We start from the raw sequence: 54,733 nt of genomic DNA, 5'->3' as shown, positions 1-54,733 counted from the left end.
GCAATAATGGTATACTGAAAGCAATTCATTTGAAAAGGTGGCAGACGGAATGTCTTCATTTACGGAGTTTTGCGGATATATCACAGCGAGTCCACGCGCGCTCGCTGAACAGGTTGTGGACGGAGTGATCGCGAAAGTGGATCAGAATATCCCGCAAGAGGAACGGCTGCGGGCTGTTGAAATGTACGTGGAACTGCTCGGCTATCTCGGCGAGACAATCGGGCAAGAAGCGGATCTCGATGTGCCGGATGCGCTCATCGAGTGGAGCAAGAAAAATGCGGAGATGCAAGTATCAGCGGGCGGCAAGATTGCAGATATCGTCGTGCGTTATCCGCCGACGCGTGTCGTCATGGCGGAATTGTTCACGGAACTGAGTGTCAAATCGGGGCTCACACTGGAAGAAAACGCGCTGGTCATCAAGCGCATCAACACGTTGCTCGATGTCAGCCTGAACGAAACCTTTTTTGCGTTCGAGCGGCTCCAGGAAAAATACGAAGCAGAGATGCAAAGTGAATTGATTGCACTGTCGGCGCCGGTCGTTCCGGTTGCCGACGATGTCGTCATCTTGCCGCTAATCGGCTATCTTGACAGCTACCGGGTTAATCACATTTTGACGACCGTCATTCCGCGCATTGCGGAAATGGACGTCTATCACGTCATCATCGATTTCTCAGGCGTTCTGACGATCGACGACCAAACCGCAGAAGCGATCCACCATATCGGCAGCACGTTCAGCCTCATGGGCATCCATGTCGTTGTGGCGGGACTGCGCCCGGACTTGGTGCAGACCATCGTCCGGGCGGGCATTCAGCTTTCCTCTACCGATGCTTTTGCGACCGTCAAGCAAGCGTTAGAAAGCTTAGAGAAAGCTGGAATTAAATGATTTATGAAAAGGAAGGCTCCGGCCTTCTTTTTTTCATGCAGGAATATAGATGTCTTGAATCGAAAGTAAAGGGAGATGGAAGAGGAGAGGGGATCGAACGATGCGTGCGGGTGAAGATATTCTAAGTGTATGGCGGCGCTTTGATGGGCTGCCGATGGATAATTTGGTGAAGGTTTGGCATTCCGAGCGGGCCGGAGTGAATAAGCAGCGCAGCGTCGAAGAGATGCGCGAGCACAGGGATGTTTACGGTCTCGGCGGCAATTACTTTGACCTCGCGTTATGGCTTCTTACAGAGTTTAGGGCAGCGGGCATCGAGGCGTATCCAATCGGGTCGAAACTCGGCACGGAAGAAGCACATGCGGCCGTTCTGGCCATTGACGAAAACGGACGTCGCTTCTTATGTGATTTAGGGGATCAATGGATACAGCCGATTTTGGTGGAGACACAAGACGCGGCATTTTCAGATGCGCCGCAAACCGGATTCTTTCCTGGAGCCGAGGTTCAATTATCGCCTGAAGCGGACGGCATGACAATTATTTATCAGCGGCCGGGCGGCAAATTGTCGGTGCAGAAGTATTCGCTCCAGCCGATCGACCTTTCGGAGTTTTGGCAGGCGGCGGAATATTCCCAGCACCAGTTGGGAAAAACGCCGCTCATTGAAGTCCGGGTTCCGTATGAAGGGGAAGTGGCGCACTGGGAGTTTAACGATTGGCAGAGTGAACTCAGTACAATGAATGGCTTGATCAACGAAGAACCCGCCCCATCTTTGGACGCTTGGATCGAGCGCATTCATGCACGCTCCGGTTATGACCGGGGCATAGTGGAATTCGCGCTGGCATTTTACAAAAGTTTGGAATGAGCAAGGCAAGGGGGAGATCACGTGAACACCAACTCGACAGCAAAAGAAATCCGGACGGCGCGGCTGAAACTTGTACCGGTTACGGAAGAAGTGTACCGCACGTTATACGGCAGTTATGAACTGGGTCCGCACATCAGCCTGCATTTGCATGAGTTGAATCAGGATCCGCAGCTGCTCGGCTGGGGTGCATGGATCGCCTTTGACGAAAGCGGTGCGCCGGTTGGAGATATGGGGTTTAAAGGACGTCCCGATAAGGCCGGGAAAGTGGAAATCGGCTACAGCGTGAGTGATGAACGGCAAGGATTGGGCTATGCGACAGAAGGCGTGCGAGGTTTGATCGACAGGGCCTTTTCGTTTCCGGAAGTGCGTGAAGTGACAGCGGAATGCTATGAGGGTAATACGGCTTCAATCCGTGTACTCGAGAAGCTCGGTTTTGAGCGGACGGCACAGGCCGCTGATCTTGTATTTTGGAGGCTACGCGATGGCTATTGAAAATATTGCTTATGTCACAGAGTCCGGAGCACTTCTCGGTGTCGCAAGCCGTGAAGACATTCATAAGCGCGGCTTGTGGCACGAGACGCTCCATTGCTGGGTGGTGACGCGGGAACTTGGCCGATACATGATTCATCTGCAGCTGAGAAGCTCTGAAAAGGCGGATTTCCCAAGACTATTCGATATTACGGCAGCAGGGCACATTGCAGCGGATGAGTCGGTAGAAGACGGCGTCCGGGAAATCGAGGAAGAGCTCGGCTTGCCGCTCAAACTCGCGGAGTTAGTGCCGCTTGGAGTCATCCACGACGAAATTTCACTTCCGGGATTTACCGACCGGGAGCGGGCCCATGTTTATTTGTATAAAGGAGCGCAACTAGCGCTGGCGGACTACCGATTGCAGCGGGAGGAAGTGGCGGGGATGGCGGCTGCTGAATTCCAGGCGTTTTTTGAACTTTGCACGAAGCAAGTCGAGCACATCCATGTGAGCGGTTTTCATGAAACGCCAAACGGCAGGGAACCATTCCGCAAGACGGTCGGCCTGTCTGAAATGGTGCCGCACGAAGCGGCGTATTGGGAGCAAGTGGCGATTCGCATCCGAAAGGAATTGATGGCATGAAACACAACATAAAAGCACTGGTCTTTGATGTGTACGGAACATTGTTCGATGTCCACTCGGTGGCTGCAAAAGCGGAAAGTTTATACGGGAGGAACGGCGCAGAGCTCAGCCAGCTATGGCGCAAAAAGCAATTGGAATATTCCACATTACGCGAGATTATGGGGACGTATAAACCGTTTTCCGAGGTCACCCGCGATGCACTTCTTCATGCTTTGAATGAACTCGGGCTGCCGACTGCAGAGGTGCAGCAAGATGAGTTGATGAAAGAATATAAAGCGCTGACGCTGTACGGGGAAGTGCCGGCGGTTTTAGCGGCGCTTGGAGACAAACGTCTCGCCGTCTTGTCAAACGGCTCCCGCGATATGCTCGAACCGTTGATTGCAGGGTCTGCCATCAACGGGAAAATGGACGCCATATTCAGTGTCGACGATATCCGGAAGTATAAACCATCGCCCGCATCCTATGGCTATGCTCGCGAGAAACTCGGATTGGATCCGATCGAAGTATTGTTCGTGTCTTCTAATGGCTGGGACATCGCTGGTGCGAAAAACATTGGATTCCAGACCGCTTGGGTCAACCGCAGCGGGCAAGCGGACGAAGAACTCGGCAACCGGCCCGACACGGTTTGTGAAGACTTGAACGGTGTCTTGGAGTGGCTGAAAGAACAATGACGTAACGTGATCGTTGTGAAAAAAGAAAACCGCTTACCCTTGCCTTGACTGGAGCGATCCAGCCATTTCAGGGGTAAGCGGTTTTTTTATGGAAACGGAGTTAAAAAACGCTGAAGTCTTCCGATTTCAAATCGGTCACGAACATATGCCCCGGCGCATGCGTAATCATCAAGGGGGGCTTGCTTTCCATCGCAACCGCTTGAGGCGTTACTCCACATGCCCAAAAGACCGGGACTTCGCCTTCTTTGATCGTGACGGCATCGCCAAAATCGGGTTTTCCGATGTCTTGGATGCCGATTGATTCAGGATTGCCGATATGGATAGGCGCCCCGTGTACGTTTGGGAAGCGACTCGTCACTTGAACGGCTCGGACGATGTCTTGTTCACGAATGGGGCGCATGCTGACGACGATCGGTCCTTGAAAGCGCCCGGCAGACAGCGCCGGAATCGAAGTTTTGTACATCGGAACGTTGCAGCCTTGTTCCTGGTGGCGCATCGGGATGCCGTTTTGGGCGAGTGCTTCTTCGAACGTGAAGCTGCAGCCGAGTAGGAAAGCGACCATGTCATCCGTCCACAAATGAAGAATGTCGGCCGTTTCTTCCGTCAGCACACCATCCCGGTAGACGCGGTATTTCGGCACATCGGTGCGCAGATCCGCAGTTGGCGCCGACAATACCGGTACGAATGAACCGGGTTCTGTCACATCGATGACCGGGCAGGCTTTCGGGTTGCGCTGGCAGAACAGCAAGAACTCAAATGCCATTTCCTTTGGCAAAATGGCGAGGTTCGTTTGGATAAATCCGGGGGCAAGTCCTGACGTCGGAGTTTGCCAGTCGCCTTTACGGATCGCGCTGCGCAATTGTTCTGGAGATTTTGTTTGGCTCATATGTCAATCACTCCTTATTTAAATAATTGCGGAATGCCATTCATCAACGTATAGACGCCCATCCATGACATAGCGATGACAATGATGACGCCGAAAATCGTCATCCAAAGCGGGTGTTTGTAATCGCCGACAATTTTCTTTTTATGTGCGGCGATGAGCATCACAGCGAGTGCGATCGGCAAAATCAATCCGTTCAATGAACCGACGAGTAGCAAAATCAAGACCGGACGGCCGATCGATATGAAGATTATAGTGGAAATGATGATAAAGCCGATAGTCAGATAGCGATGATATTTCTCGAGCACCGGGCTGAACGACCGGATAAACGAAACGGATGTGTAAGCGGCGCCTACTACAGACGTAACGGCCGCTGCCCACATGACGATACCGAAGATTTTATAGCCGATATTGCCAGCGGCGAGCTGGAACACAGAAGCCGGTGGATTGTCCGGGTCGAGCGATAGCCCTTGTGAAACGACACCGAGTACGGCAAGGAATAAAATGACGCGCATAATCGATGCGACACCGATTGCGTAAATAGAGCTGCGCGTTACTTGCGGCAAATGTCTTTTCCCGGTCATGCCAGCATCCACGAGGCGGTGTCCGCCAGCGAATGTGATATAACCGCCGACGGTTCCGCCGACCAGCGTCACGATGGCAAAAATGTCGATTTTGTCAGGCACAAATGTTTTCGCAATTGCTTCGCCGACTGGCGGCTGGGCCGTTATCATGACGTAAATGGTGAGCGCGATCATGACGAAGCCGAGAATTTGCGCGAAGCGGTCCATCGCACGCCCTGCCTCTTTGACCATGAAGATACCGACCGCGAGCAAACCGCTGAGGCCAGCGCCGAGTTCCGGTGAAATGCCGAACAGGACGTTCGTTCCGAGCCCGGCACCGGCGATGTTTCCAATATTAAAAGCGAGGCCGCCTATGACGATGAGGAGCGCCAGGAAATAACCGAGTCCCGGAAGCACATCATTGGCGATATCTTGCGCGCGCTTTCCGGAAATGGCGATGATGCGCCAAATGTTCGTCTGGGCACCGATGTCGATGATGATGGAAATGAGAATGACAAAACCGAATGAGGCCAGTAAAGTTTCAGTGAAGACGGTCGTTTGGGTCAAAAATCCAGGCCCGATGGCAGAAGTTGCCATGAGGAATGCAGCACCGAGCAAGATGCTGTTATTAGTGTTTTTCATCTTTTTGACATTGTTCATAGCAAATCCCCCTTGGACGGTGTTAGACGATTTTGTGGATATGGTGGATGTCGATTCCCGCCTCTTTCAAGGAACTTGAAATATGCATCGCGAATTCTTTTGCCGTTTTGCCGTCGCCGTGAATGCAGATCGTATCCGCTTTCAGCAACGTATCGGTTCCTTCGGTATTGGTGACTTTGTTTTCTTTGACCATGCGGATGACTTGAGCAATCGCTGCATCCGGGTCGGTGATGAGCGCATTGTCTTGGCTGCGCGGCGTGAGCGTCCCGTCCGGCTGATAGGTCCGGTCTGAGAATACTTCATTGGCGGTGCGAAGACCGATCTTGTCGCCGGCTTTGATGATTTCACTGCCCGATAAGCCGAACAAGACGAGTTCCGGGTCGATTTTATAGACCGCTTCTGCAATCGCCTCGGAAAGCTTAGCATCGGTTACGGCCATATTGTATAAGCCGCCGTGCGCTTTAACATGCTGCAATCTTCCGCCTTCTGCCTTGACGAAACCGTATAGCGCGCCGATCTGGTAGATGACCAGGTCGTATACTTCCTGAGGCGTCACGGCCATGTGGCGGCGTCCGAATCCGGCGAGGTCTTGCAGGCCGGGGTGTGCGCCGATGCCGACATTTTTCTCGAGTGCGAGTTTTACGGTTTCGCGCATCGTCGCCGGGTCGCCGGCGTGAAAGCCGCACGCAATATTGGCGGAACTGATGTAATCGAGAATCACTTTGTCATTGCCGAGTGTATAAGTGCCGAAGCTTTCGCCCATGTCACAGTTCAAATCTATTTTATGGTTCATGTCCATTCCTCCCGTTTCATTTGAATGCCGATCTTGAGTTGGCGAATTTGCTGTTCCTGCTCGATATAAAGCTGCTCCGCCTGCTTGACGGATATTTCGCGGAACTTGAGCGATTCGCCTGGTTTCAGTTGGCTGATCAGCGGCAAGTCGACCGACGCGACTTGGCCGATTTTCGGGTAACCGCCGGTTGTTTGGCGGTCTGCGAGCAGAACGATCGGGTTGCCGTCCGCCGGTACTTGGACAGAACCAAACGCGACAGCTTCAGAAATCAGTTCTTTTGGCTGGTCGAGCGCAAGTTCCGGACCTTCTAAACGGTAGCCCATCCGGTCCGAATTGGATGAAACGGTGAACGCCTCTTCAAAGATGCGCGTGCGGCTTTCTTCGTTAAACAGCGGGTATTGGCGTCCCGGGATCATCCGGACAACCGGCTGCACGTGGTAGCGGGCCGGCGGAATGAGCCAGTCGGGTGATTGTTCAGTCGTCCGTTGGAAAATTCCCAACTGTTCAGTTGAAATGGGAACTGTTTTGAGCGTATCGCCAGTTTTCAAAGCGCGCCCTTGAAAACCGCCGATTCCTGCCCGCAAATACGTAGAATGGCTGTCCATGACAGCTGGTATGTCAAAGCTGCCGGCAACGGCCAGATAACTGCGGGCACCGCGCTTCGGTTCGCCGAAAGATAGCACGCTGCCTTTTCGGATGATATGGCCGCGCCACATCGGAAGCGGCTTTCCGTCGATTGACGGTGATAAATCACCGCCGCAAATGGCGATGAAATGATCGGTTTCGAACTCAATGACAGGTCCTGACAAGGCGATCTCCAAAGTCGGCGACGTTTCAATGTTGCCGACGAGCAGATTGGCGATGCGGTGTGCGAACGGGTCCATGACGCCGCTCGCAATAACGCCGTAGCGCTGAAAACCGGTGCGTCCGAGGTCTTGGACCGCTGTCTGCAATCCGCTTTTACGAATGCTTAGCATCAAATATCGCCTCCTGTTCACGGTATTCGGCTTCATCAATTTGCGTGAAGCGGATTTCATCTCCAGCACGAAGCAAACTCGGAATGTCCTGGTCAGGGAGGAACAGACGGAGCGGCGTGCGGCCGATCAATTGCCAGCCGCCCGGAGTTTCAATCGGATAAACCCCTGTCTGCATGCCGGCGATTCCAACTGTGCGTTCCGGAATTCGCAGTCGCGGTGATTTTCTACGCGGCGCGGCGATTTTTTCGGACATGCCGCCGATGAAAGGAAAACCGGGGGCAAAGCCGATCATGTGGACGCTATAAGTGCCGGAAGTGTGGATTTCAATGACTTCTTCTTCAGTCAAGCCGTTGTGCTCCGCGACAAATCCGAGGTCTGGTCCGAACGTGCCACCATAGCAAACTGGAATTTCAATGTGCCGCGGGGCAGGCGCTTCCACCTCATCCAAGTCAGCAAGCATCAGGCGCAGTTCCTGCTCGACTTGCTGTTGTTTGAGGCGGCAAGGGTCATAGAAAACCGTCACCGTCGTAAATGCTGGGATAAATTCGATCAGCCAGTCCGGGGCCTGATTTTCCAAAAGGGAGGACAGCTTTCGCACCGCTTGTTCGGTCTCTTTATTGATAATCGATCCGGTTTCGATGACAAGCGCTTGTTCACTCAAAGGAGAAAATGTAAATTCCAAAAGATCACCTCATCTCCAGATTATTCTAAATGCTTTAATAGCATAATGCTTTTATTTAGTGAATGAAAGTGGATAAAAGTTGGAGTTTTTAAATTAAATTTTATAGAAACACAGGTTTAATAAGAGAATAGTCGATAAATAGGCCCGGGTAACAGTGGGAATATGGTGAAGAAAAGGAAGCGTTCTCGGGACGAGAGAAATGAAACATTATTATTAAATAGCATTTAAAGCTTGCAGCATATAAAAATTGCCCCAGACAAACCATGTCAATTGGTTGCCAGGGGCGATAAAAGCTTATTCTTCAATATCGATCGGTTGTGTGACATCTGCGCCGGCGAAGAATTCGGCGGAAATTTCGGCGATCGTTCCGTCTTCGAGCATTTCCTCTACGACGCGGTTGATATTCTCAGTAAGTTCATCGTTGTCTTTATTCATCACCATGCCGACTGTGGATGGGCTGTACTTGATCGTCGGGTGGATGACGATTTCCAATTCTGGGAACGCCTCGATGGCCAGCGTCTGCAAATAATAATCGTTCAAGATGACGTCGGTGCGGCCGATGGAAACATCACGAAGATACGTTTCGTTCGTGGCATTATCATACGTCACTTCTTCTGCCCCGTATGAACGAGCCGTTTCCATATAGACGGAAGTCGAAGCGCCAGCTGCTTTTTTGCCTTCCAGATCTTCTAATGTCTCAATGCCGGACAGGTCATCAGCGCGGACGATGGCTGTACCGTAAGAATATTTAAACGGTGTGGAAAACAGGAAGTTTTCCTGGCGGTCTTCAGTGATTTCGATGTCGTTGGCGGCGATGTCCACTTGACCGGTCTGAATCGAGGTCAACATTTCGTCAAAGCCCAATTCCGTGAATTCGACTTCTAACTCAAGGCGTTCGGCTGCTTCGCGGACGACTTCGACTTCAAAGCCGGTCAATTCATCCGTGCCTTCTGCGCGGAATGATGTCGGGTAAAGTGTACCGGACGTGGCAACGGTCAACGTGCCTTCTTCCTGGATCTCGTCCCAGGCAGTCGTGGTGTCAGCGGTTTCTTCCGTCTCACTGCCGCAAGCGGACAATGTGAGCATTGCGGCTGCAGAGAGCGCAGCGACAGAAAACTTAGGTGTAAAAAATTTGGTCAAAAGAAGCTCCTCCTGTCTTGTCATACTTATGTCAAAGATAGCACGTCAAGCGGCTTCATGAAAGCGGAATGCCTATAAATAGAAAGTTGGAATTATCTGATATTTATGTGGACCAGTCTGGTCGAACGTTATATATTTAAGTCGATCAGGATGGTCTACTCGCGTATGGAAAAAGGAGGGGGATACCATCGTTGCAAGATTTGAAAACTTAGAAGAAAGCAAACAGCAGACTATCCGCCAAGTGGCGCTCGCTGAATTCGCCAGCCATGGATATCAGAAGGCATCGACCAACCGCATTGTTAAAGCGGCCGGAATCGGCAAAGGCATGCTGTTCTATTATTTCACCAGCAAGCAGGAGCTGTATGAGTATTTGGTGAAGTATAGCCTTGAATTCATCCGCAGCCGCTATTTGAATAAAGTGGATGCGGACGAACCCGATTTGATCGAGCGGCTCACGCAACTTGCACGTTTGAAAATGGAAGCCCAAGCGGAAAACGAAGAAGTGTTCCGGTTCTCGGGTGTCTTTTTGCTCGACGGGGAAACCCGTCTGCCTGAACAGCTGCAGGAGAAAATAGAGCTTATGAAACGGGACGGCTACCGGTTGATGTATGAAGGCATCGACAAAAGCCGGTTCCGAAAAGACCTTGATCCGGACAAAGTGTTTCACTTGATCCGCTGGTCGATCGATGGATATCAGCAGGAGTTGCTCGCGCGCTTAACGGGGCAAAAACTTGCGGACATTGATTTTGCGCCGTACTGGGAAGAATTCTACGGCTATTTGGCCATTTTGAAGACGAGCTTTTACCAAACGGAGGAGGGATTGGGATGACGGTAGTCAAGACACAAGGGCTCAGCAAGAATTTCGGTGATTTCAAAGCACTTGACGGCGTCGACATCGAAGTGAAAGCAGGCGAAGTGTTCGGCTTTATCGGACCGAACGGCTCAGGGAAATCGACGACTTTGCGCGTCTTACTCGGCATTTTAAAAGCATCCGAAGGCAGCGCTGAGATTTTCGGAAAAGATGTCTGGAAAGATGCGGTCGATATCCATAAACGCGTCGCGTATGTTCCAGGGGACGTCAATTTATGGCCGAACCTGACAGGGGGCGAAGTGATCGATTTATTCGGCCGATTGCGCGGCGGCTTCGATAAAGGCCGACGCGATGAGCTGATTGCTCGTTTTGGCCTCGATCCGAGCAAAAAATGCCGCACCTATTCAAAAGGCAACCGGCAAAAAGTGGTGCTCATCGCAGCGTTTTCCGCCGATGCCGATCTGTATGTTTTCGATGAACCGACGTCCGGACTCGACCCGCTCATGGAACGCGTGTTTTCTGAATATGTCTACGAAGCGAAAGCACAAGGCAAGAGCATCGTGTTGTCGAGCCATATCCTGTCGGAAGTCGAGAAGCTGTGCGACCGCGTGGCAATCATCCGCAAAGGACGCATCATCGAAACCGGGACGCTGAAGGAAATGCGCCATTTGACCGGCTCCTTGATGTTTATCGAAACTCACAAGCCGGTGCCGGAACTGAGCGAAATGCCAGGCGTGCACCGCGTGGAAGCGTTCGACGGAGGTTGGTCGTTCCAAGTGGATTCGGATGAACTGGATGCGGTTGTCCGTTATTTGAGCACATTCGGCATCAAACGGATGGAAAGCCGCCCGCCGACTTTGGAAGACTTATTCATCCGCCATTATGAAGAGACGGAGACAGGAGCGGGAGGTGGCGTCTAATGAGCCAGCTGTTTGACCATACGTGGAGTTTAATGCGCTTTGTCTTGCGGCGGGATCGCATTCGCCTGCCGGTCTGGATCTTATCATTTATTTTGGCATCAGTCGGTGCTGTAGTCGCCTTCGATAATTTGTACGGGGACCAGGCCGAGCGGGAGGCCATTGCGGAAACGATGGAAAACCCGGCGATGATTGCGATGGTCGGACCGAATTACGGGGTTGACGATTATACGACCGGCGCCATGACGGCTCATGAAATGCTGGTCATGACCGCGGCGATTGTCGCCCTAATGAATATTTTGCTTGTGAGCCGCCATAGCCGCGGCGACGAAGAAGAAGGGCGGCTCGAACTCGTCCGTGCACTGCCGGTCGGGCAGTTGTCCAGCTTGTCGGCTGTTTTGCTCGTGCTGACCGGTGCTAATGTGCTGCTTGGGGTTTTGACCGGTGTGTCGATGGCGGCGCTGCAAGCCGAGGGCGTCGGTCTTCACGGTTCGCTGTTGTACGGCGCGGCGCTCGGTGCAACCGGTTTGGTTTTCGCTGGCCTGACGGCGGTGTTTGCGCAGTTATCGCAAAATGCGCGGGGAACGACCGGCTTGTCGATTGCCGCTTTGTTGCTGTTTTATATGATCCGGGCAATCGGCGATGTCGTCAGTGAACCGCTGGCACTCAGTTCGCCGCTCGGATGGATTTTGCGTGCCAAGCCGTTTGTCGAAAACACTTGGTGGCCGGTCTTGCTGTCGGTCGGCGTGGCGGTCGCACTTTCCGCATTGGCACTGTATTTGAACGCAATCCGTGATCATGATTCCGGATTTTTGCCGACGCGGGCTGGACGTACGGAAGCCTCGGCAACGCTTCGAGGGCCATTCGGCTTGGCATGGCGGCTTCAGCGCACCGGTTTGATTGCGTGGTCAGTTGCTTTATTTATTCTCGGGGTTTCTTACGGATCGGTGCTCGGTGAGATCGAACGCTTTTTTGAAGGCATCGATATCTTTCAACAAATGATTGTGGAACAGCAAGGTTTCAGTTTGATCGAGCTATTCATCCCGGTGCTGTCTTCGGTCATGGCGATTCTTGCTTCGATTCCGGCGATTATGGTGATGCTGAAAGTGAAGACAGAAGAAAAGAATGGCCGCCTCGAACACGTCGTCGGCCGGGCAGTCTCCCGATGGCGAGTGACGTTCAGCTATTGGCTGCTTGCTGTCTTGACCGCAACTGTTATGTTGCTACTGACGGGTCTTGGGCTCGGCCTGCTCGGCAATGCGATGCTAGAAGAAACGATTCCACTTGGCACGTATGTCGGCGCATCGTTCGTGTATTTGCCGGCGATCTTGTTCATGATTGGTGTTTCACTCCTGTTCATCGGCTTTTTGCCTTCTTGGGCAAGCATCGTTTGGCTCTATCTGGGATTCTCGTTTTTTGTCGTCTATTTGGGAGAGCTGCTTCAGCTGCCGGACTGGGTAGGAAAACTGACGCCTTACGGGCATATTCCGAGCATTCCTTTAGAAGAAGTGGATTACGGTGTGCTCGCGTTGTTGCTCGGTATTGCTGTCATCCTGTCGGTCATGGGTGCAGCCGGTTTCCGCAGCCGCGACCTGAAAACATGAAAAAATTAGTTGAAGCAACTGAACAACGAATAGAAATCCCCCGGTGCGCTTATGCACTGGGGGATTTTGGTTTACATGGAGTATTCATCGCGCAATTAAACTTCGCCTTTTGGGGATTGTTTGTTCATTATATCAGCAGCCAGGCGACGAGTGGGCTGAGCAATGCTCCGAGAACGGCGCTTAAAGTCATCGCGACAGAACTCATCGAAGCATCTTCTGGCCCGTACTCGAACGCTTTCGCCGTGCCGAGGCCATGAGCGGAAGTGCCGAGCCCGATGCCGCGGCCGATCGGGGAATTGATGCCTAGCATCTGCAGCAGATACGGGCCGAAGAGAATGCCGGTGAAGCCAGCCACCATGACAAAGACTGCAGCCAGTGACGGGATGCCGCCAATTGTCGAGGCGACTTGCATGGCGACAGGCGTCGTCAACGATTTCGGCAGAACCGTATAAATCAGCTCTTCGCTAAAGCCGAGCCACATCGTAAACAACGTGCCGCTGATGAGGCCGACCACAACGCCGGCAACAATCCCAACGGCAATCGGCATTAAATTATCCTGAAGCAGTTTCCGGTGTTTATAGAGTGGGACGGCGAGAGCCACGACTGCCGGCCCGAGCAAAGTGGCGATCCAGTCGCCGCCTTTCATATATGTTTCGTAAGGCACATCAAACACGACCAGTATGAGGACCAGTGAGACGGTAGCCGTGAGAACAGGGTTCAAAGGCGTTTTACGGAAGCGCAAATAGAAAAAATTGGCGATGACGTAAATCACGATAGTCAAAGCGGCAAAAAGAGCTGCAACTGGAGAAAATTCCATCGTCACATCTCCTCCTTTCCTGCGGTGCTTCGGTTCGCGGTTGTCTGGCTAGCGAGTCCGGCTGCCGCCATCGTGAGAAGCGTGCTGATGATGACGATGGGCAAAAGCAGTACACCTTTTCCGGAGAACAGAGGGCCATACTCCACAACGCCGACCGTCGCGGGAATAAAATATAAGGAAAGAAAACTCAATAAAAACGTTGCGCCCACATCAATCCACTCGAGCGGGTAAATTTTCAGCAATAAAACGAGAAATAATAGTAGGAAGCCGATGATGCTTCCGGGCATCGGCAAATTGAGTAAAGTCTGAATGGCTTCGCCGATTAGCAAAAAGCCGTACAGCACGAGCAATTGCAAAACTATGCGAATGATTTTCATGGGCACCTCCGCCTTCCGGACAATTGGGGAAAACGATGGACGTCTTCATATATTTAGATATTGTACATCAATATTCTGGAAATGCGAGAGGCAATTTCGGCAGAAGCATCGGAAGAACTTACAGGAAAGGAAGAAAATGTTATAGCAAGAAAGCACTGAGAGCCTGACTTTCAACAGAATGAGGAAATTTTTCGAAAATAATATTTTATTACTTGCATTTTTAATGGGATGTTGTATTATTACTTTATGCAATATATCGCACACAATTATTCGCTTATAGTATTTTAGGATACAAAAGAATGAAACTCAATTGAGTAAAGGAGCTAGTAAATATGGACAGCAAATTATCAATGAAGGCTTATCTTATCATTGGGACAATGCTTTTCGCATTATTTTTCGGAGCGGGGAACTTGATCTTCCCGGCCCAGCTCGGCCAGTACGCAGGCGAGAACGTCTGGGTGGCGATGGCCGGGTTCTTGACGACGGGTGTCGGCTTGCCGCTTCTCGGCATTTTGGCGATCGGCTTTTCGAAAAGCCGCGATCTGCAGGACCTCTCGAGCCGTGTGCATCCCGTTTACGGTTTGTTGTTCACGGCGGCTCTTTACTTAACGATTGGCCCATTCTTCGCACTGCCGCGCACAGCGGCCGTTTCTTATGAAGTAGGCATTGTGCCATTTATTGGAGATGGGGCGGTTACGGCCGGATTGCTCATATTCTCGGTCATCTTTTTTGCCATTTCTTTCTTATTGTCATTGAACCCGACACAAATGGTCGAAAGCATCGGCAAATTTTTGGCGCCGGCAATCTTGCTCGTCCTCGGGCTTTTGCTGGTCGCGGCATTTGTCTCTCCGATGGGGGAGGCAGGCCCGGCACAAGACGGGTACGCGAGCGGTGCGTTCCTGGCGGGCTTTACGGAAGGCTACAATACGATGGACGCGCTCGCTTCACTCGTATTCGGCATCATCGTCATTTCGGCTGTGCAGAAAATGGGCGTTACATCCTCTAAAGGGATATTGAAAGCTACGCTTCGAAGCGGTGTGGTCGCAGCCGTCCTATTGGCTGTTGTCTACACAGGGATTGCTTTCCTTGGCGCAACAAGCACGTCCGAGCTCGGGCTTCTAGAAACTGGCGGACCGGTTCTGAGCGGCGCATCTGCCCATTATTTCGGCACGTTCGGTGCCTTGCTGCTGGCGGTCATTATCACGCTTGCCTGCTTGACGACAGCGGTCGGACTGACTGTTGCGAACGCCGAGTTTTTCAACAAACTGACGCCAAGCATCAGCTACCGCACATATGTTTTCATTTTTACGGTGTTTTCACTTGTCGTGACCAATGCAGGCCTTGCGAACATCATCACTTATTCGATCCCGGTATTGATGTTCTTGTATCCGTTGGCGATTGTCCTGATCTTGCTGGCGTTTTTGTCCCCGCTTTTCGGGCACGACCGCATCGTCTACGTATCGGCCATTGCGGTGACATTTTTGATCGCGATCATCGACGGATTGAAAACTTTGACTGGTTCACTCGGTCTGGCGAACCCTGCGTGGCTGCAAAGCATCATTGATGTATATGCGAGCGTGTTGCCACTCTATGGTGACGGCCTCGGCTGGCTCATGCCGGCTCTTGTCGCAATCGTCCTTTCGGCGGCGGTTGTCCGAATCCGAAAAGGCGGAGAAGCGAAAGCCCCTGCTTTCGACCGCTAAATAAAAAGCTGTTCCATGAAGTGCATTCCTGCACTTTTGGAACAGCTTTTTTTAAATGCCTTTTATGGTGGTCAGTTCATCGATCGTCCGTACCCAGTTTGATTTCATCAAATGGGAGATCTTATCGCCATCGCCAGCTTTCAGCGTCTCAATAATTTCAATGTGCTCATCATGGGAGCGCATCGTCAGAACTAAGGAATGGTGGAAGAATTGCCTGCGGACATGTGATTGAAGTTGGCCGAGCATCGAATCGATATATGGATTCCCTGCGGCGTCGACAATGATTTGATGGAACTCTTCGTCGATTTTCAAGGCGGAGAACGAATCGCTATTGCGGATCGCCCGTGCGAACTTCCGGTTGGTTTCTTCCAATAGCCCGAAAATTTCCATTGTTAAGTTAGGGATGGCCAGCTCGCCGGCAAGTGCCTGCAGCGCAGCGAGCGGAGGCAGGAGGTGTTTGATGTCTTCAATAAGGATATCCGTTACACGGGTAGCTTTGCCGGGAAACATTTCGATGAACCCTTGTACTTCCAGAAGTTGCAGGGCTTCACGGATTGGCGTTCTGCTCAAATTGAGCGCTTCGGCAAGTTCCGTGTCGACCAGCTTTTCCCCAGGCTGCAAAGTGCCATCAATAATCCATTGCTGCAATTGATGGTGGGCGCTTGCTTTTGCGGACACACGTATCGGCCGTGTGTGGTCTATAGGGATAGGCATAGTAAATCTCCTTTCGAAATTATCTGACTCCATTATACACTACTGTAAAGGTTTATAGTATGCAGAATGCAATATATTCAAGTTCTCATTTCCTGCAATCCGTTTGACAGCGCCATAAGAGGGAATAACACGGTTATTAGGAAATTCTAAGGAGGCATTGCCATGCTGTCATTTGTTACGAGCAAAGATGAGCAAACACTTGCGATTGAAGTAGAAGGAAAAATGACCAAAGAAGATTTAGAGAAATTTGATAATGTCGTGTTCGATAAATTCCGAAATGATGAGAAGTTTAGTGTGTATGCAGTTATCGGCGACATCGATACGCCTTCTGCCGGTGCGATTTTTGAAGAGCTGGCGATTGATGCAAAACGCTGGAGCCAATACAACAAGCTGGCCGTCGTCAGTGAAAAAGACTGGCTCACCAAGATAACCGGCGTTATCGACAAGCTTCCGGGTGTACAAGTGAAGCATTTCCCGCTGGATCAAATGGAACAAGCATGGAACTGGATAAAGGAGGGGTGATTGCAGATGCTATCGATAGTACCGAGCAAAGACGAAGAAACAATTGCAATTGAAGTGGAAGGGCGCGCAAGCCGAGCGGATATTGAGAAACTGAATCATGTCATCCGCGACAAAGTGAACGAGAAAGGGCATTTCAATATGTACGCGATCATTTACCAAGTGGAAGATTCGACTTTGTTCGAGGCCGCAGACAGTGCGCAGATTGACCGTGAAAGCTGGGGCCGTGCACGAAAGTTTGCGGTGATCAGCGAGAAGGACTGGACGTCGGCTACCCAGAATTGGCAGAATTTTGCCGGTGAGCTGGAGACGCGCCATTTCAATTTGGATGAAATGAACGATGCGTGGGACTGGATGCAAGAGTAAGTGCGAAGCGTTCTGCTGTTTTGGCGGAACGTTTTTTTGGTGTTTATTTTTTATATAGGGTAGAGGCATATTATGATACTGATTGAGACTGCGCTTCAATAAGACGCTGATTTTTGTAAATAGCTTGTGCTATTGGACTGCGCTTCAGGGGCACGCTTGCCGGGCGTCGGGCGTCGAACCAAGGCGGCTAAAGAGCGCGCCGCCATTGTTTCGCCAGTCCCGCGCAGTCCCCCAGGCGTCGGCCCTTTGCGCTCCGTCTCTAGATTTCGAGGTGTTGATCGTTTCTTCATCCTCTCACACTAGTAAGCAGTGGAAAGATATCTCTTTGTTAGCACAAACGATGCTGCACACTTCTTCTCGACAATTGGAGAATAGAACAGGTTATTTCAACATTCACTGAACGAGCTAATCAGTTTTCTGTTCACTACGCTCCACCAAAGAAGCGATTTCCCCGACAGCGGATGAAAGCTATAGAAGCACACAAAAATTCCATTCATACAACTCAATGAAATCTAACAGCCGCTCAATTTTTTTGTATATGAATCTAATTCTTACAAATTCGTACGCTACCTCCAAGCAGGCAAGGAAAAAGCGTCACGAGGACGCTTTTTCCTAGGCTTCTTCGATGCGCAGCAGTTCCGCATGGACGATGTGGAAGATGCTGAGGACAATCGTCTTCCCGCTAGCGTCTTCAACGGGCAAGAAGCTGACGGCGACTCCGATAAAGTGATCTTCGAGCGCTCCTTCAATGCGGATGCCTTCTAGCATCTCCCCATTCGTCAGAAGGATGTTGTAAATATAGAACTTCTTTTTCACGATGGCTCCTCCTTTCCGAATCCATATCAATGAAATGTGCGGCTGACAGTGGGCAGGCGAACGGATTTCCTTTACACTGATTATAATGCAAAATGCAGTAACATAGATAGGATGAGGAATTGTGAAAAACGAAATGACGGTCACTGTGAAAGATCAATTGAAAAATGAATTGGTGAAAGGCTCTCCGCTGATTACGAAAGAAGGTTTGAGGAGTGAAATCGACGCACCGGAAGGAACATTGCTGCGCTTAGTGGATCAGGATGGGCAATTTCTTGGCACTGGCTATTACGGCGAGCAAAACAAAGGCGTGGGATGGGTGTTGACCCGAAACCAGGATGAGGCAATCGGCCAGCCGTTTATTGAACGCAAGCTCGAGCTGGCGATCAGCCGCCGTGAGGATTTTTTCAACAATCCGGAAACGACCGCATTCCGTGTGTTTAACGGTGAAGGGGATGGCCTTGGCGGATTAACGATTGATTATTACGCGGGCTTTTATCTGCTGTCATGGTATAGCGAGGGCGTTTATTCGTTCCGGGACGAAGTGGTTGCGGCTCTGGAGAATGTGGCAGACTGCACCGGGATTTATGAGAAGAAACGTTTTGATACGAAAGGCCAGTATATCGAAGATGATGATTATGTCGCGGGCGAGCGCGGGGAGTTTCCACTGATCATCAAAGAAAACGGCATGAACTTTGCGGTTTATTTGAATGATGGCGCGATGACCGGGATTTTCCTCGATCAGCGAGATGTCCGTCAGGCGATCCGCACCAAATACGCAGAAGGCAAGACCGTGCTCAATACGTTTTCTTATACGGGGGCGTTCTCGGTTGCGGCTGTGCTTGGCGGCGCAGACAAGACGACGAGCGTGGATCTTGCGAAGCGCAGTTCGGCAAAGACGATCGAGCAGTTCAGTGTCAACGGCATCGATTTTGAAGAGCAGGACATCTTGGTCATGGATGTGTTCAATTACTTCAAGTACGCGAAGCGCAAGGAGCTGGCATTTGATGTGGTGGTCCTCGATCCGCCGAGCTTTGCGCGATCGAAAAAATACATCTTCAGTGCGGCAAAAGATTATACCGGTTTGATGAAACAAGCGATCGATATTACTGCCCCGCAAGGCTTGATTGTCGCATCGACAAACAGTGCGTCGTTTAACATGAAGAAGTTCACGCACATGATCGAACAGGCATTTAAAGACACAGGAAAGACATACAAAATTGTTGAAACGTTTAGTTTGCCGGAGGATTTTCATGTCGACCGGAGGTATCAGGAAGGCGATTACTTGAAAGTGCTGTTTCTCCGCTTGCTGTAACGCTCGCCAATAGAACGAAACAGAAGCGCGGATGGGCATTCACCACAGAATGTGTGTCCGTGCTTTTTGTCTATTTACCGAAGTTGAAGGACTTGGTTTATAATGGAAAAAGAATGTGGAAAAGTGAATTTGGAGGCGGCACTATGGCAAAAGCGATTTCTTCCACTTCGCTCGCAGCGAACCCGGTTTACCCGGTGATGTTCGCAATCGGCGGAGTGCATTTACTAAACGATTCACTGCAGGCGGTGATTCCGGCGATGTTTCCGATTTTAGAGAAAGACCTCGGGCTGACGTTTACGCAGCTCGGTTTGATCGCGTTTGCGCTCAACATGGTGGCGTCTGTTCTGCAGCCGGTCGTCGGCTTTATCAGCGATAAAAAACCGATGCCGTATGCGTTGCCGCTCGGCATGGTTTTTTCGTTTATCGGTATTGCCGGATTGGCGTTCGCTCCGGAATATTGGCTTATTTTAGTATCGGTCATTTTCCTCGGTTTCGGTTCGGCGGTGTTCCATCCGGAAGGCTCGCGGGTGTCGTATATGGCGGCCGGTTCAAGGCGCGGCTTATCACAATCGATTTATCAGGTTGGGGGCAATTCCGGCCAGGCGCTCGCACCGCTCATCAGCGCGTTTATCCTCGTACCGCTCGGCCAACAGGGCGCGGCGCTGTTTTTGTTTGTGGCGGCGTTCGGAATTTTCGTGCTGACAAAAATTTCCGCTTGGTACAAAGCGCAGTTGGAGCGGGACAAATTGGAAAAAGTGAAAAGAGCGGTATTGAGTTCACTTCCACCGCTGACGAAAAAGCAAGTGGGCACGGCTTTATCGCTGCTGCTATTAATCATTTTTGCGCGGACTTTTTACATAACAGCTATTACCAGTTTTTATATATTCCATTTAATGGATAATTATGGTGTGACGATACAACAAGGTCAGATGTTCATTTTTCTGTTTCTTGGTGTGGGCGCTTTTGGTACGTTTTTCGGCGGTCCGCTCGCCGATCGCATCGGGCGGAAATGGGTCATTATGGTATCGCTCATTGTGCCGATTCCGCTTGCACTGGTGCTGCCTTATGTAGCGCTTCCGCTCGTGGCGGCAATTCTCGCGGTGCTCGGTTTTTTCCTCATGTTGAGTTTTTCCGTCATGGTCGTCTACGCACAGGAACTCGTTCCGAGTAGAATTGGGACGATGTCGGGCTTGACGGTCGGCTTGGCATTTGGCATGGGAGCAATTGGTGCGGTCGTCATCGGGGTATTGATGGATTCGATCGGAGTGCAGGAAACAATGATCGTGATTTCCATCTTGCCGATTCTTGGATTAGTCGGTCTCGCTTTACCGAAAGACCGGAAAATCGCAGCTGCATAAATGAGTTTGATTGGATAGATAGGAGAGGTAGACATGGAAGTAGTTCAGAAAAAAGAGGGGATCAAGCCGTTTTTCACACTGCTCACCTCGATTAAAATCCCGAAATGGGCGCTTGCCTTCGGATTGACGACGAGCCTTGTTACCACGCTTGTAGGGTTGCTCGTTCCACTTTTGACAAGAGAACTGGTGGACGGGTTTTCAGTAGAATCTCTGAGTGCGCCTTTAATTGCTGCGCTAGCGGCCGCATTTATTGTTCAGGCGATCATCAATGGCGTGTCGATTTATTTATTGAGCATGGTCGGGCAACGGATTGTCGCGGGGCTGCGTGAGCGAATGTGGCTTCACTTGCTGCGCTTGCGCGTCAGCTATTTTGATCAGCACGCCAGCGGTCAAACCGTCAGCCGTGTAGTCAACGATACCGGCATCGTCAAAAACCTCATTACGGATCATTTCCCGAATTTTGTCACCGGCATTATTACCATCATCGGGGCTGTCACTATTCTCCTGATTCTCGACTGGAAAATGACCTTGATCATGATGATTGCCGTGCCGCTGACAATCGCAATCATGATTCCTTTAGGGCGCCAGATGGCGAAAATCTCCCGCAACTTGCAAGACGAGACGGCGAATTTCACTGGAGACGTCCAGCAGACACTCGGCGAAATCCGCTTGATGAAAGCATCCACCGCGGAACAAGTAGAGAAACAGCGGGGGCTTTCCGGCATCGACAAGTTATACGGCCTCGGCATGAAAGAAGCGAAAGTGTATGCGCTCATCGGGCCGCTCATGTATTTGGTCGTGATGGTCGTTATCGTCATGATCATTGGCTATGGCGGCATCCGGGTAGCAGATGGATCGATGACGACAGGTTCGCTCGTCGCATTTCTGCTGTATTTGTTCCAGATTGTCGTGCCACTCGCGACATTTGCCCGGTTTTTTACCGAGCTGCAAAAAGCGAGAGGGGCAACAGAACGCATTATCGATATTTTGGAATTGCCAAAAGAAGAAGAAGCGCCTGGTGCGGAAATGGATATTAGCGGCAAGACGCTGCGGCTCGAAGATGTAAGCTTTTCTTATGCAAACGGCGAGCCGGTGCTACAGGGCGTTTCATTTGAGGCGCAACCTGGCCAGATGATTGCGTTTGCCGGACCGAGCGGCGGCGGGAAGACGACCGTGTTCGGCTTGATCGAGCGGTTTTACGAGCCGACGGATGGCGTCATTACGATCGGGGATATGCCGATCGGCGAAGTGGCGATTGCATCGTGGCGCAATCAGATCGGCTATGTGTCACAGGAAAGCGCGATGATGGGCGGCACGATACGTGCCAACCTCATCTACGGCTTGCCGTTCGCAGAACAAATTACAGACGATGAACTTTGGCGCGTTGCCCGCATGGCGTATGCCGAAGAATTTATCGCTGCGTTTCCGGACGGGCTGGATACGCAAGTCGGCGAACGCGGAGTGAAACTGTCGGGCGGACAACGGCAGCGCATTGCGATTGCCCGCGCCTTTTTGCGCGATCCGAAAATTTTGATGATGGATGAAGCAACTGCAAGCTTAGATAGCCAGTCGGAAGGAATCGTCCAACAGGCGCTCGGCCGCTTGATGGAAGGGCGCACGACATTGGTGATTGCCCACCGCTTATCGACAATCGTCGATGCCGACAAAATCGTCTTTATTGAAAACGGCCGCGTCACAGGAACCGGCAAGCACCGGGAACTGATCGATAAGCATCTCTTGTACCGGGAATTTGCCGAACAGCAATTAACGTGATCAATTACTTGACCTTGACGTTTCGTCAAGGTTTAAAGTAGAGCTATCAGGAGGTGATGGCATGTAACCGTGCAGAAATTGGCGGCGCTTGCAGGAGTCAGCGCCAGAACCTTACGCTATTACGATGCAATCGGCTTGTTGGCGGCGCCTAAAAATGCGTCCGGTTACAGGCTTTACGGAACGGCGGAAGTGGACCGGCTGCAGCAGATTCTGTTTTACCGCGAGCTCGGCTTTGGGCTCGGCGACATCGCCAAGCTGTTGGATGACCCGCATTTCAACGAAGCTGAAGCATTGTCTGAGTACCGCAGACAGCTGATCGACAAGCGCAGCCGGTTGGACCTCTTGATCCACACTGTGGAAACGACCATTTCCGCTAAAAAAGGAGAGAGCGACATGAATGATCACGAAAAGTTCGAAGGATTCAAGGACAAGATGGTAGAAGGAAATGAAGCGGCTTACAGCGGGGGAATCCGAGAGAAATATGGCGATAAAATAATGGATGCATCGAATGCCAAGATGCTTAAAATGGACGAAGAGTAATATAGGGCATTCCGCAAGCTCAAATCAAACAGGACATCTTAGACCAGCTCGCAGCCGCGTTGCACCGGGAATGGCTCGGTTTCACATGGGCAACTTATGATGCGAACGCACACAGAGGGCTCGCGGACATGTATGTCGCCGATGAACGTTTCGCCGCCTATTACGACAAGACAAGGCGGGTGCGGGCGCTGCGCAGTTTTTGCACGCTGCCATCGCCGCCTATACCAAAGAATTATCATAAAAAGCAGTTGGCCGCGGCTGGCTGCTTTTTTCGTTCCGTGATGTTTCAGGCATGAAGCTCAGGGAATGCAGTAGAAAAAAGGAGGATCAGCTATGACCCATAAAGCAGTGAAAGTAATGAGCTTCAACATCTCTTCCGGCCGGCGAATGGATGGCGAGCTGGACCTCAAATTGACGGCAAAGGCGATTGAAGAAGGCGGCGCAGCAGTGGTCGGCTTACAGGAAGTCGACCGCAATTTCTCGGACCGCAGCAGTTTTTTAGACCAAGCGAAATGGCTGTCGGAACGGCTCGATATGGAGATGGCCTACGGACCGAATTTGATCCACCGCACAGGCAGAAAAGAGCAGTCCGAGCGGGAGTATGGCAATGCGACCTTAAGCCGCTACCCGATACAGTCATCAACCAATCATGACTTGAGCTCTGTAGAAGAACACCCCGAAGATTTTGAACCGCGCGGGCTGTTGGAAGCGATGATCGATGCGGACGGTTTCTGTTTTTCATTTTATAACACGCATTTATCGCTGACCGATAAGGAAGTGGAGCGTAATTTGACTGAAATCTTGGTGCTCACTAGAGAAAACCCGCTGCCGAAAGTATTGGTCGGCGACTTTAATGCGTCTCCGGAAAGTGAACATATCCAGCGCTTTACCCGCCATTTCCACAATGCATTCGGTGAAACCGGGCCATATCCGGAGACGTATAAAATGGAAGGAGACCACGGCAAGAAAATCGATTATATTTTCCACGATCCGCATTTTTCGGCTGAGGATACGTGGACCGTGTCGAGCGAAGCTTCCGATCATGTCCCCATTGCAGTCGAGCTCAAATATTTACAAAAGAATAACAATCCTTAACGTGTCTGTCATCTGAAAATGCACCAATCCTGTTATAATGAAAGGGACAAAAGCAGCTGCCACTGATTCGTTTCATCTTGAAAAGGAGAGGGTCGCATGCAAGGCGATGCCAATAAGACACCAGTAGTGAAAGTGATGTCGTTCAATATCGCGCACGGAATGGGAATGGACGGCAAAGTGGATTTGGAAAGAGCCGCCCGGGTAATCGAACAGTCAGGCGCCACAATTGTAGCCCTGCAGGAAGTCGATCGCTATTTTTCAAGCCGCAGTTTTTATATGGACCAAGTCGAATGGCTTTCCGAACGGCTCGGGATGTACGCGGCATATGGCGCCAATTTAAACCAGGCTCCGGATGATAATGAACGGCCTAACCGCCAGTACGGCAACGCCACATTGAGCCGTTATCCGATCAAGTACGCAGAAAATCATTTTTTGACGCAAGTCATTGCGGATACCTACAGCAATGAACAGCGCGGCGTTCTCGAGACGATCATCGAAGTTGAAGGTACGTATCTCAAAGTATTGAATACACACCTGGCGCTGAAAGACGAAGAACTTGAAATGAGCATACAAGAAATCTTTGATATTGCAGGCAAAAGTCATTTCCCGAAAATCATTGCAGGCGATTTCAATGCGCCGCCCACCCACCGGCATTTGGTTCATTTGCACCGGGTGATGACGGACGTGTTCTTGAAAACAAAGCGCGGCGATGCGTATACGTATCCGTCACCTTATGAAAACCAAGAAACCGGCGAGTCAACTCGGCCGATGACACGGATCGATTATATTTTCGCCGACCACGGATTTGAAGTGGGGGATGCTGAAACAATCGAAACTGCTGTGTCGGACCACATGCCGATTACCGCAGAGCTTGTCTGGACACAGAAAAACGACTCTGCCGCCATTGTTCTGCCGGTGGCACAGCCGTTCAAACAAAAAATTTAATATGCCAAAGGCCGCCACCCGGAATTCTCGGGTGGCGGCCTTTGTGATTTTCATCCTATTAAGCAAAGCTCTTTTGGTCAGTTGTTTTCGAGCGCCGCGCGAGTTTGACGAGCAAATAGACGAGCGGGGTATCGGCTGCTGCGACGGCCCACTTGAAAAGATACTGCGTGAAAATCATTGTCACCAAAGCCGCAAGCGGCATCGTGCCGTAAAAAGCGATGGTGATGAAAATGGCGGTATCGACCAACTGGCTGACCATCGTCGACGCGTTATTGCGTAGCCATAGCTTGGATTCGCCGTTTCGTGCTTTCAATCGATGGAAAATGGTAACATCTAAATTTTGGCTGATGAAATAAGACACAAGGCTCGCGAGCGTCACTCGGAAGCCGGCCGAGAAAATGGATTCGAACGCTGCCTGGTCCGCGAAAAACGGCGCAGATGGCAAATGGATAGCGGCAAAGATAAACGCAAGCGCAGCGAGCTGAGTGAAAAATCCGGCCATGACGGTCTGGCGAGCTGCTTCTTTGCCATATACTTCCGCAATCGTATCGGTGATTGGGAATGTAAAAACATAGACGATGACTGCAGCAGGCAGCACCGCCCATTCGCTAATCGAGAACAGTTTGACTGCGAGAATATTGGAGAGGATGAGCAATCCGACAAAGGCGCCGTTCAAATACAATAACATGGGCGTTTCCCCTTATCGGTTAGTGATCGTTTCCGGATTCATGTCGTGGTTCATCATCCGGTACGTCGCCATTTCTTCGTATTTCGTGCCGGGCTTGCCGTAATTTGTATACGGGTCGATCGACAAACCGCCGCGCGGAGTGAATTTGCCCCACACTTCGATATAGCGCGGGTCGAGCAGGTCGATCAAGTCGTTCATGATGATGTTGACGACATCTTCATGGAAATCGCCGTGGTTGCGGAAGCTGAACAAATAAAGCTTTAAGGCTTTGCTTTCGACGAGTTTTTTGTCCGGGATAAAACTCAAGTAAATCGTCGCGAAATCAGGCTGGCCGGTTTGCGGGCACAGCGAGGTGAATTCCGGGCAATTGAATTTGACGAAGTAATCGCGCTTGTGGAGATTGTCGATCGCTTCTAAGATGTTCGGGTCGTATTCGAATTTGTAGCGTGTATTCTGGTTGCCGAGCAAAGACAAATGCTCGAGTGTGTTTTCGTTTCTTCCTGCCATGATGATGGCCTCCTTTATTGTGGCCGACGGGGGAGAGCTATAAAAAAATCGGACAAACGAAAAGCCGAATCGCATGTGGATTCGGCTTGATTTCAAAATCCATAGTTTTTTATAGAGGGTGGAATGCTATGAACCTCTCCCGTTGCCGGGTTATTTATTTTCCTGCCTTATCGTATAAGATGGGACGGGTTCTGTCAATTGCTGGTTTGGGAATGAAAGGGATGGGGCTGAGAATCTGTAATTTTCGGGTCATACATTCAATACATGATAAAGAAGTGAGTAGAAAAGCTTCCGCTTTTCGACTGCGTTGCAGGGGGCTGCTTTCCGAGGGGCGGGTGTTGAGCCAATGTGCCAAAGAGCTTGGCACATTTGTCTCGCCAGCCCGCGCGGTCCCTCAGGAGTCAGCCCCCTTCCACTCCGTCTCTAGTTTTGGAGGGGAAGATTATTTCTTCAGTTCATTCAACATAAAATGCGGAAATGCCTCAGACTTTGTAGCACAAATCATCTTAACCGTGGAATGGATGGTTGTGTAGTTCAGATCCACCACATCTAACAACAAGCTTTTCAATTCCAGTACCGATTTTCCAGGCGCCACATCCCAAGAAGCGATTTTCCACTAGCTGGAAACTGATTAAAGAAGCAGATCTGATTCAACGCACCCGAATCAATGAAATCTCGCAGCCGCCCAGCGCAAGAGGCCAACCCAAAGCAGGGCGACGAATACTAAAATGAAGCGCAAATAGAACACCAGAACAGTTAGACAAGCAAACACTCGCTATCTTCACATACGCTCGATCCGAGAAGCGATTCCCCCACTAGCCGGCAACTGATTAAAGAAGCAGATCTGATTAAACGCGTCCGCATCAACGAAATCTATCTGCCGCCTCGCGCCAAGGGTGAGCCGATGCAGTGAGACAAGCGGTCTTCTTGGCTCACTGCAAGAGGCCAACCCAGAACAGGGCGGCGACTCCGATCGTGATGCCAGAACAACCAGCGTCACATTTCCGCACATCGATTCAAACTCATTTCCACACGCCAATGCCTGCTCCAAGGAAGCGATTCCCCAAACAGCGGATGAATGCTCCAGAAGCAGATCCTATTTAACACAACGGAAACAATGGAAAAGAAAAGCCGCCTCGCGCCAAGGGTGAGCCGATGCAGTGAGACAAGCGGTCTTCTTGGCTCACTGCAAGAGGCCAACCCAAAGCAGGGCGGCGACTCCGATCGTGATGCCAGAACAAGCAACGACACATTTCCACACATTAATTCCAGCTATCACTATACAACTATAAGAAAGCAATTATCCCACCAAACAATATCGAAAAGGCCGGAGAAATTTGTATTTCTCCAGCCTTTTTATAGTTTATGGAAAAGCTCCAAGCTAGTCCAATCAATGGAACGGGCAACCTGATTGGACGGTTGTGTTTTTTTGTTCGTGGTAATACACGTTGTCCGGACGGTTTTTCAGTTTTTGCACGTCTTTTAGGATCAAGCGGCTCTTCGGCATGGTCGGCATGCGGGACATGTCGTAAGAGAGATCTTGTTCCGGGACGCTGTAGTTTAAGTTTTCTGCAAAGTATTTGAAGAACGATTGCATAACCATGACGGTCATCCATTCACCCGCACAGCGGTGTCCGGTATGGTGGTCGCCGCCGCCTTGCGGTACGAAGGAGAACGGGCTGCCGTTCCATGTGCTGAAACGCTCAGGGATGAATTCATCGGCGTTGTCCCAAGAATCCGGGTGGCGGTTAGTGCCAAACAGATCGAGGATGACGCGCATGTCTTTTTTGAAATGAAGGTCATGCCAAACGAAATCTTTTTTGACGAACGCAGCCATGACCGGCGCGAACGGATAATAACGGCGCACTTCCTGAGCAAAGTTGTGGCTGTAGTTGTTTTTGTCGGCCTGCAGTTTGCGGCGCGTTTCCGGGTGGTCATTCATGGCCATGACACCGAAGACGATGAAATAAGCTGTCGCGATCATCGGGCGATACGCGTTGTTCAAGTCGACCGCTGCCGTATTCAGGTCGAGCAGTTTGCCATTAGGCGTCCGGTGATGGGCGATGATATAGGCAGCTGTGTAAGCTGGCGGGTTGTATTCGCCTTTGCGGATTTCCTTGATGATTTTCTTGAGCCATTCTTCATGCGCTTTGCGCGCTTTCATGCCCTCAAGATAACGGCCTTCTGTCAGGCCGAACGAATCGACCATGGTGACCAGTTCCCACGTCCGTTGCTTGACTTCGCTTTCTTTCATCGGGAGGCCGGCCCAGTGGATCATCGAACGCGTGAAGATTTCTTCGATTTCATCGAGCAGGACGACTTCGTCCATATGTTGCCATTGCTCGGCTTTTGCATCGAGCTCTTGAATAGCCATGCGCTTGGCATCTTCCAAGCGTTCTGGTGTCATCATCGATAAGAACATGCGCTTTTGCTGGTGATGGTCTTCACCGTCGCGTCCGTGAACTGCGCCTTTTCCGAAAAGCGTTTGTTCGAGCGGCAATGGTGCAGCTCCACTGCGTATAAAGTAATCGTTATTGTAAAAGATTTCGGCAGCTTCCTCGCCGGCCATGCAGATGACTTTTTTGCCGAGCAAACGGGCCTCGAAAATATCCGAGCCCAGCTCTTTGCGGCGTCCTGGCAAAAAGTCAAAACCTTCCCCTAGCAAAGACAAAGTGTTATCCAGCTCTTTTGTTTTCGGAATCGGGTGCTTCACTTTCATGAATGTCAGCTCCTCTTGAATATATTCAATGCAGGCAAACTCTCCTGTTTTGTTAATAAAGTCATTGTAAAAATCCATACCCGCCCACGGTTTTGATAAACGCCGGAGAACCTCGAGGAATTATCAGAATGGGGAGCGCCAAAAAACTGGAGTAGGAGTTTTTTCATGATACACTAAATACAATAGATAGGCTGAAAGGAGCGGCAAGGATGACAACAAACGCATTCGGCGGGTTGTCCCGCCAAGCAATCGAATGGGTCGAGTCCAAGTGGCAAGGAGCAGTGCTCGAACAAGCCAAGCCCTTAGAGGGCGGGACTTCTTCACTGCTTTATGAAATTCGTGCGACGAAAGATGGAGAAGAGCAAAGTGTCGTCTTGCGTCTTCACCATAAAGGGGAATGGCTTGACCAGGAGCCGGATTTGGCGAAGCATGAAGCGATGAGTTTAGAGCTCGCAGCAGCGGCCGGAATTTCCGCGCCGCATCTCTTGGCGTTTGATGAAACTGGTGCAGCATGCGGCATGCCGGCTGTATTGATGACCAAAGTTCCTGGAACGGTCATCTTGCCGGCAGCAAACGATCAAGACTGGCTGGATGGTCTTGCGAAAACTTTGGCCGAAATGCATCAGCACAGGGCACATGACTTTCCTTATGAATATTTTGCCTATAACGATGCGCGCCGTCTCGAACGCCCGAAATGGTCTCGCGTAGAAGGCGATTGGATGCGCGCCTTCTACATAGTCGCTGCGGGCGGTCCGCCGAGCGACTATTGCCTAATCCACCGCGATTACCACCCTGGGAATGTGCTGTGGGAGAATGGCCAAGTCAGCGCTGTCGTTGATTGGGTCAATGCTTGCCGCGGACCTGCAGGTGTCGACGTCGGGCATTGCCGCGTCAATCTTGCGCAGTTGTATGGCACACGGGTCGCCAATGAATTTTTGGATGCATACGAGCGCTATACAGGTTCTGCTTTTTCCTATGATCCGTATTGGGATCTGTTGTCGCTCATCGACACACTGGACGGGGCGCCTGCAGTTTATCCAGGCTGGCAGGCGTTCGGGATGACCGGTTTGTCCGATGAGCTCGTCCGTTTTCGTTTGGATGAATATTTGATGAGTTTGATGGAGCGCTTCGACGATTTCTAAGCAGCCCCGTGCAGGTTTGATTTCTCCGATAAAGGAAATATATATACAAGCGAGTATTTGGAGGAGGAGTCATAATGACGGACGAACAGTTGAAGCAACTAAAAGAGGAACTCAAAGCACAATTGAAATCGATCGAGGGGCGTTTGGAACATAAAGAGGAATTCGAAACCAGTGAATTATCCAATTATGATAACCACCCAGCCGACAATGCGACCGATTTGTACGACCAGGAGCGCGGGATGGCGATGGACCACCTGAAGGAAGAAGAGCATGAAGACATTCTAGCGGCACTTAAAGCCATCGAAGAAGGCACTTACGGCAAATGCGCCGTGTGCGGTAAAGACATTCCGTTTGAGCGTCTAGAAGCATTGCCGACAACGCTGACATGCATTGATCACGCGGACCATAGCTTAGACTTTGAAAGCCGGCCAGCCGAAGAGGATTTTCTCGGTTCATCGACTGATCGCCCGGTGAAGCCGGAAGACAATCGGATCCGTGATTATGACAATAGCTTTGGGGATGTGGAGAGTTTTGGCTCCTCGGATGGTCCACAAGATCAACCAGGAGAAGACTCGGAAAATTTCTACAAAGACGATAAAACAGATGACGATAACGAATTGTAAGAGTCCTGCCCCGGTAGTCACCGGGGCTTTTGTATTGCTGTGAATAAGGAGGAGCGATGGATGGAGAACAGGCACGAGCAATTTCTAAGTTTGGAAAAGAGTCATTTGTCACCATTCGTCCGGCAATCGAACCGACGGATGGCGGAAGTGCTGGACGATGAGTTTTTCAAATTCGGCAGCTCTGGGGGTATATCCCGCCGGTCTGACTTTGACGGAGACGGTTCGTTTGTGGATGATGAGTACCATATTTCCCGTTTTGAAGTGCGTCCGCTAGGGCCGGAATCGGTTCTGGCCATCTACTTGTCGGAAAACCGGACAACCGGTACGTGGAGACACCGCAGCTCTGTCTGGAAAAAGCGGGAGAACGGATGGAAGCTGTATTTTCATCAAGGCACCAAAACGCATGGTTTCAACATACCGGAATAGGGAAGATAAGATACAAATGTGTTAAAAAAGGAGAGCTATTATGGAACATGCAATTATTTTATTCGATGGAGATTGCAATTTTTGCGATTCCAGCGTGCAATTCATCATCAATCATGACCCGGCAGGTTATTTCCAATTCGCTTCCCTGCAAAGCGATATCGGGCAGGAGTTTTCGGAAAAACACAATGTCCCGGCAGATGTCGACAGCCTAGTGCTGATCCAAGACGGAGAAGCATATGTGAAATCACAAGGGGCACTCATGATTTCGCATCATTTGACGGGACTCTGGAAGCTCGCGTACTATCTTCAGCCGTTCCCGCGCGCTATCCGGGATGCAGCTTATGACGTCATCGCGAAAAATCGTTACAAAGTATTCGGCAAGCTCGATAGCTGTATGCTGCCGCCGCCGCATATCCGCAAGCGGTTTTTAGATCAAAATTAATCATTAAAAAAGAGCTGATCCGAATTCGGATCAGCTCTTTTTTAATTAGGTGGCCTCATCACAAAAAAATTAAAGGAAATTCGAGATGCGCCAGTACTGAGAAGCTATCGGGTCGGCCATCCACGCCAAGCCTTCGGTTTCCGTTTGGTGGATGGGCTGCCAGATCCCATCATCTCCGAGCTTTAAGTACACTTCGTGGTTTGGCGCTTGATCGTGCATGCCGACGATGTCGAAAATGCCGTTCCGGTAAAATTTCGCGGACATTTCGTAATCGATGTTCGGCGAAGTTGTTAAAGGATTACCGACGCTGTGAGTGATCGTGATATCGGTTTTCTGTTCGGTTTCTGCAGAAATTTCCGCCTTGATTTCATCGCTCGATGCGACGTCAGCTTTGCGGAACTTGCGCCGCCAATCATAAGAGATGCTCGTGCCGACGTCTTTATCGAAATCAAACTCACTTTGTTCTTTGTTCAAATTGAGTATGCTGTTGATCTGAGTGCGGTAATGTTTCGATTCGGGGTCGAAGCCACGGTTGTCGCCTTGGAAATAGCGGTTGGGCGATGTCAGGTTCGGGTTTTTTAGCACGTCGTCAGGCAAAAATGTCAAATAGCGCACATGCCATTTCAACTTCGGTGGTTCGCTGTCTTCTTTTCCAAGCAAATAATGAAGCGGTGCAATTTTTTTGGTCAGCCAAAACTTTTCCATCGCCGTTTCTTCTTTGGATGACTCTGTGTTTAAAATGCCAAAGGCTTTCGCCGCAAGCGATTTGACAGTAGTCAACTGGCCTTCAGTCCTTTCCACTGGCCGTTTTCCACGGATCCAATACGTCAATTCGCGGTCTTCAGGCACGTCGCGGTCGGTGTATTGTGTTTTGGTGGTGACGGTCTGGGGCTCGCCATCACGGAAAATTTCGTATTCCGTGATGCCTTGGATTTTCCCCCAGGAAAGGGAGACGCGGTTTTCAGAGACAATCGTCGATAAGACAATCTGCTCAAGCTGATTGATGCTGTCGGGATTTCGCTTTTCGGTTCCGGTCAAAAGTTTGATAGCCGGCACCCAACTGCCGCCCGGGGATTGCCGTTCGATTGAATAGCAGAACAATTCTCCGGAGTGCAGCGCTTCGTCGCGGAATGCGTTTTGCGTTCCTGTATAGACTGTTTCGCCGTCTTTTTTGACTCTATACACTTCACCTGTTGGTGTCCAAGCGAAATGGATCATGCTATCGGATTGTTCCAGTAAGTCGATATCCAGTTCTTCACTCATTGCAGCACCTCCATGCTCTTCTTGTTCCAGGTATACCCGCTTGCTGGATGCTTTGAACATGTACTGGATCAATCCGAAATATTTGTTACATAATTTATATATTTCAGATAATTAAGAAGCGCTATAATAAACTAAGGTAAAGAAAGCGGGCCATTTGTAGACGCTCGAAACTGGACGATAAGGGGAGAGGCGGATGATGAAGGGAAAAATGGAAAAGCTCAGGAGCTTCAATGATTTCGATGAAGCAGCTTCATATATTCTCCAAATTCTCAGCAGGCAAGCAGGCATGAGCAGTTTGTACATCGCCAGGCAAGAAGGCGGCGTCAATAAAGTCGTCAAAGTGCATAATAATAAGCACCATTTAATTGAAGAAGGAGACGTCTCGCCGCTCCCTTGTATGCTGTCGAGCTTGAGCATCGAGCACGGTGCGGAAGCGCTGATCATCGAACGATTGGGTGCGCATGAGCTGACCCGGTCGCTCGGAATTGCAGGCGGATTTGAAGAAGGCTGTTTTGCCGGTGTGCCGATTTTGTATAAGGATGGCAGTGTCTATGGCAGCATTTGCGGTCTCGACAATGGGCCGTGTAACTTGCCGGAAGATTTGGCGTTTACGTTCGAGACGCTCGCTGCTTTATCGACTTATGCATTAGAGCTTGAGCGGGCATACGGGCAGATTGAAACCTTGGCTGCGCCGATGGTTCCGATTGTTGAACATGTGGCAATCTTGCCAGTCATCGGTGAAATCAGCGCTTCGCGGGCACGTGCCATCATCGACCAAGTGATGCATGGCTGTGCAGAAAAAGGCATAGAGGTGCTGATCATTGATGTGTCGGGTGTTTCGCAAATCAATTCCCAGGTCGGGGAGTATTTACTGAAGCTTGTGAATGTTTTGCGGCTGATTGGGGTCCAGCCGGTCATTACAGGCATACAGCCTTACATGGCGCTCAAAGTTCCTCATTTTGCACAAGCGCTGAGAGGGACGATGATTGAAGCGAATCTCGAAACGGCGCTCAAGCGTCTCGGATTCAGCTTTCAAAAGAATTGAAATGAAAAGAGCCGCAACTCTGGTTATCCAGGGTGCGGCTCTTGGTGTATTACTGCTCTTTGTCGAAAAACACGTGCTTGAGTTCCCAGTTGTCGCCGATTTCCAATAAACCGAAGGAATATTGGGGCGCCATGCGCTTGTCTGTCGGAGAGCCAGGGTTGAATAAAGTTAGGCCATCCGTTTCGCGCATAAGCGGCTGATGGGAATGGCCGAAAACGATGATATCAACGTTCTCCCCTTCAAAGGTGTCGAGCGCACGCTGTTCAGTCGTCTTCCGCGCGCCGTCTCCGTGGACGACGCCGATGGTCAAATCGCCGAACGTGAAGATTTTTTTCCGTCCAAAGCGATCGACGATCTCCCACGGGTCGACATTGCCGGCCACGCCGTCGGTCCTAGCATAGGCGGCTAGTTCATGGTAAACATCAAGCGTCTGCCAGTCGCCCGCATGGATGATGAAGTCAGCGCCTTCGCAGGCATCGACAAGCGGCTGCGGGAGCTTTTTCGCGCGGTTCGGTATATGCGTATCAGATACGATGACTATTTTTTGCATCAAATCGCCTCCAAGAATCTGTTTTTTTCCACTTTACCAAACTCTGGATCATTCGTCTAAAAGCGGACGGGGTTAGGGAAATGAAAAAGGGGGAAGAGTACTAGAAAAGAAAACAGTGGAGGGATTATTATGAATGGTGGCATGAAAAGGTTTATCGCTTCAGGCGCAGCGCTTGGTGCGGGATTGATTTTATTGAAAGCATACCAAGGCAAAAAGCGGAATATTTGGGTGTATGAAGACAGTGATATGCGCAATAGCTATGAAATCGACCATGAAGAAAGTGTCAACGCACCGTATGACGAGGCAGAAGAAGGGCTGACGCAATTGGATTCGATTTATCGTTCTGAATGGCAAGCGAACGCATTCCCGCAAACGAAAAAGCAATTGGAAGATCTGGAGTCCTAAGTCTCTGAGCAAAAACCCAGCCATAAAGGAGGCGCCTCGGATGAGTGAACGGAAAGTCGTCTGCTATATTGCAGATGTGGAAGAAACCTTGGATTAGCTACTTAGAGTGGATATGGACGGAGATGGAGGGTATGGAAGCTTTCTTGAAACGGTTGATGTTATTCTGCTCGGGAGGCCCACCTAGGAGTGGGTAATGAATCATGAGAACGGAAGCTTTCCTTATGCCAATCAGCAATCGTACGTGTTCACCTCGCATCCGGAACCAGGACGAGGTCAGGTGAAGTTTACTTCTGAAGACCCGGCAAGCTTGGTGAAACGGCTAAAGCAGCAACCCGGAAAAACCATTTGGCCAGTCGGCGGTAGCTTATTGTTGGAGAGCTTGCTTCGCGAAGACCTGGTTGATGAATTCATCATCTCGGTCGCCCCAGTGACTCTCGGAGAAAGCATTCCGTTATTCCAAAAAGCGCTGTGGAGGCTTGATTTTACATTAGAAAACGTCACGAAAGATGGTCAAATAGCGCAGTTGCATTATTAAGAGGCGCAGAAGTTGATCAAAGTTTCACTGAAAAGTCGAGCCATGCGCTCGGCTTTTTTTTATAGAGTCAAAAGCATAGAAAGTTAGTTAATTCCTTAATTTCCCTTTTAGTAGGTCTAAAGAATTCGCTAAACATAGAAAGACCTAGTGAGTTAATAGAAAAATTCTAAAATAAAGTAACTCCGCCATGTTGTTTTCAGTATTTTCCAACTATATACTTTAATAAAGAATCAATTGTCGATTCTTGCCAAAAAGAAAAGGAGAGGAAGCATGAAAACATTTAAAGTGCTCTTATTCAGTTTAGCAACGATTTTCTTTCTAACATTTTCTCATTCAGCCGTTTCTGCTCATTCACCCGATCTGCACGAAGGCGTTTCCGGAAACGATGTAAAGGAACTGCAAGTAAAGTTACAGAAACTCGGTTATTTCAATGTCGCAGCAACCGGTTATTATGGATCGATCACAAAAAACGCAGTCGTCAAGTTCCAGCGTGATTTTGGGGTGAAAGCAACCGGCTTTACCGGCCCGCTGACAAGGGAAAAAATGAAGCAAGTCGATATGGTGGCACGCACTGTTTACGGTGAAGCCCGCGGTGAAGGGTTTGAAGGACAAGTCGCAGTTGCTGCGGTCATTCAAAATCGTGTGCAATCCGGCGCGTTTCCAAACAGTACATACGGAGTCATTTTCCAGCGCAACGCATTTACAGCCGTCAATGATGGCCAATACCGACTAACGCCGAATGCATCTGCTTACCGCGCTGTGCGGCAAGCAAACAGCGGATGGGATCCTTCTCAAGGCGCGACGTATTATTACAACCCGGTCACTGCAACCAACCAATGGATCTTCACACGCACGACCATCAAAAAAATCGGCAAGCACGTTTTTGCCAAGTAACAGAAAAAGCCTCCGGAATTTCCGGAGGCTTTTTCTTTATCCTTTAATGGCACCAGCCGTAATTCCGGCGACGAAATAGCGCTGCAGGAATACATAAGCGATGACCATCGGCGCTGAGGCGATGATGACGCCCGTAAAGAGCATCGGGTAGTTGGTTGAATATTGCCCTTGAAACTCCAGCAGTGCGAGCGGCAAGGTTTTGTAGGCGTTGTCCGTAATGAACAGGAGCGGATACAAAAGATCGTTCCAGTGCATGACGAACAGGAAAATCGCTGTAGCCGAGAGCGAGGGCAAAGAAAGCGGAACCGCCACTTTCGTGAACATTTTCCAATTTCCTGCCCCGTCGATCGTCGACGCTTCAAACAATTCTCTCGGCAAGGTTTTCATAAAGCCGGTGAGAATAAAGACCGCAATCGGCAAAGTGGACGAGATGTTGACGAGTATCAAACCGAGCAGGCTGTTCGTGAGCCCTAACTCCAACATGAGCGAGTAAAGCGGCACCATAATAACTTGTGCGGGCACCATCATGCCGAGTGTGAACACGCCGAACAGCACATTGCCGCTCCAATTGTTCATGCGGGTGATGCCGAATGCAATCATAGCAGCGAACAACAGCGTCAGCGATACCGAGAACAAAGTGACGATCGTACTGTTAATGAAGTAGCCGGCCATCGTCTGTTCTTGGAAAATCGAAATGTAATTATCAAATTTAAAGCCGCCTTCCGGCAAACCAAGCGGATTACTGAAAGTTTCCTGAAGCGTTTTAACGGACGTCAACAGAACGACCACTATGGGGATCAGAATCAGCAGTGCATAGACGAGCAGTGAAAATTTCCTGAACAGCAAAGTTGCCGACCCCCTTTCTAGTAAGATACCCGATCTGAGCGCAATGCCTTGAACTGCAGATATGTGATCAAGGCAATGATGACCATGAAAATAACGGAAATCGAAGATGCATAGCCAAACTGATAGCTCCCGAATGCCACTTGATAAATATAGGTGGCAATGATTTCGGTAGAGTTGTTAGGCCCGCCACCGGTCATCGCAAACACCAAATCGAACGCTTTAAACGACTGAATGGTCGTATAGGCGACGACGATTGTCGCAGAAGGGGCGAGCAGCGGCCATGTGACGGCTCTAAAGGTTTGCCATTTGCTGGCGCCTTCGATTTTCGCCACTTCGTAAAGCTCTTCAGGAATTGCCTGAAGTCCTGCGACAAAGATGATCAGCATCTGTCCGGCATGGAACCACACTTGAGTAACAGCCAGTGAGTAAATCGCGATATTGGCATCACCAAGCCAGTTCTGTGCCAGAAAATCAAGACCGACGAGCGACAGGACCTGGTTCAAGATGCCCATCGACGGGTCGTAGATGAATGCCCAGATGAACGCCACGGATACCGACGAAAGAATTGTCGGGAAAAAGTAAAGGGCGCGTAAAAATACATTCGTTTTTGTATTTTTGATGACGATCAGGGCGAAAGCGAGTGCAACTAGTGTCTGGAACACGACGACTGTCAGCATGAACTTCAAGTTGTTGCCGATCGCTTTGCGGAAAATCGAGTCGCCCGTAAACGCGCGGGTGTAATTATCGATGCCGACAAATTGGAAAGCGGCGCTTAAGCCGTCCCAGTCAGTAAACGAATAGAACAGTGCACTAATGGTTGGATAAAGAAAAAACAAGCTGTAAAGAATAAGCCCCGGAAGGAAAAATAAATAAATGGATTTCGAAGTTTTCATGAATCAGCTATTCCCTGTTTTCGTCAACAATTTGCTGGGCTGCTTCAGCCGCCGCCATTGGGTCTTCGCCTCCGAGGACGTTTTCGATCGAGCTGAGGACGGCACCTTCAATTTGGGCGTTAGTGATCAAAAAGCGCGGCTGGAAGCGAGTCTTACGCTCATCGATCCAATAAGCGGTGTTCTTCAGTTCCTTGGACTCGTATTCGACGTTATTGACGGTCAAATGCTGTCCGGTTTCATTGGCGTATTTGGAAGCCACTTCCGGCTGGCTCAAATAGTCAATGAAGGCTTTTGCCTGGTCTTTCTTCTCTGAATTGCTGTTGACGGCCAGCATGAATGTCGCCGTATTGATGCCTTCATACGTCGCTTCGCTTTCTTCTACCGTAATCGGAGCGAGCAGATCCAACTCAAGATCCGGATTCAAGGCAATGAGGGAAGCCATATGGTAGGAACCTGTTGCGATCATCGCAGCCTCTTCGTTCGCGACCATGGCCATCGCGGAATCTTGGTTGGTGCCGAGGGCGTTGTCTTGGATATAGCCTTTATCTGCAAGAAGTTTAAAGTCTTCGAGTGTTTTGACCCACCATTCGTTCGTTAAGGATTCTTCGCCGTTTTGAAGTTTTTCGAAAACGTCTTCATCCGGTGCATTGTTCATCATCATGCTGTTCATGAACTGGTTCGGTCCGATGTCAGCCCCTGGGAAAGCGATCGGCGTAATATCGTTTTCCAACAGTGTATCGGCCATTTCCTGGAATTCTGTCCAGCTTTTCGGCACTTCTAATCCCAATTCGTCGAACATGCCTTTATTGTAGACCGGCATATTGAAGACCAATTGATACGGCAAGGCATATTGCGTACCGTCTCTTTCTCCAACGGTAATCAGGCTTTCGTCAAAATTTGAGATGAATTCTTCTCCGCTCAAGTCTTCAAAAAAACCGGCGCTTTCAATGGATTCGAATTGCGCACCAGGGAAGGAAGTGAAGACGTCGCCAGTGGAGCCTTCTTGGAGCATGCGCTGTGCCGTCGCTTGGTATTGATCGGACGGATAAATGTTCTGTTCTACACGAATATCAGGATTTGCTTCCTCGAAATCAGCAATGATTTCATCGAGCACCGCTTTGTCTTCTCCGCGCCAATGCATAAAGCTGATTTGTGTAGCATCGCCGTTCTCGGAAGAGCCGCCGCCGCTTTCGCCTGCGCAAGCACCGAGTACAAGCCCGAGCCCTATTGTGCCTGTAGCCAGCCAAAGTTTCTTTTTCATCAATCTGATACCCCCCTTTGAATTTTTTACCATCCCTACATTATTATTTATAACCTAAAACAGCCTATAAATACAGAATAATCTAATTAATGATTCCCTTTCAGTTGACAGATAGCCCCGAATTCCATAAGATGGTCACAAGCTCTGGATTGCGCGATGCCTGTAAATTCACAAGGCCGCGAACAACTAGCCCCCATTAAACCAAATCGTCGAGTAAGAAAAGTAACGCACAGATCGCTTCTGACAGAGAGCCGGTGGCAGCTGGAAACCGGTGTAGCGTGTGCGCGAATGGACTTATGAGTGATCCTTCCTAAAGAGGATCCGTCCGCCCCGCGTTACTGGGGTGCAAGTGGAAGCGCAGAGCTTCAAGATGAGGTGGCACCGCGGTCGATCCGTCCTCTGTACGAAATGATTTTATTTCGTGCAGGGGACTTTTTCTATTGTATCGGCGGCAGGTGCCTATAAGAAAGAGGAGCTGAGCAGAGATGAGAAGAGACATGCAAATTCGGAAAGTAGAAGGAGATTCGTTGACGCCGATCATGGTGTTCAATAACTTGGAAGGCCCGTTTAAATGCTTGCTGGAAAGTTCGCTGAAAACGAGCGCAAGCGGCCGCTATTCATTTATCGGCGCGAATCCGTCGAAAGCGTTTATCGGAACGAAGCAACAACTGGAAGTAATCGATTACCGGAGCGGCGAACGCTCGACGCAAGAAGGGCGGCCGCTTGAGCTGATCAAAGAGCTCATGCCAAAAGACGACCGGGAAGTGGAAGGGCTGCCGTTTACAGGCGGGGCAATCGGTTATATCGGCTATGACGCCATTCAAGTCTACGAGCCGGTCGAAAGTGCACGCAAAGACAGCCTGGATATGCCGGACATCCATTTGCAGCTGTACGAGACGATTGTCGTTTTCGATCATGTCCGCCATGAGGTGACGGTCATCTCCTTTGAAGATCGAGCGGATGAAGTCGTCACGCAGCTCGAGCAAACAGCTGACAAAGAGCCGGCGGATCAGCCGGAAACTTTGGAATTTCAGTCCGGGACGACGGCTGAACGATTCCGTGAGCAAGTCGAGCTTGCCAAAAAAGAAATTCGCAAAGGTGAAGTGTTCCAATTGGTGTTGTCGCAGCGCTTGTCTGCGAATTACCGAGGCGATGCCTTTACGCTATATAGAAAGCTTCGCAAACAAAATCCGTCTCCGTATCAGTTTTTCATCGATTTCGGCGACTATGCGGTTGTCGGTGCATCACCGGAAAGCCTGCTGACGATCCGCGGCGGCGAGATGGTGACCAACCCGATTGCCGGCACACGAAAGCGCGGAAAAACTGAAGCGGAAGATACGGCACTTGAAAAAGAGCTGTTGGCAGATGAAAAAGAGCGTGCGGAACATCAGATGCTCGTTGATTTGAGCCGCAACGACGTCGGCCGGGTCGCAAAAGTCGGCACGGTCGATATACCGAAATACATGGTCATCGAGAAATATCAGCACGTTATGCACATCGTCTCGGAAGTGACCGGAGAACTTGGCGGAGCGATGCATCCACTCGATGCGCTCGTCTCCTGCCTGCCCGCCGGAACGGTTTCCGGTGCGCCGAAAGTACGCGCCTTGCAGCTCATCCAGCAATTTGAAGAAGAGCGGCGCGGCGTTTACGGAGGAGCGGTCGGTTATCTCGCGTTCAACGGCAATTTGGACGTCGCACTGGCGATCCGGACCTTCGTAGTGAAAGACGGCACTGTGCACGTCCAGGCGGGCGCCGGAATCGTCTATGACTCTGAGCCGCAAGCTGAATACGAGGAAACGCTCCACAAAGCGCGTTCTTTGACGGAGGTGTTCGGATGATTCTCTTAATCGATCATTACGATTCATTTACCTATAACATTTACCAGTCGATCGCAGCGCTCGGTGAACAAGTAGAAGTCGTCCGCTACGGCCAATTGAGCATCGCGGAAATCCGTGCCAAAAACCCAGAGGCCATTATTCTATCGCCTGGCCCGGGACATCCGCGCGACGTGCCGGAATCGCTCGAGCTGATCCGCACAAGCTTTCGCGACCTGCCGATTTTGGGCATTTGCCTGGGCCAGCAATTACTCGGCGAAGCTTTTGGCGGGAATGTGACAGAAGCGCCGGTCATTCGCCACGGAAAAGTGTCCGAAGTCACTCATTGCGGAACGGATATATTTGCCGGCATGGCAAAAACCGTCCCGGTCATGCGCTACCATTCACTTGCCATAGAGAAGCCATCCTTGCCCGCTTGCTTCGAGATTCAGGCGGAGGCACTTGATGACGGTTCCATCATGGCAATCAAGCATAAAGATTATCCGGTGTACGGACTGCAGTTTCACCCTGAGTCGATCGGCACGCCGGAAGGAGATCACATGATGGCGAGATTTATCGAGCTCGTCCGTGAAAACCGGCCGGCTAAACAATCGGCTGGAAACAACTGAAGAATGAAAAAGGTTGTCGAGAAACTACAATTAGCCGTGTTTTCCGAAGCGTATCGCTCGCTTTCCGTGGGGCGGGAATCGAGCCTCCTCGTCCGCTACACGGCCTGCGGGGTCTCTCAAACCCGTCGCTTCGCTGCTCCCACAGGATTCGAGCGGACGCTTCTCCAAACACTTAGACAGCTCACATATTTTTTTCGATGCTGTGAAAGGAGCCACTTCCTACAACGTTAGAAGGTTTTAGACTTATTCAACACTCTGAAAAAGGCTGTCCACATGAGTGGGCAGCCTTTTTCTATTTAGTCCCTTGCAACCGGCATCGTGCAGCAGCGGAACGCGCCGCCTGATTTGATGATTTCCGAGAAATCGACTTCTGCGACATCGAAACCTTGTTCTCGCAGCTGTGCATTCACTTTTTTGTTTTGCGGCTGACTGAACAGACGCCGGTTGCCAATCGATAATACGTTAGTGCCAAGCTTGAACTGTTCGTCCGCATCGACGGGGATGAGCGTATAGCGTTTGCTGAGCATGGCGATGGTCTCGTCTTCCAACGCTTCCGGGAAAATGAGCGCTTCGGTCGGCGATAATATATTGAAGACGCAATCGAGGTGCAAGTATTTTTCGTTCAGGTGAAGCGGGACCACTTGGAAATCCGGCACATGGCGCTGCAGTTCATCAATGGCTTTCTGGGAAGTGCGGCTGCTGATGCCGATATACACCGTGTCGCGGTCGACCAGAACATCACCGCCTTCGATGCGGTGTCCCGGCAAGTGCTTGAACTGGATATGATGATCGCTTAACCAGTTTTGCAGCACCGTCTCTTCTCCTTGACGTACACTTTCCGCCATTTCGCTGATAAAGACAGTGTCTCCGATTGTAAAGCCGATATCACGCGTGAATACTTGCTCCGGATACTTTTCAGACGCTTCCAAAAAAGCTGTGTTAATGCCTTCCGCTGCGAGTGTATCGGCAAATGCTGCATGTTGGCGGAGGGCTTCCGTTACGTCAATATTTTCTTCTTTATAACGCTTTTGAACATCGTTGATCACGTCTGTAATTTCCATGAAGCGGGGCGGGCAAAGCAAAACATGGCGTAAAGGATCGTATTCACTACGGCAATGCGCCGCTGGAATTTGTTGGGCATCAGTCGACATAATGGGTTCCTCCAAAGAACATTATTTTACAAGTCTATTCCTTTTTCACAACTACTCAAAACCTGAAAAAAGAGGAATAGGCATATTTGTTTGCCGGATAGCTGACTGAAGGCTTCCCCGTTTTTCCTTCAGCTAAACGAAAGCGCAGAACAGCGGTGCTGAACCGGACAGACATTTTTAAGGAGGTTATTTCGCAAAAAAAAAAAACGGACGCCCTTTTGGGAGCGTCCGTTTCGTTTTAGTCGCGATAAAAAGCTTTCTCGACATTGTATTTCGCTTGGCCGGTATTGATGAGATATGTCTCATAAATTTCGCGTTCCATCGGATCTTCCACGATGGAAACCGCAATGCGATGAACTTCATCGCGGTGGTTTTTCAAAGGCGATACATTGTCTTCAAAATGCTTTTTCACCCGTTGGCGCAGCTTGCGTGCTTTGCCGACGAACAATAATTCACCGCTATGGTTGAAAAATTGGATGATGCCGCCTTTGTCGCGAGGAATTTCATGCAAATCGATAAAACCGTACATCGGTTTAATGATAGCTTCGTCGCCTTGAATCTCTTGTTTGCGCTGAATGATGGTAATATCAGCTTTTGGTGGTTGAATATTAATCATGTTATCACGTCCTCTATTATCGTAAAGCTAGTCTACCATAGAAACACTGCGAACGCCATCCGCCTCGGGGCTACAGACGGCCGAGCTCTTGTGCTATTTCAGCTTCGCCTTGCAAAATTTCAAAGACTTTTCCGTACGTGTTTTTGCGATCGACCACTTCTGCAAGTGTCCGTGCAACATCGGCACGCGGAATCGAACGGCCTTCAAAGGATTTGAATCCTGCTGCTGACGCTTCGATATGGCCCGTTTTTTCTTCATCTGATAATGGGCCCGGACGCACAATCGTATAATCGAGGCCGCTATGTTCAAGCAAGTCGTCTGCTGTGCGTTTTGCCACCAGGTAAGGCTTCATGGCTTCTCCACCGGCATCCGGATTGTCTGAACCGACCGATCCGAGCTGGACGAAACGGTTGACGCCTTTTTCTTTCGCGTATTCAGCCGCTTTGACAGAACCCCATAAATCGATTGTTAAAGTTTTGTCTGCTCCTGTTTTCGGGCCGGATCCTGCGGCAAAAATGACGGCGTCGACTCCTTCAAATGCATGGCTGAAATCTTTTTCCAAATCACCAAGCACAATTTTGCCTGCACCGCGCTTTTCCAATTCGTCCCGCTGTTCTTCTTTGCGGATCATCGCCACTGCTTGATGGCCTTTATCTGAAAGTTCCTGAACTACGCTCCGTCCTACTTGGCCGTTCGCTCCGATAACTAATACATTCATGAAATCCACTCCTAATTTTTGTGTCTGTTCGTTGTTTTCCCGTATTTGAATCACTTAAACGCGAACAGAATGAGGTAGTGCTATTCAAATGGACTCCGACAAGCTAAAATAGAACTATGGAGGTGCATCAATGGAAATCATAAATCATGAAGTGAGAAAAATGAATGACCCGACCGGAATCCTAGAAGGCGACCGGTACGAATACACGATGTCGATCGAGGTCGAGGAAGACGATGAGTTGTATCGTCCCGGCGGTTTGGAACTCCGGCTGATTCTGGTCGTGAATGAAGGATCTGCGCGTATTGCCTCTTATCATTTTAACGACAAAGAAACCGAGCAGCCGCTTGATTTTGCTTTGGATGAAGAGGAAGAAGAGCAAATCCTGGCGTTCTGCAAAGAGCGTACCGAAGCATAAGCCGGTAAAATTGCAACAAGAATAAATGGATATGAAAAAACCCGCCGAATCTCGGCGGGTTTTTTGTATTAGATGTTTACTTCAACTTCAGCGGATTCACGCAATTCCTCAACACGTGCGAAAGTAGCTTCCTGTGATTTCTGTTCTTCTAGAGATTGGCGAATGGTCGGTTCCATTTCCTCATAAGGCGGCGCTTCTTCTTCAGAGCTTTCGACGAAACCGTCATACGCTTCTTGCACTTCTTCGTCGGTTACTGCTGGAGTATCAACTTCTTCTGCCAAATATGTTTCATAGACCAATTGCTCGCGCAATTGCTCTTCCATTTCCTCAATGGTGAATCCTGTTTCGGCCAATGCTTCGTTCATCGCTTCTTCATCTTCGAAATTGGCTTTCAGCTCTTCCATGCGTTCTTCAACGACCGCTTCATCAGCTTCGTGGCCTTTGTCTTTCGCATCCTGCAGCAAAACGGCGTTGCCGATAACGACAGACATCGCTTCATCTTGGATCAGTTGAAGGTTCTCTTCTGTAGAAGGATCCTGGCCTTGTGATGCTAATGTGGATTCGAACTGGCGGGCGACGCTATTGTAGACTTTCCCTTGGATTTCTTCGCCGTTGACGACTGCAACGATCGCATCTTCGGCAGGTAGGTCAAGTGCCGATTCAGCTGGAGCAGCTTCCGTTTCTGGCGCCTGTTCGGTTTCTGGCGCTTGTGTGTCTTCTCCTGCCGCTGGCTCTTCATTATCGGAACATGCGCCGAGCACTAAGGCGAGGGCGAATGGGGCAAATACAAATTTCATTTTTTTAATCATATGAAAACTCCTCTTTCGTCAGTCTCGTTAAAGTAAACCACATTTACGGGAGGGTTTCAAATTGTAGAGCGCGGCTCTTTCCGGGAGCCGGGTTTTCTGTAATAATAGAAGTTATTATTTTTTCTGATTAAAAAGCTCGTACATACAGAAAAAATACACTTTAATGATATGATTATTTATGGGAAGTTATATTAATTCATAGAAAATAGATTATCGGAGGGCTTACATATGGCGAATTTGGAGAACATCAAAGCACGGAAAACCTTGGATCAAATCCAGCCTTACTCACCAGGCAAACCAATTTGGGAAGTGCAGGAAGAACTGGGCTTAGAGCGCGTTATTAAGCTTGCGTCGAACGAAAATCCGCTCGGCCCGTCCAAAAAAGCAATGAAAGCGATCCAACAAGGCGTGCTCGGCCTGAACCGCTACCCGGATGCGGATGCCAGCGAATTGAAAAAAGCGATTGCCAGTGAGCATGGAGTAGACAAAAGCCAAGTCATTCCGACAAACGGTGCGGATGAATTGATTACGCTCATCTCAGAAGCATTCCTCGAACAGGGCGATGAAATCGTCGTACCGGACCCGTCATTCAGCGAATACGATTTTGGTGCGCACATCATGGGTGCCAAAGTCGTGAAAGTGCCGTTTACAGATGGCTTCGCTTTCGATGTGGATGCGATGATTGCTGCAGTCACCGACAAGACGAAAATCATCTATATCTGTTCGCCGAACAACCCGACTGGGACGTATATGAAAAAGCAAGACGTCCAGAAACTATTGGATGCGGTTGGAGATGTCTTGGTAGTCTTTGATGCGGCGTACAGTCATTATGCGGATGCGGCGGATTACACAGACGGCATCGAATTTGTCCAAGCGGGCTATCCGCTGCTGACGTTGAAGACCTTCTCGAAAATCTATGGCATTGCAGGCGTGCGCGTCGGTTTCGGAATCGCAGCTGATTCGATCGTCAAATCGATCCTGAAAGTGAAAGAGCCGTTCAACGTCAATTCATTGGCGCAGCTTGCTGCGACAGCGGCGGTGACAGACCGTGAACATGTTGAACATTCAAGGGATGCGAATAGCCGGGGCCGCGAGTATTTATATAATGCGTTTGAAGAACTCGGGCTCACCTATACGACAAGCATGGCGAACTTCGTGCTGGTCAAATTAGGGGTCGAGGGAGAAGAGCTGTACCAAGACTTGATGAAAAAAGGTGTCATCGTGCGTTATGGAAAAGGTTGGGGCCTTCCGGAATACGTACGGGTTTCTGTTGGCACGCAAGAAGAAAATGAATTTTTTGTTCAGGCATTGCGTGAATTGATCCAAATATAAAGCAGCTCCACGCAGAGCAGCGGCGCTAAAAAACCGATCGGCTGGGAAACTCCTGGGCCAATCGGTTTTTTCTTTTAGGCTGCAGTTCTGTTTAGCGTGGATAAAGACGGGGAAGAAGGGGAGAAAAAAGTAACTTGAAAAGGATGAACGCTATGCTTTATGATTGTGCGATTATTGGCGGGGGTCCAGCAGGATTGAGCGCGGCGCTGGTCCTTGGGCGATCGAGAAGAAACACCGTTTTGTTTGATGACGACCATGGACGCAATCTGGTGACGCGTGAAGCCCACGGATTTATTACAAGGGACGGCATTTGCCCGGAGGAGTTCAAGCGACTGGCATTCGAAGACATCCGGAAATATCCCAGTGTAAAGACAGAGAATGAGTGCATCGTGAACATCGACCAAATCTCAAAAACCCACTACGCACTACAGACAGATAGTGGCAAAGTATTCCATAGCATCAAGATCATCATCGCGGTAGGCTTGAAAGAACAGCTGCCGAATGTTCCGGATATCGAGAATTTTTACGGCACCAGTTTGTTCAGCTGTCCGTATTGCGATGGCTGGGAGATGAGGGATCAGCCGCTCGCGGTGATTGCGGACAAACAAGTATTTGGGCTGGCCAAAAAAATCTATACGTGGAGCCGTGATTTAGTGGTATTTACTAACGGCGAAGGACGACTGGAAGATGAAGACAAGCAGAAATTGCTCGCCAAAGGAATTCAAGTGTATGAAGACAAGATTGATGGCCTTGAAGGTGAGAACGGGGAATTGCATAGCGTTCGCCTCGAAGACGGGACATTAGTCGACCGCAGCGGTGGATTCGTCACACCTTTATGGAGCCATGCCACTAGTTTCGCTACACAACTTGGCTGCAAGCAAAATGCGCACGGTGGGATTATGACAGATGATTATGGGCGCACGAATATATGGAATGTCTACGCTGCCGGAGACGCTTCGCTCATTGTTCCTTCGCAGCTGGTTATCGCAGCTGGAGAAGGCAGCGCGGCGGCGATTGGAGTATGCGGAGACTTGACGAATGAATATTTCGAGGACATGTAGGTTTCGTTTCAGTTGCACCACAAGCCTAAGATGCATTAGACTTTAGTAAAACAAGCCGGGAGGCGAACCGAATGGACCCGCAAAATTTATTGTCCTCGATTACTTACGTCGACACGGAACGCTCGATTGAAGCCGGCCAAATGAAAATCATTCACACCGAATATGAAATTTGCCTGTACGAAGACAAACTGACGGCACAAACGGCCCACTTCAATTTGACGCATGTCTGGGATATTTCCTATAAAACCTTTTCCGATGATGCCAATCTTTTGTATCTCCATACGCATCGCGGCGTACTGACGTATAAGGTTCCAAAGAATCCCGATCGATTCGTCAAGATGTTCAAAAAACTGAAAAATGCCAATTATTGAGAAGCGGAAATGTCCGCCTTCTCTTTTTTTTCGAGTAAAATAGAAGGAAAGGGGGAATAGATGTGGAGAATGGATATGTAGTCGGTTGGGGAACACTCGCATTGATCAATGCGGGATTGGCGCAAGGAAAAAACCGGAGCGGTCTCATGTGGTTTTTAGTGTCGCTTCTTTTAGGCCCCATCGCGACGTTTGTCTTGGTAGTGTTGGATAAGTTAGCAGAAGAAGGGAGTGCGCGTGATGATTGAACCAATCAAGCTGGCGGAACGCTTTACCGATTGCGTCAACAAGCAGGACGTTGACGGCGTGTTATCGGTGACGGACCACAATGTTGAAATGATCAGCCCAGGGAAATCAGTCGCAGGCCATGAAACACTCGCCGAATGGGTGAGGGAATCAGGCATCCAATTGACGACGGTCAAGCAATTCGCCAAGGGCAATCGAGTCATTTTTGAACAGCTCGCCAAGAAAAAAGGACAGCACGGAGAAGCTCACATCTTCAACTATTTTGAAATGGATGACAAGAAAATTCACCGCATCGGACGCTTTGATGAACTCGATGAAGCGTTCGGGGAAAGTGGATTGAGCGATGGCGATCAAGTAGAATAAAAAATGGCTCTTCTGGAAGTTTCTGAGTGGAACTTGTGGAAGGGCTTTTTTTGATGGCTTTACAACATCTAATGATAATAATTATCGTTTAAAAAGATGTAAAACTAATTTAATTGATACATATTCTCATTTGTATAATAGTTTTCTCAATTAATTGGCTTCTATTAAACCTTATGCTATTATATCTAAATTAGAATAATTATAAATAAGAAGTTTAAGAGTCCAGGAGGTGTAAGCATGAGCGTCAATTACAAACCCGCAATCCACTTTCAGCATGTGGATTTTCACATAGGAGATATCGAAATTTTAAAAGATATTACCGGTTCATTTCCGCAAGGCCGCATTACGACTTTGGTCGGGCCCTCAGGAGCCGGCAAGTCGACGCTGCTGAAATTATGCAACGGGCTCATTTCGCCTGTAAACGGAGAAATTTTCGTGAAAGATAAAGCGATTGCTGATTATGAACCGGTAGAACTTCGCCGCATGGTCGGAATGGCGTTGCAAAGTGCACCGATGATCAATGGAACGGTTTATGAAAACTTGAACTTGCCTTTGTCGCTGCAAGGACAGGAATTGGCAAAAGCAGATGCATTAGAACTGCTCGAAGATGTGGGACTAAAAGGCGATCTCCTCGAGCGCAAAGTGAAAGACTTGTCGGGCGGGCAGCGCCAAAAAGTATCCATCGCAAGAACGCTCGTCAACAAACCGGAAATTTTATTGATGGACGAAATTACGTCGTCACTCGACCGTGCGTCAAAGCTTGAGGTCGAGGAATTGATCAGCAAAATCAACCGGAAATACAAAACGACAATCATTTGGATCACCCACAATCTCCAGCAAGCGCTCGAGATCGGCGACTACACCTGGGTCATGATGGACGGCCAAGTAATAGAGACCGGTGAGAGTTCATTGCTTGAGGATCCAAAAGACCCGCGCGCCATGGAATTCGTGAAAGGGGTGGTGTCATGAGTTATTGGGCTTTATCACTGACGCTCATTTTCGTCCTCATCCCGTTGGTATTGTCGAAAACATTGAACTTGGGGCTTGGGCGCGATATGACCGTCGCGACGCTCCGTTCGATCGTTCAGTTGCTCGCTGTCGGGTACGTGCTGAAATTCGTCTTCGACTCGGAAAGCTTGCTTTATATTTTCCTGATGGTCGCATTGATGATTGTCGCGGCCACCCATAATGCACAGAAAAAAGGCGCGGCCATTCAAGGGATCGCTTGGAAGATTGCCGTCACTTTAATCTTCGTAGAAGTCCTGACGCAAGGCATTTTGATAGGTTTTAACATCACGCCGGCTACCGCTCAATATATTATCCCAATCAGCGGAATGGTCATCGGGAACTCGATGGTGCTGTCGATTTTGTTCTTGAACCGTTTCACGGCAGAAGTGGAAGACCATCAAGACCAGACGGAATTGATCCTATCACTCGGCGGGACGCCGAAACAAGCGATTCACCGGCAATTGATCACTTCGATTAAAGCGAGCATGATCCCGACCATTGAAAGCCAGAAGACGGTCGGGCTTGTCCAATTGCCAGGGATGATGAGCGGGCAGATCATCGCAGGGGCAGATCCAATCCAAGCGGTGCAGTTCCAGCTGCTCATCATGTTCCTGTTGTTGACGACTGCTGCTGTAACAAGTGTTTCGCTCGGCTATTTGTCTTATCCGACTTTGTTCAATAAACGCATGCAATTGTTAAAAGGCTGACGCAATGTCAGCCTTTTAAGTTTGGATAGATTCACTTAGCTGTCTGCATCCGGGTAAAAGCTGTCGATTTCAAAGTGCCCGGAGCCGGGCAAGCTTTCGAGCAAATCCGGGCCGAACAGGGCGGCGGGCGTCCAACTGCCGCCAGGGAAGTCGGCTGCGAGCAAGCGCTCTGTCACTTCAAGTGCGCCGTATACAGTCAGGTCGTAAACGTTCGCGGTATCGATGCGGCATGTTTTAATGACTCCGTCCGCATTTTTGGCTTCCCCCCAAATGTGGGCAGCGGAGCCGGCCCGCTCTGTCGCGTCCGGTCCTTGTACGCGTCGGTCGATCAGTTTGAGCAAGGGCTGCTTCACTTTCTTGGAAGACAGCAAAGGGCTCGCCAGATGCATGAGACGGGCGCCTTTTGCGGCTAGTTTCGGGGTTGGGATCCACGTCGTGATATTCGGTATTCCGGTCGTGTAATAGGCGGTGGCCACATCGCCCCATGGAATCGCCATCGCGGATTTTCTCCCGCGCCCGAAGTCGATTGTCCGCCGGTGCTTGCCGATTGGAACGGCGGTCAAGTGTCCGTCCTGCCGGATGACATTGCCCCCGCCAAGCCCTTCGACCATCGTCTTGAATGTGCCGGGGGATATGCCCGAATCCGAATCAAAGCCGAGTGCCAGTTCTGTGGCATCCGGCAATGCTTCTTTCAGTTTTTGCGCCGTACAATCGGTCGGGATAACATCAAAACCAACACCTGAACAAAGAACGATGTTTTTCCGCTGCGCTTTTTCGTGTAAGGAATGGGTATGTTCGAATACGCTGATTTCTCCAGTGATGTCGAGATAGTGCGCTCCGGCTTCCAGGCAAGCGTGGATCATCGGCTTACTCGTTTTCTCGAACGGACCGGCGGAGTGAAGCACTAGGTCGACTCCTTCCAAATGCTCGTATGTCTGTTCATCCAACTGAAAAATACGATAGTCCAGTTCGAGTTCCTCAGCCAGCGCCTGGATTTTTTCTTCGTTTCTTCCTGCCAGGACAGGGTGCATGCCGCGTCTTACTGCTTCTTCTGCAATCAATTTCCCGGTATAACCGGTTGCTCCATATAGCAGCCATGTGGTCATTCTTTTTGTCTCCTCGTCTTTTGGCGTCTTAACTTGTGTTCTTCAACAAGCAGGAAATTCCTGTCTCTTTATGGAAAGTAATTAAGAACAACTTCCCAAAATAGCGAACAAGTGTTTGAGCTAGCGATATCCATGGCTTAGAATGAGGGAAACGATATGAAGGAGGAGTAACTCATGAAGAACATCCATTTGATTCCGTATAAGGTAGAACTAGTGACTACAGCACCTCCGCATATTCCGGAAGGCATTCGGATGATACAGGCACCGGAAGTATGGGAGAGCGGGGAAAAAGGCAAAGGCAATGTCATTGCAGTATTGGATACCGGCTGCCAGACAGACCATCCGGACTTAGAGGAGCGGATTGTCGGCGGTCATAATTTCACGCATGATGACGGGGGAGACCCGGAGCGGTTTGAAGATTATAACGGGCACGGCACTCACGTTGCAGGGACGATTGCGGCTTCTATGAGAGATGGAGAAGGCATCGTTGGTGTGGCACCTGAAGCGGACATACTCATTGTGAAAGTATTGGATAAACAAGGCAGCGGCAGCTACGAAGGCATCATTGCAGGCATTCATTACGCAATCGACTGGCGCGGCCCGAACGATGAGGAGACGACCATCATTTCCATGTCACTCGGAGGCCCGGAAGATCATCCTGAACTGTATGAAGCGATCAAGCGGGCCGTTGATGCCGGCATCCCGGTCGTCTGCGCAGCTGGCAACGAAGGGGATGACCTGCACGATACCGATGAGTTTGCTTACCCTGGCGTTTACGGAGAAGTCATACAAGTCGGGGCCGTTGATTTCGACCGGCGCATTGCGCCGTTCAGCAACACCAATAATGAAATTGACTTGGTAGCACCTGGCATCAATATTTACTCGACGTATTTGGATGGCCAGTACGCAAGCCTGTCCGGCACTTCGATGGCGACGCCGCACATCTCAGGCGCCTTAGCGTTGATACGCAATATCTCGGAGCGTGATTTCGACCGGGAGCTGACGGAAGCGGAACTTTACGCACAGCTTGTGCGGCGCACCGTCCCGCTTGGATATCCAAAGACGGCGGAAGGCAACGGTCTCTTGGCACTCGATATCTTGAATAAATTCGAGCAATTGTTCAAAATTCTGAGCAGTTCCTACGGCAACGGTTTGAACCGCTAGCTCGGGCCAAATAAAAAAACCCCCGGACGGAAAGTCCGGGGGTTTTCATTGCATTTAATCCATCACTAATTCATCCGTTTTATGCTGTTCGCCGATCCACCAATCAATATAGCCTTCGTCAAACAGAATCATATCACCATAAGGCCGGGCATGCGGAATTTTTCGTTCTGACAGGAGCCTAATAATCTGTTCTTCTGTCATGGGGTAACTTCTGTGCTCCAGATAATTGAGCAATTTCGGTATTCCCTGGATTTTCCCCATTTAATCACCTCCCACAAAAGCCTCCTTGCGAGTGCAAAGAAAATTCAGTACGAGTTATTAAACGGGTTACTGAAGATTCTATTCCCATAATTCTCATTGATTAATCCTCATTCGACAAATATTTTTCACGCATAAGCGGAATGCAGCAAACATCTCCCGTTTCCTATGCTTATATGTTAAAATTTCCCCATATGAACAAAAAAGCAGTGCGTCAGCAAAAGTGTTTTTTAAGAAGAGAAGGTGCAAATAGATGAAAGTTGGAATAGATGCGGGCGGGACATTGATCAAAGTGGCCTATACCGACGGGGGGCCAACTCATTTTGCGAAATACCCGATTGCCGAAATTGGCCAGGTAGCGGAATGGATCAACGGACTCCAAGGCAGCAAAGTGTGTGTGACGGGGGGCAAGTCAGGAGTGCTTGTTTCCTTGCTTGAAAAATCCGTTCAGGAAATGGTGGAATTTGAAGCGACTCATCTGGGCGTTCAAGTATTGCTTGAGCGTATGGGGCGCTGCGATGAAGCCTATTTGGTCACTAACGTCGGAACCGGAACATCGATCCATTGCGTCCAGGACAATACGCAAGAACGGGTCGGCGGGACAGGCATCGGCGGGGGCACATTGATTGGTTTGGGCCATTTGCTGACAGGGATTACGAGTTTTGACGAAATCGTCGAACAAGCGAAGCATGGATCGCGCGAACGTATCGATTTGAAAGTAAAGCATATTTACGAAGGAAAAGAACCGCCGATTTCAGGAGAACTGACAGCGAGCAACTTCGGTCAGGATTTGTTTTCCATTTCCCACGAGCTGTCAAAAGAAGAGCTGCTTGCGACGGTCATCGGGCTGGTCGGCGAAACGGTGAGCACGGTCAGTGTCCATGCGGCTCGTCAATGCCGCAGCTCGACCATTGTCTATATCGGTTCATCGTTTATCGACAATGCTTTATTGAAAGAAGTAGTCACGAGCTATACGATTTTGCGCGGCTCGACGCCTTTGTTTCCGGAAAATGGAGAATACTCAGGAGCGGTCGGTGCATTATCGGTTTTGAAATAGAAAAAAGAGCATCATAGCGATGCTCTTTTTCTATGTTATTGGTCGATGATTTCAAGCTTTGCGCGGATATCGGTGCGCGCTTGCTTTTCCGGGATGTGGGCAGGGTAGCCCATCATCATCGTCGCGACAATCTTCTCGCCCGGATGGACGCCGAGCGCTTCGCGGAAGACGGGATCGTAAATCCAATCGTTCGAACGCCAAATCATGCCGATGCCGCGCTGCCAGGCAGCCAATTGAAAGTTTTGCAATACTGAACTTAACGCACCGTAATCTTCATCAAAGCGTCGCTGGCGCGGGTCGACCGGCATAATTGCGACGAGGTGAAGTGGAATGTCGCGGAAATACTGGGCTTTGTTGAGTGCTTTTGGCGGAATTGCGTCGTCTGCTGTTTTCATGGAGTCGAGAAACGCTTGGACGAACTTTTCTTTGCCGGCGCCTGCATACAGCTGGAAACGCCAAGGTTCGTTCACTTTATGATTGGGTGCCCATTTGGCGACATTGAGCAGCTCGATGATTTCTTCTACATCGACAGCGTCTGTTTTGAACTTTTTGATCGATCTTCTTTCCATGATCAAATGATCAATCGGATTCATCAATTTGAACCTCTCCCATCCTTTAAATGTCTTCGGTTAAATCCTACCACGAATGGCAAAAACCGTGTTGAAAATGACATATTGATGCCTGTGAATTGAGTGGGTTCTTGATAAAATATATAGTATATAAGTTGAACTAATAAATTTCCACTGTAGATATTCCGCAAAACCATTCCGAGAAAAGCTTTGCTCA

64 protein-coding genes, 1 pseudogene, 1 riboswitch and 1 other annotated feature are annotated in these 54,733 nt (G+C 49.8%); of the genes and pseudogenes, 39 read left to right on the top strand and 26 right to left on the bottom strand.

The genetic code is table 11. From position 1 onward, the window contains the following. The first annotated feature begins 49 nt into the window (after positions 1-49). From J7E21_RS01780 to J7E21_RS01760, 5 genes are all read left to right on the top strand, one after another. Positions 50-883, top strand: coding sequence for an STAS domain-containing protein (locus J7E21_RS01780; RefSeq protein ID WP_215104189.1), 834 nt, complete (start codon positions 50-52; stop codon positions 881-883). Positions 884-983: 100 nt separating this feature from the next. Then, positions 984-1,742, top strand: a complete 759-nt coding sequence (locus J7E21_RS01775) for a hypothetical protein (protein ID WP_215104187.1) — start codon at positions 984-986, stop codon at positions 1,740-1,742. 21 nt (positions 1,743-1,763) lie between these two features. Then, positions 1,764-2,234: a GNAT family N-acetyltransferase gene (locus J7E21_RS01770; protein ID WP_215104185.1), complete on the top strand. Its 471-nt coding sequence runs from the start codon at positions 1,764-1,766 to the stop codon at positions 2,232-2,234. Then, a complete protein-coding gene (locus tag J7E21_RS01765; protein ID WP_215104183.1) occupies positions 2,224-2,850 on the top strand; it encodes an NUDIX hydrolase in 627 nt (208 codons plus the stop codon). The genes J7E21_RS01770 and J7E21_RS01765 overlap by 11 nt, the downstream gene beginning before the upstream one ends. Further along, on the top strand, positions 2,847-3,521 hold the full coding sequence (locus J7E21_RS01760) for a haloacid dehalogenase type II (protein ID WP_215104181.1): 675 nt from the start codon (positions 2,847-2,849) through the stop codon (positions 3,519-3,521). Before J7E21_RS01765 ends, J7E21_RS01760 begins: the two co-directional genes overlap by 4 nt. A gap of 100 nt (positions 3,522-3,621) precedes the next feature. Here J7E21_RS01760 and J7E21_RS01755 read toward each other — a convergent pair whose 3' ends face one another. The 6 genes from J7E21_RS01755 to J7E21_RS01730 form a co-directional block, all read right to left on the bottom strand. Further along, positions 3,622-4,407 carry a putative hydro-lyase gene (locus J7E21_RS01755; RefSeq protein ID WP_215104179.1) on the bottom strand — a complete coding sequence of 262 codons (786 nt, stop codon included), beginning with the start codon at positions 4,405-4,407 and terminating at the stop codon, positions 3,622-3,624. A gap of 14 nt (positions 4,408-4,421) precedes the next feature. Beyond that, on the bottom strand, positions 4,422-5,627 hold the full coding sequence (locus J7E21_RS01750; RefSeq protein WP_215104177.1) for an NRAMP family divalent metal transporter: 1,206 nt from the start codon (positions 5,625-5,627) through the stop codon (positions 4,422-4,424). A 22-nt stretch (positions 5,628-5,649) separates the two neighbouring features. Beyond that, on the bottom strand, positions 5,650-6,420 hold the full coding sequence (locus J7E21_RS01745; RefSeq protein WP_215104175.1) for a LamB/YcsF family protein: 771 nt from the start codon (positions 6,418-6,420) through the stop codon (positions 5,650-5,652). After that, positions 6,417-7,397, bottom strand: coding sequence for a 5-oxoprolinase subunit C family protein (locus J7E21_RS01740; RefSeq protein ID WP_215104173.1), 981 nt, complete (start codon positions 7,395-7,397; stop codon positions 6,417-6,419). The genes J7E21_RS01745 and J7E21_RS01740 overlap by 4 nt, the downstream gene beginning before the upstream one ends. Then, on the bottom strand, positions 7,381-8,079 hold the full coding sequence (gene pxpB / locus J7E21_RS01735) for a 5-oxoprolinase subunit PxpB (protein WP_215104171.1): 699 nt from the start codon (positions 8,077-8,079) through the stop codon (positions 7,381-7,383). Before pxpB ends, J7E21_RS01740 begins: the two co-directional genes overlap by 17 nt. Positions 8,080-8,373: 294 nt before the next feature. Then, on the bottom strand, positions 8,374-9,165 hold the full coding sequence (locus J7E21_RS01730; protein ID WP_251047760.1) for a transporter substrate-binding domain-containing protein: 792 nt from the start codon (positions 9,163-9,165) through the stop codon (positions 8,374-8,376). 295 nt (positions 9,166-9,460) lie between these two features. Between J7E21_RS01730 and J7E21_RS01725 the strand changes: the two genes are divergently transcribed. The 3 genes from J7E21_RS01725 to J7E21_RS01715 are packed head-to-tail and all read left to right on the top strand — an operon-like array spanning position 9,461 to position 12,551. Then, on the top strand, positions 9,461-10,048 hold the full coding sequence (locus J7E21_RS01725; RefSeq protein ID WP_353047705.1) for a TetR/AcrR family transcriptional regulator: 588 nt from the start codon (positions 9,461-9,463) through the stop codon (positions 10,046-10,048). Continuing rightward, the gene (locus tag J7E21_RS01720; protein ID WP_215104169.1) at positions 10,045-10,950 is read left to right on the top strand and encodes an ABC transporter ATP-binding protein; all 906 of its coding nucleotides are present in this window, start codon (positions 10,045-10,047) and stop codon (positions 10,948-10,950) included. Before J7E21_RS01725 ends, J7E21_RS01720 begins: the two co-directional genes overlap by 4 nt. Further along, a complete protein-coding gene (locus J7E21_RS01715) occupies positions 10,950-12,551 on the top strand; it encodes an ABC transporter permease (RefSeq protein WP_215104168.1) in 1,602 nt (533 codons plus the stop codon). The genes J7E21_RS01720 and J7E21_RS01715 overlap by 1 nt, the downstream gene beginning before the upstream one ends. A gap of 127 nt (positions 12,552-12,678) precedes the next feature. Here J7E21_RS01715 and J7E21_RS01710 read toward each other — a convergent pair whose 3' ends face one another. After that, positions 12,679-13,368 carry an LrgB family protein gene (locus tag J7E21_RS01710; protein ID WP_215104167.1) on the bottom strand — a complete coding sequence of 230 codons (690 nt, stop codon included), beginning with the start codon at positions 13,366-13,368 and terminating at the stop codon, positions 12,679-12,681. Between the two features lie 2 nt (positions 13,369-13,370). Next, positions 13,371-13,745 (bottom strand): CidA/LrgA family protein, encoded by a 375-nt coding sequence (locus tag J7E21_RS01705; RefSeq protein WP_215104166.1) that lies wholly within the window; start codon positions 13,743-13,745, stop codon positions 13,371-13,373. Between the two features lie 332 nt (positions 13,746-14,077). Here J7E21_RS01705 and brnQ point away from each other — a divergent pair, with 332 nt between their 5' ends. Further along, entirely contained in the window at positions 14,078-15,448 is a 1,371-nt protein-coding gene (gene brnQ / locus J7E21_RS01700) for a branched-chain amino acid transport system II carrier protein (protein WP_215104164.1), read from the top strand. Positions 15,449-15,499: 51 nt separating this feature from the next. Here brnQ and J7E21_RS01695 read toward each other — a convergent pair whose 3' ends face one another. Then, complete coding sequence (locus J7E21_RS01695; protein ID WP_215104162.1) at positions 15,500-16,162, bottom strand: GntR family transcriptional regulator; 663 nt, start codon at positions 16,160-16,162, stop codon at positions 15,500-15,502. Between the two features lie 162 nt (positions 16,163-16,324). On the opposite strand from J7E21_RS01695, the gene J7E21_RS01690 reads away from it, so the two are divergent. Continuing rightward, positions 16,325-16,684, top strand: a complete 360-nt coding sequence (locus J7E21_RS01690) for a SpoIIAA family protein (protein WP_215104160.1) — start codon at positions 16,325-16,327, stop codon at positions 16,682-16,684. 6 nt (positions 16,685-16,690) lie between these two features. Next, positions 16,691-17,047, top strand: a complete 357-nt coding sequence (locus tag J7E21_RS01685; RefSeq protein ID WP_215104158.1) for a SpoIIAA family protein — start codon at positions 16,691-16,693, stop codon at positions 17,045-17,047. Positions 17,048-17,142: 95 nt separating this feature from the next. On the opposite strand, the gene J7E21_RS01680 is transcribed toward J7E21_RS01685, so the two are convergent. Beyond that, complete coding sequence (locus J7E21_RS01680; protein ID WP_215104156.1) at positions 17,143-17,337, bottom strand: hypothetical protein; 195 nt, start codon at positions 17,335-17,337, stop codon at positions 17,143-17,145. 322 nt (positions 17,338-17,659) lie between these two features. Further along, positions 17,660-17,863, bottom strand: coding sequence for a hypothetical protein (locus tag J7E21_RS01675; protein ID WP_215104154.1), 204 nt, complete (start codon positions 17,861-17,863; stop codon positions 17,660-17,662). A gap of 121 nt (positions 17,864-17,984) precedes the next feature. Between J7E21_RS01675 and J7E21_RS01670 the strand changes: the two genes are divergently transcribed. The 8 genes and pseudogenes from J7E21_RS01670 (at position 17,985) to J7E21_RS01645 (ending at position 24,886) form a co-directional block, all read left to right on the top strand. Continuing rightward, positions 17,985-19,175, top strand: coding sequence for a class I SAM-dependent rRNA methyltransferase (locus J7E21_RS01670; protein ID WP_215104152.1), 1,191 nt, complete (start codon positions 17,985-17,987; stop codon positions 19,173-19,175). Positions 19,176-19,318: 143 nt separating this feature from the next. Continuing rightward, positions 19,319-20,533, top strand: coding sequence for an MFS transporter (locus J7E21_RS01665; RefSeq protein WP_215104150.1), 1,215 nt, complete (start codon positions 19,319-19,321; stop codon positions 20,531-20,533). A gap of 33 nt (positions 20,534-20,566) precedes the next feature. Next, positions 20,567-22,306, top strand: coding sequence for an ABC transporter ATP-binding protein (locus tag J7E21_RS01660; RefSeq protein ID WP_215104148.1), 1,740 nt, complete (start codon positions 20,567-20,569; stop codon positions 22,304-22,306). A gap of 69 nt (positions 22,307-22,375) precedes the next feature. After that, positions 22,376-22,846: a MerR family transcriptional regulator gene (locus J7E21_RS01655; protein WP_353047704.1), complete on the top strand. Its 471-nt coding sequence runs from the start codon at positions 22,376-22,378 to the stop codon at positions 22,844-22,846. A gap of 59 nt (positions 22,847-22,905) precedes the next feature. Next, a pseudogene (locus J7E21_RS16495) lies at positions 22,906-22,962 on the top strand (hypothetical protein); the annotation flags it as partial. Positions 22,963-22,974: 12 nt separating this feature from the next. Continuing rightward, positions 22,975-23,142, top strand: a complete 168-nt coding sequence (locus J7E21_RS16490; protein ID WP_353047707.1) for a hypothetical protein — start codon at positions 22,975-22,977, stop codon at positions 23,140-23,142. Positions 23,143-23,179: 37 nt separating this feature from the next. Then, positions 23,180-23,941, top strand: coding sequence for an endonuclease/exonuclease/phosphatase family protein (locus J7E21_RS01650; RefSeq protein WP_215104146.1), 762 nt, complete (start codon positions 23,180-23,182; stop codon positions 23,939-23,941). 96 nt (positions 23,942-24,037) lie between these two features. Then, positions 24,038-24,886, top strand: a complete 849-nt coding sequence (locus tag J7E21_RS01645) for an endonuclease/exonuclease/phosphatase family protein (protein ID WP_215104144.1) — start codon at positions 24,038-24,040, stop codon at positions 24,884-24,886. Between the two features lie 58 nt (positions 24,887-24,944). Here the strand turns inward: J7E21_RS01645 and J7E21_RS01640 are convergent, their stop codons facing one another. From J7E21_RS01640 to J7E21_RS01630, 3 genes are all read right to left on the bottom strand, one after another. Next, the gene (locus J7E21_RS01640; protein WP_215104142.1) at positions 24,945-25,574 is read right to left on the bottom strand and encodes a queuosine precursor transporter; all 630 of its coding nucleotides are present in this window, start codon (positions 25,572-25,574) and stop codon (positions 24,945-24,947) included. 12 nt (positions 25,575-25,586) lie between these two features. Then, positions 25,587-26,081, bottom strand: a complete 495-nt coding sequence (queF, locus tag J7E21_RS01635) for a preQ(1) synthase (protein ID WP_215104140.1) — start codon at positions 26,079-26,081, stop codon at positions 25,587-25,589. 95 nt (positions 26,082-26,176) lie between these two features. Beyond that, positions 26,177-26,224, bottom strand: a riboswitch (PreQ1 riboswitch). 1,247 nt (positions 26,225-27,471) lie between these two features. Further along, positions 27,472-28,800, bottom strand: a complete 1,329-nt coding sequence (locus J7E21_RS01630) for a cytochrome P450 (RefSeq protein ID WP_215104138.1) — start codon at positions 28,798-28,800, stop codon at positions 27,472-27,474. Between the two features lie 209 nt (positions 28,801-29,009). Here J7E21_RS01630 and J7E21_RS01625 point away from each other — a divergent pair, with 209 nt between their 5' ends. From J7E21_RS01625 to J7E21_RS01610, 4 genes are all read left to right on the top strand, one after another. Further along, positions 29,010-29,942, top strand: a complete 933-nt coding sequence (locus J7E21_RS01625) for a phosphotransferase family protein (protein ID WP_215104136.1) — start codon at positions 29,010-29,012, stop codon at positions 29,940-29,942. Between the two features lie 74 nt (positions 29,943-30,016). Beyond that, positions 30,017-30,565: a TraR/DksA C4-type zinc finger protein gene (locus J7E21_RS01620; protein ID WP_215104134.1), complete on the top strand. Its 549-nt coding sequence runs from the start codon at positions 30,017-30,019 to the stop codon at positions 30,563-30,565. Between the two features lie 60 nt (positions 30,566-30,625). Continuing rightward, positions 30,626-30,991 (top strand): nuclear transport factor 2 family protein, encoded by a 366-nt coding sequence (locus J7E21_RS01615; protein WP_215104132.1) that lies wholly within the window; start codon positions 30,626-30,628, stop codon positions 30,989-30,991. 40 nt (positions 30,992-31,031) lie between these two features. Beyond that, the gene (locus J7E21_RS01610) at positions 31,032-31,433 is read left to right on the top strand and encodes a thiol-disulfide oxidoreductase DCC family protein (protein ID WP_215104130.1); all 402 of its coding nucleotides are present in this window, start codon (positions 31,032-31,034) and stop codon (positions 31,431-31,433) included. Positions 31,434-31,502: 69 nt separating this feature from the next. On the opposite strand, the gene J7E21_RS01605 is transcribed toward J7E21_RS01610, so the two are convergent. After that, a complete protein-coding gene (locus J7E21_RS01605) occupies positions 31,503-32,696 on the bottom strand; it encodes a DUF3238 domain-containing protein (RefSeq protein ID WP_215104128.1) in 1,194 nt (397 codons plus the stop codon). A 193-nt stretch (positions 32,697-32,889) separates the two neighbouring features. On the opposite strand from J7E21_RS01605, the gene J7E21_RS01600 reads away from it, so the two are divergent. After that, positions 32,890-33,741, top strand: a complete 852-nt coding sequence (locus J7E21_RS01600) for an STAS domain-containing protein (RefSeq protein ID WP_251047748.1) — start codon at positions 32,890-32,892, stop codon at positions 33,739-33,741. 49 nt (positions 33,742-33,790) lie between these two features. Here J7E21_RS01600 and J7E21_RS01595 read toward each other — a convergent pair whose 3' ends face one another. Beyond that, positions 33,791-34,291 (bottom strand): metallophosphoesterase family protein, encoded by a 501-nt coding sequence (locus tag J7E21_RS01595; RefSeq protein ID WP_215104127.1) that lies wholly within the window; start codon positions 34,289-34,291, stop codon positions 33,791-33,793. Positions 34,292-34,420: 129 nt separating this feature from the next. On the opposite strand from J7E21_RS01595, the gene J7E21_RS01590 reads away from it, so the two are divergent. The 3 genes from J7E21_RS01590 to J7E21_RS01580 all read left to right on the top strand — a co-directional run bounded on the left by J7E21_RS01590 (position 34,421) and on the right by J7E21_RS01580 (position 36,125). Beyond that, complete coding sequence (locus tag J7E21_RS01590) at positions 34,421-34,696, top strand: hypothetical protein (protein WP_251047747.1); 276 nt, start codon at positions 34,421-34,423, stop codon at positions 34,694-34,696. Positions 34,697-34,889: 193 nt separating this feature from the next. Then, on the top strand, positions 34,890-35,231 hold the full coding sequence (locus J7E21_RS01585) for a dihydrofolate reductase family protein (protein WP_215104125.1): 342 nt from the start codon (positions 34,890-34,892) through the stop codon (positions 35,229-35,231). Between the two features lie 270 nt (positions 35,232-35,501). Then, positions 35,502-36,125: a cell wall hydrolase gene (locus tag J7E21_RS01580; protein ID WP_215104123.1), complete on the top strand. Its 624-nt coding sequence runs from the start codon at positions 35,502-35,504 to the stop codon at positions 36,123-36,125. A 36-nt stretch (positions 36,126-36,161) separates the two neighbouring features. Here J7E21_RS01580 and J7E21_RS01575 read toward each other — a convergent pair whose 3' ends face one another. From J7E21_RS01575 to J7E21_RS01565, 3 genes are read right to left on the bottom strand one after another with little or no spacing between them, the layout of a single operon-like run. After that, positions 36,162-36,971, bottom strand: coding sequence for a carbohydrate ABC transporter permease (locus J7E21_RS01575; protein WP_215104121.1), 810 nt, complete (start codon positions 36,969-36,971; stop codon positions 36,162-36,164). Positions 36,972-36,988: 17 nt separating this feature from the next. After that, a complete protein-coding gene (locus J7E21_RS01570) occupies positions 36,989-37,864 on the bottom strand; it encodes a carbohydrate ABC transporter permease (protein WP_215104119.1) in 876 nt (291 codons plus the stop codon). A gap of 7 nt (positions 37,865-37,871) precedes the next feature. Then, on the bottom strand, positions 37,872-39,125 hold the full coding sequence (locus tag J7E21_RS01565) for an ABC transporter substrate-binding protein (RefSeq protein ID WP_215104117.1): 1,254 nt from the start codon (positions 39,123-39,125) through the stop codon (positions 37,872-37,874). A gap of 200 nt (positions 39,126-39,325) precedes the next feature. After that, positions 39,326-39,528, top strand: a binding site (T-box leader). A gap of 82 nt (positions 39,529-39,610) precedes the next feature. On the opposite strand from J7E21_RS01565, the gene trpE reads away from it, so the two are divergent. Next, positions 39,611-40,963 carry an anthranilate synthase component I gene (gene trpE / locus J7E21_RS01560; RefSeq protein ID WP_215104115.1) on the top strand — a complete coding sequence of 451 codons (1,353 nt, stop codon included), beginning with the start codon at positions 39,611-39,613 and terminating at the stop codon, positions 40,961-40,963. Then, positions 40,960-41,568 (top strand): anthranilate synthase component II, encoded by a 609-nt coding sequence (locus J7E21_RS01555; RefSeq protein ID WP_215104113.1) that lies wholly within the window; start codon positions 40,960-40,962, stop codon positions 41,566-41,568. The genes trpE and J7E21_RS01555 overlap by 4 nt, the downstream gene beginning before the upstream one ends. A 296-nt stretch (positions 41,569-41,864) precedes the next feature. On the opposite strand, the gene J7E21_RS01550 is transcribed toward J7E21_RS01555, so the two are convergent. The 3 genes from J7E21_RS01550 to J7E21_RS01540 all read right to left on the bottom strand — a co-directional run bounded on the left by J7E21_RS01550 (position 41,865) and on the right by J7E21_RS01540 (position 44,053). Next, a complete protein-coding gene (locus J7E21_RS01550) occupies positions 41,865-42,719 on the bottom strand; it encodes a dimethylarginine dimethylaminohydrolase family protein (protein ID WP_215104111.1) in 855 nt (284 codons plus the stop codon). A 238-nt stretch (positions 42,720-42,957) separates the two neighbouring features. Continuing rightward, positions 42,958-43,335: a nucleotide excision repair endonuclease gene (locus J7E21_RS01545; RefSeq protein WP_215104109.1), complete on the bottom strand. Its 378-nt coding sequence runs from the start codon at positions 43,333-43,335 to the stop codon at positions 42,958-42,960. A gap of 70 nt (positions 43,336-43,405) precedes the next feature. After that, positions 43,406-44,053: an SDR family oxidoreductase gene (locus J7E21_RS01540; RefSeq protein ID WP_215104108.1), complete on the bottom strand. Its 648-nt coding sequence runs from the start codon at positions 44,051-44,053 to the stop codon at positions 43,406-43,408. 130 nt (positions 44,054-44,183) lie between these two features. On the opposite strand from J7E21_RS01540, the gene J7E21_RS01535 reads away from it, so the two are divergent. After that, positions 44,184-44,468 carry a DUF6509 family protein gene (locus tag J7E21_RS01535; RefSeq protein WP_215104106.1) on the top strand — a complete coding sequence of 95 codons (285 nt, stop codon included), beginning with the start codon at positions 44,184-44,186 and terminating at the stop codon, positions 44,466-44,468. 68 nt (positions 44,469-44,536) lie between these two features. Here J7E21_RS01535 and J7E21_RS01530 read toward each other — a convergent pair whose 3' ends face one another. After that, positions 44,537-45,277, bottom strand: a complete 741-nt coding sequence (locus J7E21_RS01530) for a SurA N-terminal domain-containing protein (RefSeq protein WP_215104104.1) — start codon at positions 45,275-45,277, stop codon at positions 44,537-44,539. A 228-nt stretch (positions 45,278-45,505) separates the two neighbouring features. Here J7E21_RS01530 and hisC point away from each other — a divergent pair, with 228 nt between their 5' ends. The 7 genes from hisC (at position 45,506) to J7E21_RS01495 (ending at position 50,362) form a co-directional block, all read left to right on the top strand. Then, positions 45,506-46,609 (top strand): histidinol-phosphate transaminase, encoded by a 1,104-nt coding sequence (gene hisC, locus J7E21_RS01525; RefSeq protein WP_215104102.1) that lies wholly within the window; start codon positions 45,506-45,508, stop codon positions 46,607-46,609. A gap of 152 nt (positions 46,610-46,761) precedes the next feature. Then, positions 46,762-47,670: an NAD(P)/FAD-dependent oxidoreductase gene (locus J7E21_RS01520; protein WP_215104100.1), complete on the top strand. Its 909-nt coding sequence runs from the start codon at positions 46,762-46,764 to the stop codon at positions 47,668-47,670. A 71-nt stretch (positions 47,671-47,741) separates the two neighbouring features. Continuing rightward, on the top strand, positions 47,742-48,041 hold the full coding sequence (locus J7E21_RS01515) for a hypothetical protein (protein WP_215104098.1): 300 nt from the start codon (positions 47,742-47,744) through the stop codon (positions 48,039-48,041). 62 nt (positions 48,042-48,103) lie between these two features. After that, positions 48,104-48,286, top strand: a complete 183-nt coding sequence (locus tag J7E21_RS01510) for a hypothetical protein (protein ID WP_215104096.1) — start codon at positions 48,104-48,106, stop codon at positions 48,284-48,286. Continuing rightward, entirely contained in the window at positions 48,279-48,647 is a 369-nt protein-coding gene (locus tag J7E21_RS01505) for a nuclear transport factor 2 family protein (RefSeq protein WP_215104094.1), read from the top strand. Before J7E21_RS01510 ends, J7E21_RS01505 begins: the two co-directional genes overlap by 8 nt. Before the next feature lie 237 nt (positions 48,648-48,884). Beyond that, positions 48,885-49,616: an ABC transporter ATP-binding protein gene (locus J7E21_RS01500; RefSeq protein WP_215104092.1), complete on the top strand. Its 732-nt coding sequence runs from the start codon at positions 48,885-48,887 to the stop codon at positions 49,614-49,616. After that, complete coding sequence (locus J7E21_RS01495) at positions 49,613-50,362, top strand: ABC transporter permease (RefSeq protein WP_215104090.1); 750 nt, start codon at positions 49,613-49,615, stop codon at positions 50,360-50,362. Before J7E21_RS01500 ends, J7E21_RS01495 begins: the two co-directional genes overlap by 4 nt. A 35-nt stretch (positions 50,363-50,397) precedes the next feature. Here J7E21_RS01495 and J7E21_RS01490 read toward each other — a convergent pair whose 3' ends face one another. Further along, on the bottom strand, positions 50,398-51,468 hold the full coding sequence (locus J7E21_RS01490) for a saccharopine dehydrogenase family protein (RefSeq protein WP_215104088.1): 1,071 nt from the start codon (positions 51,466-51,468) through the stop codon (positions 50,398-50,400). A 174-nt stretch (positions 51,469-51,642) separates the two neighbouring features. Between J7E21_RS01490 and J7E21_RS01485 the strand changes: the two genes are divergently transcribed. Next, entirely contained in the window at positions 51,643-52,632 is a 990-nt protein-coding gene (locus J7E21_RS01485; protein ID WP_215104086.1) for a S8 family peptidase, read from the top strand. Positions 52,633-52,686: 54 nt separating this feature from the next. Here J7E21_RS01485 and J7E21_RS01480 read toward each other — a convergent pair whose 3' ends face one another. Continuing rightward, positions 52,687-52,893 (bottom strand): hypothetical protein, encoded by a 207-nt coding sequence (locus tag J7E21_RS01480; RefSeq protein ID WP_215104084.1) that lies wholly within the window; start codon positions 52,891-52,893, stop codon positions 52,687-52,689. A gap of 250 nt (positions 52,894-53,143) precedes the next feature. Here J7E21_RS01480 and coaW point away from each other — a divergent pair, with 250 nt between their 5' ends. Continuing rightward, positions 53,144-53,947: a type II pantothenate kinase gene (gene coaW, locus J7E21_RS01475; RefSeq protein WP_215104082.1), complete on the top strand. Its 804-nt coding sequence runs from the start codon at positions 53,144-53,146 to the stop codon at positions 53,945-53,947. Between the two features lie 35 nt (positions 53,948-53,982). On the opposite strand, the gene J7E21_RS01470 is transcribed toward coaW, so the two are convergent. Beyond that, positions 53,983-54,540, bottom strand: a complete 558-nt coding sequence (locus J7E21_RS01470; RefSeq protein ID WP_215104080.1) for a nitroreductase family protein — start codon at positions 54,538-54,540, stop codon at positions 53,983-53,985. Between the last annotated feature and the right edge of the window lie 193 nt (positions 54,541-54,733).

Origin of the sequence: Planococcus sp. ISL-109 (genome assembly GCF_018613655.1) — a bacterium.
Lineage (GTDB): Bacteria > Bacillota > Bacilli > Bacillales_A > Planococcaceae > Planococcus.
Note: the sequence above shows the minus strand (reverse complement) of the source record. Positions and strands in the feature narration are given on the sequence as shown.

What these genes read in the sequence shown, in the direction of transcription:
- J7E21_RS01780 (WP_215104189.1), top strand. Translation starts at nt 50, where the DNA reads ATGTCTTCATTTACGGAGTTTTGCGGATATATCACAGCGAGTCCACGC.
- J7E21_RS01775 (WP_215104187.1), top strand. Translation starts at nt 984, where the DNA reads ATGCGTGCGGGTGAAGATATTCTAAGTGTATGGCGGCGCTTTGATGGG.
- J7E21_RS01765 (WP_215104183.1), top strand. Translation starts at nt 2,224, where the DNA reads ATGGCTATTGAAAATATTGCTTATGTCACAGAGTCCGGAGCACTTCTC.
- J7E21_RS01760 (WP_215104181.1), top strand. Translation starts at nt 2,847, where the DNA reads ATGAAACACAACATAAAAGCACTGGTCTTTGATGTGTACGGAACATTG.
- J7E21_RS01755 (WP_215104179.1), bottom strand. Translation starts at nt 4,407, where the DNA reads ATGAGCCAAACAAAATCTCCAGAACAATTGCGCAGCGCGATCCGTAAA.
- J7E21_RS01750 (WP_215104177.1), bottom strand. Translation starts at nt 5,627, where the DNA reads ATGAACAATGTCAAAAAGATGAAAAACACTAATAACAGCATCTTGCTC.
- J7E21_RS01745 (WP_215104175.1), bottom strand. Translation starts at nt 6,420, where the DNA reads ATGAACCATAAAATAGATTTGAACTGTGACATGGGCGAAAGCTTCGGC.
- J7E21_RS01740 (WP_215104173.1), bottom strand. Translation starts at nt 7,397, where the DNA reads ATGCTAAGCATTCGTAAAAGCGGATTGCAGACAGCGGTCCAAGACCTC.
- J7E21_RS01730 (WP_251047760.1), bottom strand. Translation starts at nt 9,165, where the DNA reads ATGCTCACATTGTCCGCTTGCGGCAGTGAGACGGAAGAAACCGCTGAC.
- J7E21_RS01720 (WP_215104169.1), top strand. Translation starts at nt 10,045, where the DNA reads ATGACGGTAGTCAAGACACAAGGGCTCAGCAAGAATTTCGGTGATTTC.
- J7E21_RS01715 (WP_215104168.1), top strand. Translation starts at nt 10,950, where the DNA reads ATGAGCCAGCTGTTTGACCATACGTGGAGTTTAATGCGCTTTGTCTTG.
- J7E21_RS01710 (WP_215104167.1), bottom strand. Translation starts at nt 13,368, where the DNA reads ATGGAATTTTCTCCAGTTGCAGCTCTTTTTGCCGCTTTGACTATCGTG.
- J7E21_RS01705 (WP_215104166.1), bottom strand. Translation starts at nt 13,745, where the DNA reads ATGAAAATCATTCGCATAGTTTTGCAATTGCTCGTGCTGTACGGCTTT.
- brnQ (WP_215104164.1), top strand. Translation starts at nt 14,078, where the DNA reads ATGGACAGCAAATTATCAATGAAGGCTTATCTTATCATTGGGACAATG.
- J7E21_RS01695 (WP_215104162.1), bottom strand. Translation starts at nt 16,162, where the DNA reads ATGCCTATCCCTATAGACCACACACGGCCGATACGTGTGTCCGCAAAA.
- J7E21_RS01690 (WP_215104160.1), top strand. Translation starts at nt 16,325, where the DNA reads ATGCTGTCATTTGTTACGAGCAAAGATGAGCAAACACTTGCGATTGAA.
- J7E21_RS01685 (WP_215104158.1), top strand. Translation starts at nt 16,691, where the DNA reads ATGCTATCGATAGTACCGAGCAAAGACGAAGAAACAATTGCAATTGAA.
- J7E21_RS01680 (WP_215104156.1), bottom strand. Translation starts at nt 17,337, where the DNA reads ATGAAGAAACGATCAACACCTCGAAATCTAGAGACGGAGCGCAAAGGG.
- J7E21_RS01665 (WP_215104150.1), top strand. Translation starts at nt 19,319, where the DNA reads ATGGCAAAAGCGATTTCTTCCACTTCGCTCGCAGCGAACCCGGTTTAC.
- J7E21_RS01660 (WP_215104148.1), top strand. Translation starts at nt 20,567, where the DNA reads ATGGAAGTAGTTCAGAAAAAAGAGGGGATCAAGCCGTTTTTCACACTG.
- J7E21_RS16490 (WP_353047707.1), top strand. Translation starts at nt 22,975, where the DNA reads ATGTATGTCGCCGATGAACGTTTCGCCGCCTATTACGACAAGACAAGG.
- J7E21_RS01650 (WP_215104146.1), top strand. Translation starts at nt 23,180, where the DNA reads ATGACCCATAAAGCAGTGAAAGTAATGAGCTTCAACATCTCTTCCGGC.
- J7E21_RS01645 (WP_215104144.1), top strand. Translation starts at nt 24,038, where the DNA reads ATGCAAGGCGATGCCAATAAGACACCAGTAGTGAAAGTGATGTCGTTC.
- J7E21_RS01640 (WP_215104142.1), bottom strand. Translation starts at nt 25,574, where the DNA reads ATGTTATTGTATTTGAACGGCGCCTTTGTCGGATTGCTCATCCTCTCC.
- queF (WP_215104140.1), bottom strand. Translation starts at nt 26,081, where the DNA reads ATGGCAGGAAGAAACGAAAACACACTCGAGCATTTGTCTTTGCTCGGC.
- J7E21_RS01630 (WP_215104138.1), bottom strand. Translation starts at nt 28,800, where the DNA reads ATGAAAGTGAAGCACCCGATTCCGAAAACAAAAGAGCTGGATAACACT.
- J7E21_RS01625 (WP_215104136.1), top strand. Translation starts at nt 29,010, where the DNA reads ATGACAACAAACGCATTCGGCGGGTTGTCCCGCCAAGCAATCGAATGG.
- J7E21_RS01620 (WP_215104134.1), top strand. Translation starts at nt 30,017, where the DNA reads ATGACGGACGAACAGTTGAAGCAACTAAAAGAGGAACTCAAAGCACAA.
- J7E21_RS01615 (WP_215104132.1), top strand. Translation starts at nt 30,626, where the DNA reads ATGGAGAACAGGCACGAGCAATTTCTAAGTTTGGAAAAGAGTCATTTG.
- J7E21_RS01610 (WP_215104130.1), top strand. Translation starts at nt 31,032, where the DNA reads ATGGAACATGCAATTATTTTATTCGATGGAGATTGCAATTTTTGCGAT.
- J7E21_RS01605 (WP_215104128.1), bottom strand. Translation starts at nt 32,696, where the DNA reads ATGAGTGAAGAACTGGATATCGACTTACTGGAACAATCCGATAGCATG.
- J7E21_RS01600 (WP_251047748.1), top strand. Translation starts at nt 32,890, where the DNA reads ATGATGAAGGGAAAAATGGAAAAGCTCAGGAGCTTCAATGATTTCGAT.
- J7E21_RS01595 (WP_215104127.1), bottom strand. Translation starts at nt 34,291, where the DNA reads ATGCAAAAAATAGTCATCGTATCTGATACGCATATACCGAACCGCGCG.
- J7E21_RS01590 (WP_251047747.1), top strand. Translation starts at nt 34,421, where the DNA reads ATGAATGGTGGCATGAAAAGGTTTATCGCTTCAGGCGCAGCGCTTGGT.
- J7E21_RS01585 (WP_215104125.1), top strand. Translation starts at nt 34,890, where the DNA reads ATGAATCATGAGAACGGAAGCTTTCCTTATGCCAATCAGCAATCGTAC.
- J7E21_RS01580 (WP_215104123.1), top strand. Translation starts at nt 35,502, where the DNA reads ATGAAAACATTTAAAGTGCTCTTATTCAGTTTAGCAACGATTTTCTTT.
- J7E21_RS01570 (WP_215104119.1), bottom strand. Translation starts at nt 37,864, where the DNA reads ATGAAAACTTCGAAATCCATTTATTTATTTTTCCTTCCGGGGCTTATT.
- J7E21_RS01565 (WP_215104117.1), bottom strand. Translation starts at nt 39,125, where the DNA reads ATGAAAAAGAAACTTTGGCTGGCTACAGGCACAATAGGGCTCGGGCTT.
- trpE (WP_215104115.1), top strand. Translation starts at nt 39,611, where the DNA reads ATGAGAAGAGACATGCAAATTCGGAAAGTAGAAGGAGATTCGTTGACG.
- J7E21_RS01555 (WP_215104113.1), top strand. Translation starts at nt 40,960, where the DNA reads ATGATTCTCTTAATCGATCATTACGATTCATTTACCTATAACATTTAC.
- J7E21_RS01550 (WP_215104111.1), bottom strand. Translation starts at nt 42,719, where the DNA reads ATGTCGACTGATGCCCAACAAATTCCAGCGGCGCATTGCCGTAGTGAA.
- J7E21_RS01545 (WP_215104109.1), bottom strand. Translation starts at nt 43,335, where the DNA reads ATGATTAATATTCAACCACCAAAAGCTGATATTACCATCATTCAGCGC.
- J7E21_RS01540 (WP_215104108.1), bottom strand. Translation starts at nt 44,053, where the DNA reads ATGAATGTATTAGTTATCGGAGCGAACGGCCAAGTAGGACGGAGCGTA.
- J7E21_RS01535 (WP_215104106.1), top strand. Translation starts at nt 44,184, where the DNA reads ATGGAAATCATAAATCATGAAGTGAGAAAAATGAATGACCCGACCGGA.
- J7E21_RS01530 (WP_215104104.1), bottom strand. Translation starts at nt 45,277, where the DNA reads ATGATTAAAAAAATGAAATTTGTATTTGCCCCATTCGCCCTCGCCTTA.
- hisC (WP_215104102.1), top strand. Translation starts at nt 45,506, where the DNA reads ATGGCGAATTTGGAGAACATCAAAGCACGGAAAACCTTGGATCAAATC.
- J7E21_RS01520 (WP_215104100.1), top strand. Translation starts at nt 46,762, where the DNA reads ATGCTTTATGATTGTGCGATTATTGGCGGGGGTCCAGCAGGATTGAGC.
- J7E21_RS01515 (WP_215104098.1), top strand. Translation starts at nt 47,742, where the DNA reads ATGGACCCGCAAAATTTATTGTCCTCGATTACTTACGTCGACACGGAA.
- J7E21_RS01505 (WP_215104094.1), top strand. Translation starts at nt 48,279, where the DNA reads ATGATTGAACCAATCAAGCTGGCGGAACGCTTTACCGATTGCGTCAAC.
- J7E21_RS01500 (WP_215104092.1), top strand. Translation starts at nt 48,885, where the DNA reads ATGAGCGTCAATTACAAACCCGCAATCCACTTTCAGCATGTGGATTTT.
- J7E21_RS01495 (WP_215104090.1), top strand. Translation starts at nt 49,613, where the DNA reads ATGAGTTATTGGGCTTTATCACTGACGCTCATTTTCGTCCTCATCCCG.
- J7E21_RS01490 (WP_215104088.1), bottom strand. Translation starts at nt 51,468, where the DNA reads ATGACCACATGGCTGCTATATGGAGCAACCGGTTATACCGGGAAATTG.
- J7E21_RS01485 (WP_215104086.1), top strand. Translation starts at nt 51,643, where the DNA reads ATGAAGAACATCCATTTGATTCCGTATAAGGTAGAACTAGTGACTACA.
- J7E21_RS01480 (WP_215104084.1), bottom strand. Translation starts at nt 52,893, where the DNA reads ATGGGGAAAATCCAGGGAATACCGAAATTGCTCAATTATCTGGAGCAC.
- coaW (WP_215104082.1), top strand. Translation starts at nt 53,144, where the DNA reads ATGAAAGTTGGAATAGATGCGGGCGGGACATTGATCAAAGTGGCCTAT.
- J7E21_RS01470 (WP_215104080.1), bottom strand. Translation starts at nt 54,540, where the DNA reads ATGAATCCGATTGATCATTTGATCATGGAAAGAAGATCGATCAAAAAG.